This window comes from Microbacterium sp. NPDC056057 (assembly GCF_042266945.1).
GTDB lineage: Bacteria > Actinomycetota > Actinomycetes > Actinomycetales > Microbacteriaceae > Microbacterium > Microbacterium trichothecenolyticum_C.
The window spans coordinates 801,432-858,147 of sequence record NZ_JBHJWS010000001.1; the positions used below are offsets into that span (position 1 = coordinate 801,432).

The following is a 56,716-nucleotide window of genomic DNA, read 5'->3' on the forward strand; positions in this document are numbered from 1 at the left end:
GTCACGCACCGGAGCCTGCTGTTCACCGTCGCGTACGAGATGCTCGGCTCGGCCGCCGATGCCGAGGACGTGCTGCAGGAGTCATGGCTGCGGTGGGCGGCCGTCGATCACCGCACCGTGCAGGAACCGCGCGCCTACCTCGTGCGCATCGTGACGCGGCAGGCGCTCAACCACCTGCGCACGGTGTCGCGGCGGCGCGAGGAGTACGTCGGCGAGTGGCTCCCCGAGCCACTGCTCACGAGCCCCGACGTCGCCGACGACGTCGAGCTCGCCGAGAACCTCTCGATCGCGATGCTCACGGTGCTCGAGACGCTCGGCCCGGCCGAGCGGGCGGTGTTCGTGCTGCGCGAGGTGTTCGACGTGCCGTACGACGAGATCGCGGATGCGGTGGGCAAGACTCCTGCGGCCGTGCGGCAGATCGCCCACCGTGCGAAGGACCACGTCGCCGCGCGCCGGCCTCGCGTGACGGTCGGGCCGACCGAGCACGAGGAGGTCGTGGAGCGGCTCGTCGTGGCGCTCAACAGCGGCGATCTGCAGGGCCTCATGGACGTGCTGGCGCCCGACGTCGTGTCGGTCGCCGACGGCGGCGGCAAGGTCCGCGGTGCGGCCCGCCGGCCGATCGTCGGTGCGGATCGGCTCGCGCGCTACCTCGTCGGCGGCATGGCGAAGGTCGAGGGCACGCTCGTGGCGTCGTCGACCTGGGTCAACGGCCAGCCGGGGGTGCGTATGGAGCTCGACGGCGTACTCGTCGGCGTCGTCAGCCTGACCGTCGTGGACGGGCGCATCACGCAGGTGTACTCGATCGCCAACCCCGAGAAGCTCGGACGGGTCGACGAGGAGGCGGTCGTGGGGCGCTGAGCCGCAGGCCCAGCGCTCAGCCGCTCAGCCGCTCAGCCGTTCAGCCGCTCAGCGGGCGAGGATCTCGGCGTTGAGCTCGCGCTGCCAGTCGCGCAACTGCCACATCGGGTGGTGCGGGGCGGCGTTCGACGACAGCACGACTCCCCAGATGCCGTGGTCCAGCGCCGTGCGCACGCCGTGCTCGGCGAGGGACCGGCCGATCGGGCCCTCCTCGAACGTGCCGTGCAGTGGCGTGTAGCCGACCCAGCCCTCGCCCACGACCGCGGGGACGCCCTGCCAGCGCGCCCACGCGGCGATGGCGATGGTCCGCGAGGCGATCTCGCGCCGCATGAGGTGCTCGTACGGCGGGTAGCGGTCGACGAGCCAGGCATCCCACGCGACGGGGTCGATCCAGTCGTAGCCGTAGATCATCTGATCCGTGACGACCGTCGCGCGGTACTTCCACTCGGCGGCGCGACCGTACTCCGCGAGAGACGGGGCGTCACTGCGCAGCAGTTCCCGGAGCGCCGTGTTGGGAAAGCCCTCGCTTCGTTCCGCGCGGATGTCGATGCGCTGCTGCAGCGCGTCGAGCACACCGTAGCTGTACACGTGGAACTGCGCCGCGCCCAGTCCGTCGGGGAGTGAATGCATGGCGAGGTGGGGCGGTTTGCCGTAGCTCGCGGTGATGGGGAGATCCGGATGCTGCGTCCTCAGCCGCGCCACCTCCTCCGCTCCACCGTCCTCGAGCGGGGGAAGGATCGAGAAGTCCACCTCGTTGTGCAGCTCGACGAGGGCGATGCGATCACGGTGCCCGTGGTCGGTGAGCCACTCGATCATCGCGTCCCAGGCGTCGGAGAGGACGCCGTACCGATCGGCGAGCGGCACCGCGTCGATCGCTTCGAACCATGCCGGCGAGGCGGCGAACGCGGTCGACTGCTGGTACTCCCAGCTGGCGAGGATGATCACCATGCCGTGCGCGGCGGCGGACTCGAAGAGCGCGAGAAGGCGCGCCCGAAGGTCGATGCGGTAGCCGCCCGCAGTGTCGTACCACCGGGTGCGCCGGCCGAAGTATCCGCCGAGCGGGGACGGACCGAGCCCTCCGATCTCGAGGTCGCGGGCGACGTCGTAGAGCCCCAGTCCGCCGAACAGCAGCAGCGGGGCGGCGCAGATGCGGATGGCGTTGTAGCCGAGGGAAGCGGCCTCCGCCACCGCCGCGTCGAGATCGGCGTACGGCTCGCCGGGACCCGCCTGCGTGTACCAGGAGAAGTCCCAGAGGGTGATGGTGAGCCGCCGCGGCAGATGCCCCGGCACGGGTCCGGTGAGGGTGGACTCGTCCTGCTCGATCGTGCCGGATCCCAGGTATCGCTCGGTCATGCGCCGGTCCTCTCCGGAACCTCGGCGGACCGCGCTGCCAGCTGCTGTGCGCGTCCGCGCTCCGCCAGCCGTTCGAGCGTGTTCGCCATGAGTGCTCGCGCCGTCGCGGTGGCGGCGTCGAACGAGGTCAGTTCGGGCACCGAGGTGGCGAAGTAGTCGACCTCGTCGCTCGCGGCGCGAAGCGCCGTCGCACGCGCGTCCAAGGCATCCCACGCGGACGCCGCGCTGGACGCGTCGCCGAGGTGCAGATGCGCCACTCCGGTCCAGTAGGTCGACTCGTCGGCCGCGCGCGGCGCCACCGCGAGTGGCGACGGCGCGACGGCCGTGCGCCAGGCCTCTGTCGCACCTGCCGAGTCGTCGGAGGCCGCGCGCGCGACGCCGAGCAGCACCCACCGCTGCACCGGGCGCTCGGCCGGATGGCGTCCCTCGCCGAGGGTGCGCGGCGGGACGAAGCCCGCCTCGAGGAGCGTCGCGGCTTCCGCAGGCGCCGGCTCGCGCAGCAGCCGCTCGGCGAGTGCGCAGGACGCGCGATCGAACGCGGCGATCGCGAGACCCTCGCCGCCCTCGAACGGACGGAAGCGGCGGGTCGTGAGCAGGATCCACGCCTCGTCGGTGCGCCCGACATCGAGGAGCAGGTTCGCATGGCGCACCGCCAGGTCGTCGCGGGCATCGAGCAGGACGGCGTGGGGCTCGAGCAGCGAGAGCCGGGTCGCGGCATCCGTCCCCCTCCGCACCGCGAGCACGTCGCGCTCGAGCAGCAGCCGCGCGTCCGGGCGCAGCGACAGGGCGTGGGCGAGCGCCGCGTCGGCTGCGGCCTCGTCGCCGTCGACCGCGACGAGCGCGATCGCGAGGTTGCGCCACACCACCGGGTCTGTCGAGCCGCCCTGGGTCGCGGAGCGGAGGTGGGCGAGCGCGTCGGCGTGACGTCCGGCGTCGAGCAGCCACATGCCGAGGAGTCCCGCCGCGACGACGTCGTCGGGGCCGGCGGTGACCGCGGCGACGAGCGCGTCGACGTGGTCGAGCCCGGCGGGGAACGCGAGCGCGGCGGAGGTCCCGCGCGCGCGGGTGCGCTCGTCTGCGGCCTCGTCGGCGCGTCCGGCTCGCTCGAGCCAGTGCGCGCGCAGGTAGTGGCGGAGCGGGCCTGCGAGACCCGCCGAGGGCGTGCGCTCGACGGCGGCTGCGGTAGCCGCGAGCGCCTCGTCGACGGCGCCTGCTCGCGCGAGCTCCGCACCGATGTCGAGTGCCGTGCGAGCGTCGCGGTCGATCGGCTCGCCCGCGAGTGCGCAGGTCGCCGGGTCGAGCGGGTCGGCGTCGAGAAGTTCGGTGACGCGGGCGACGGATGCTGCGAACTCACCGCAGCGGGCGAGAGCCAGGGCTTCGATCCGCCCCGCCTCGGGGATCGGCGCGGCCGAGCGGGCGAGGTCGAGCGCGGCGGCCGTGGAGCCCGTGCGGAGGGCGATGCGTGCCCGTGCGAGCATGGCGGCCGGCGCGAGCGCCGCGTTCCACGCCGCCTTCGCCAGCGAGCGGTCCGCCGCGCCGTCGTCGCCGAGACGCTCGTGAACGAGGCCGAGCAGGTAGGCCGCTTCCCCGTCACGCGGGTTGAGGTTGCGTCGGGTGAGCCGCGCGGTGGCTGCTTCGAGCAGATCACGTGCCGCGGCGTATTCGCCGCGGGCGAGGTGCCACGATCCGAGCGCGGTCGCCGCGCGGGAATCGCCGGGGTCACGCCGCAGCGCCTCGTGCAGGTACGGCACCGCTGAGCGGGTGGGGTGGCGGTACTGCAGCAGGTGCACGGCCGTCGAGTACAGCTCGTCGTTGGACGCGATGTCTTCGGGCAGGGGCGGCGCCGTCGCGACCCAGGGCTCGCCGGTGTTCCCGGCTCGCGCCCGCCAGGACACGAGGGTCTCGCCCGCGTGGAGCACACGGACTTCGAGGCCCTCGGCATCGACCGCGATGTCCGCGACGGCGGTGAAGGGCGCGTCGGGGCCGAGGTCGGCGGTCCAGCGCGCGACGGTCGCGCCGCCTCGGCATACTTCGAGCACCGCCGCCGGGAACGTGCGCGTCGCGATCGCCGTGATGAGGGTGCCGTCGCCGTCGGCGCGCACGCCGATCGCAGCATCCGTCGTCGCCTGCCGTACGGCTCCGGTGGCGTGGATCGGATACCAGTACTGGCGGAACCGCTTGGTCTCGCCGGGGAGCAGCCAGCTGAAGTCGGGCTGGTTGTCGGTGTAGACGCCTGCCATGAGCTCGACGTACGGGCCGTCGTCGTCGGTGAGCTGGTCGTCCCAGGCCCGCCCGATCGGTCCGTCGCCCCACGTCCACTGCTTCTTGCCGGGGGAGATCGCGCGGTCCGCCCAGTGGACGAAACCGGCATCGGCCGCGTGGTCGTAGCCGCCGAAGAGCGAGTCGTCGGTGTCGGTGATCATGTACGACGTCGGCACCGGGATGTTGCTGTACACGTCGATGCGGTCGGCGTCCGGCCGCTCCGCCGCGAGCGCCGGGTAGTCGACGCCGTAATAGGGACGGTCGGCGCGCGGGAACGCGGCGATCGCGCGCCGCGCGTGGTCGGCGACGAACGCGACGTCGTCGGGGAAGAACGACTGATACCCCTCGTGCGCACGCGCGGCGACGTTGGCCCACCACAGGAACGTCTGCGGGAGGTCGGTGCGGTTGTGCAGTGCCGCCTCCAGCTCGATCAGCGACGATCCCGGCCGCAGCCGCACCCCGTGCACGCCGCGCATGCGCTGCAACGGGTCGAGGTCGCTGTGCCATACGACGGCGGCGCCGTCGGCCTCCCGCTCGATGCGGGTGTCCACCGGGAGGAAGGTCGCGGGCCGATGGTGCTGCGGCCAATTGAACTCGACGCCGCCCGAGATCCACGGACCGGCGAGCCCCACGAGCGCGGGCTTGATGACGTTGTTGCGGTAGAAGAAGTCGTAGCCCGCGACCTTGTCGTAACCGATGTGGATGCGGCCGCCGATCTCGGGCAGCAGCGTCAGGCGCACGTAGGCGTTCTCGAGGTGGATGGCCTGCCACTGCCGCGGCGCCCTCTCGTGCGCGACGCTGTCGATCATCGGGAGCGGGTAGACCTTGCCGCTGGACCCCTGGTACACGCGGCGGTCGAGGAACAGCGGGTAGGGATCCGGGTCGCCCGGCTCGTACGTGTCGATCCAGAGGGGCTCACTCCAGCACGCGACTCCGCCCGCCGCGAGGATCGCGGCCTGATCGGCGGGAGCTTCGGGGAGCTCGATGCGGCTCCGGGTGTCGTCGTCGGTCACCCGGCAAAGCTACGCGTGCCGGGGCCCGGCAACCATGGCGGATCGTGGCGTCGACCTGGACGATCCGACGGCGGTTCATGACAGGATGCCGGAATGGAGCGTGCGGAGGGGTTCGAGCGGGAGCGGCTGAGCGTCGTCCCGCGTCCTCTCGTCGACGCAGCGCTGACGCGCCCGGTGACGCGGCGCATGCTGGTGACGGATGCCGGGTACTTCCCGCGTGCGCGACACCATGGGCGGCATCGCCGCGAGGGAGCGGCGGAGACGATCGTGATCGTGTGCGTCGCCGGGTCGGGATGGGTGGAAGCGGAGGGCATCCGCACGCGCGTGGGGAGCTCGACGGCGATCGTCATCCCGGGCGGTGTGGCCCATTCCTATGGCGCGGATGCGACCGATCCCTGGACGATCTGGTGGTGCCACGTGCGCGGGACCGACGTGCTCGAGCTCATCGAGGCGGCCGGTATTCGTCCCGACCGATTGACGCTGTCGCTGCGCCAGGTCGAGCGCGTCACCGCCCTGCTCGACGAGATCTCGGTGTCGCTCGCTCTCCAACCGGCGCCGGCGCGTCTCGTCGCGACGTCGGGAATGGCCTGGCGCCTGTTCACCCAGCTCGTCGTCGATCGGGCCCTGCCGAGCGAGGGAGCACCTGTCGAGCGTGCGATGCGCTATCTCGAGGAGCGTGTCGACGGGCGCGTGCAGGTCGCGGAGCTCGCCGCCATGGTCGGGGTGTCGCCGTCGCACCTCGCCGCGCTGTTCCGCCAGGCCACCGGTGGCGGTGTGCACGCACACCACCAGGCCCTGAAGATGGCGCGGGCCCGGGCGCTGCTGGACACGACCGATCTGCCGGTCGCCGAGGTCGGGCGCCGGATCGGGCTGGACGACCCGTTCTACTTCTCGCGGCAGTTCCGCCGCACGCACGGCATGAGTCCGCGCGCCTACCGCGAGCAGCACAAGGGCTGACGGGCGGCGGGGCCGGGTCAGCCGTCGGGGCGGTTCGTGTTCAGTCGCGCTTGCCGCGGCCCCGCCACCACTGCCAGATGATGACGGTGAGCGTGCCGAGCGTGATGATCGCGGCCGTCACGAGGAGGAGCGTCTGCTCGGTCTCGGAGATCACGGGCGCCTGCCTTCCGCGGCGTCCGCCACGATCTTCGCGACGCGCGCGGCCCGGGTGTCGGGTCGTCGCGCCATGTCGACGTGGGAGATGCCCAGCTTGCGGCTCGACGGCGGGAACGCGTCCCAGGCGGTGCGCGCAGCGGGTTCGGCGTCGAGCGCCGCGGCGAGGTCGTCGGGCTCGCGCAGCGCCTCCGCGTTGTCGAGCACCGTCCAGGCGCCGTTCGCCTTGGCGACCTCGACCGCCCGGTAGCCGGCCTCGGTGATCAGGCCGGCCTCTTCGAGCTGGAGGAGGCGCGCCTTGTTCGTCGCCGCCCAGCCGCTCGTCGCACGCCGCGGCGCGAACCACAGCCCTCCGCGCTCTTCGTCGAACGAGCGCACGGGGCCGTCGATCCACCCGAAGCAGAGCGCCTGCAGGATCGCGTCCTCGTAGCCGATGACCTCGAGGTCCGAGCCCGGTCGCGCCCGCACGAGCCACGCCCCCTTGGAGGTGCGATGGTGGGCGTCGAGCCACGCACGCCAGGCCGCAGCATCCGTCGCTTCCACCATCTCGCCGTCGTCGAGCGCACCCATGCCGCGACCCTACCCGGAGCCGGTGACGTCGCGCGCGGCGACCTCGCGTACGGTGTCGGCGAGCAGGCGCACCGCCTCGTCGACGAGGGGATCGGCGAGGTCGCCGTAGCCGAGCACCAGGCGCTCGGGTGCGGGTGCGTCGGGCGAGACGCGGTAGCGGCGGATGTCGGTGAGGCCGAGGTCGCGGGGTTCCGCGGCGCGCACCACCGCGGCCGCGCGCACCCCGGGAGGCAGGTCGAGCACGACGTGAAGTCCCGCGGCGATGCCCGACACGCGGCACTCGGGCATGGTGCGTTCCAGCGCCGCGAGGAGCGCCTCGCGCCGGCGCCGGTAGCGGGTGCGAGCGCCGCGCAGGTGCCGGTCGAGGCCGCCGGAGGTGAGGAAGCGGGCGAGCGCGAGCTGATCGAGCGTCGACGGCGCCGCCGCTCCCGCGTCGCGCACGGCGTCGCGGAGCCACGGCGGCAGCACGAGCCAGCCGATCCCGAGCGCGGGCGTCGCGGTCTTGCTGAGGCTCCCCGCGAGCACGACGCGGTCGGGCGCCATCGCCTGCAGCGCGCCGATCGGGCGCCGGTCGTAGCGGAACTCGGCGTCGTAGTCGTCCTCGATCACGACCCCGTCACGGGCACGCGCCCAGGCGACGAGTCCCTCGCGGCGCTCGGCCGACAGCGGCACGCCCGTGGGGAACTGGTGCGCGGGCGTCACGAGGGCGGCGCGCGCGCCGGTGCGGACGGATCCCTCGACCAGCGCCGCGACGTCGACCCCGTCGCCGTCGACGGGAACGGGCACCGAGGTGAGGCCCTCCGCCGCGGCGACCTGCCGCATGCGCTGCCACGATGGGTCCTCGACGAGCAGCGCGGTGTGGCCGAGGGTGCGCAGTGCCCGGGCGACGCGGCGCATGCCGTCGGCTGCGCCGTGCGTGACGAGGACGGCGTCCGCGTCGGCGCGCGCGAAGCGCGACCGGGAGAGATAGGCGGCGAGCGCCGCACGCGCAGCCGGCACGTCGCCGTCGATCCGGAACAGCTCGGCGTCGGGGGCTTCGGTGAGCGCCTCGGTCATCGCGCGCAGCCACAGCGCGCGGGGTGCGTTCCGCAGGTCGGGGACGCCGGGGGCGAGGTCGTAACGGGGCCGGCGCAGCGGCTCGACATGCTCCGGCTCGGGTCGCGAAGCGGTGGCGCGCAGGGATGCTGCGACCCGCGTCGCCGATCCGGTCCGGGCCTCGAGGATGCCCTCCGCTGTGAGCCGCCCGTACACCTCGGTCACCACCCACCGCGAGACGCCGAGCGACGTCGCGAGCAGTCGGCTCGGGGGAAGCGCGGCGCCGGGCGTCAGGCGGCCGGTGGCCACAGCATCCCTCACCGCCTGCTCCAGCCGCACGTGACGCGGACCGTCGTACGCGGCGAGGTCGAGGAGCGTCTCCCATGCGACCGGATTGGTATGGGTTTCTACCATGAAATCGGATCGTAGTCCCAGACCGCTCGCGATCCACTATGGGACCACGAACCACGGAAAGGGCACCTCATGCAGTTGCGCACCATCTCCAACGGCACGACCTCGTTCGAGGTCTCGACCCTCTGCCTCGGCACCATGTTCTTCGGCACGCGCACCGACACCAGGGCGTCTCTCGAGATCCTCGACCGCTTCGCCGACGCCGGCGGCACCTTCGTCGACACCGCGAACAACTACAACGCCTGGGTCGGCGGGCACGGCCGCGACAGCGAGGACGTGCTCGGCGCGTGGATCCGCCGGCGGGGCGGCCTCGGCGACGTGCGCCTGGCGACCAAGCTCGGCGCCGCGAAGAAGGACCCGGCGCTGCCGCTGCAGAACGTCGAGCCGACGAACTTCCAGGGGCTGTCGGCCGAGGTCGTCGCCCGCGAGGCGCGGCTCAGCCTGCAGCACCTGGGCGTCGACCGCATCGATGTGCTGTACGGGCACGTCGACGACCGCGAGACGCCGATCGCCGAGACGGTCGCCGCCTTCGGGCAGCTGCAGCGCGAGGGGCTCGTCGGCATCTCAGGGATCTCGAACGTCGCGCTGTGGCGCCTGATCGAGGCGCGCGACGAGGCGCTGCGACAGGGCGTCGACCCGTACGGCGTCGTGCAGCAGGGGTACAGCTACGTCTACCCGAGCCCGGGATCCGGGCGCACCAACGACGTGTCGGTCGAGCTCCTGGACTACGTCGCCGCCGCGGGCACCGACGGCCGGCCGCCGCTCACCATCACGGCGTACTCGCCCCTGCACCAGGGCGCCTTCGCCCGCGACGACAAGCCGATGTGGGCGCCCATGCGGCACGCGTCGAACCGGGAGCGCGTGCGCGCGCTGCACGACGTCGCCGCCGAGATCGGCGCGACCCCGAACCAGGTCGCGCTGTCGTGGCTGCTGGGTGGGGCGGTGCCGGTGATCCCCGTGGTCGGCATCTCGAGCGTCGCGCAGCTCGAAGAGGCGCTCGCCGCGTCCGAGCTCGTCCTCGACGCCGACGTGCGCGCCCGCCTCGACACCGCCGACCTCGACGTCCGCGCGACGGTCGCGGCCTGACGAGGTGCGGCGGGCGCTGCGGAAGCCCGCCGCACTTCAGCCGGCGCAGGCCCGGGGCCGCAGCATCCGTCCTCGCCGCATGTTCGACAGGTCAACCGGGGCTCGACAGGAGGCTCATGCCTGAACTCTCCTGCGGAAGCCCGGTTGACCTGTCGCAGCGGGACGGATGCTGCGGCTGTGAGCACGCGGAGGTCGCGGGTGGGATCGGTGCCGGGCCCGAGGCATCCGTGTCCCCCTCCTTCAACAGGTCAACCGGGCCTTTGCAGGAGGAACGCGCCGCGTTTCTCCGGTGGAGCGCCGGTCGACCTGTCGCAGCGGGAGGCAAGGCGGACAAGGGCGACGGATGCTGCGGGCGTGGCGCCCTGCGGGAGCTCGTGGCTACAGCAGCTCCGGGTCTTCGGACTCGATGGGCTCGTGGTCGAGGAGGTCGGCGACCGAGTTCAGCACCTCGTCGGGGCGGAAGGGATAGCGGGCGATCTCGGCGGCGTCGCTGATGCCCGTCAGGACGAGCACGGTGTGCAGGCCCGCCTCGATGCCGGCGACGACGTCGGTGTCCATGCGGTCGCCGATCATGCCGGTGTTCTCGGAGTGCGCGCCGATGCGGTTCAGGGCCGAGCGGAACATCATCGGGTTCGGCTTGCCGACGACGTAGGGCTCCATGCCGGTCGCCTTGGTGATGAGCGCCGAGATCGCACCCGTTGCCGGCAGCACGCCCTCGGTCGAGGGGCCGGTGGCGTCGGGGTTGGTCGCGATGAAGCGGGCGCCGGCGCCGATGAACCGGATCGCCTTCGTGATCGCCTCGAACGAGTAGTTGCGGGTCTCGCCGACGACGACGTAGTCGGGGTCGGTCTCGGTCATGATGAAGCCGGCCTCGTGGAGGGCGGTCGTCAGGCCCGCCTCGCCGATGACGAAGGCCGAGCCGCCGGGCATCTGCGACTTGAGGAAGTCGGCGGTGGCGAGGGCCGAGGTCCAGATCGATTCCTCGGGAACGATGAGTCCGGACGCCCGCAGCCGGGCCGACAGATCGCGCGGCGTGAAGATCGAGTTGTTGGTGAGCACGAGGAACGGCACACCCTGATCGGTCCACTGCTGCAGCAGATCCGATGCCCCGGGGATGGGGGTGTTCTCGTGCACCAGCACGCCGTCCATGTCGGTGAGCCAGCATTCGATATCCGCGCGGGTCCGCATGCGTCCAGACTAGGCGGCGGGCAGGCGTAGGGTCGTTCCCGTGACGTGGGACCCCCGGACCCTCCCAGACCTTTCCGGACGCGTGTACCTCGTGACCGGATCCAATGCCGGCCTCGGTTACTTCGCGTCCGAGCAGCTCGTGCGCGCAGGTGCGCACGTGCTCATGTCGGCGCGCCATCCGAACCGGCTGTCGGCCGCGCGCGCGGCGATCCGCCGCCGCGTTCCGGAGGCTGCACCCGACGCGACCGAGCCGCTCATCCTCGACACCTCGAACCTCGCGTCGGTGCGCTCCGCCGCCGCGAGCGTCCGCGGCAAAGGCCCTCTCGACGGCGTGCTGCTCAACGCCGGCATCGTCCATGCCCCGAAGTCGCGCGAGACCACGATCGACGGGCACGAGGTCGTGTTCGCGACCAACGCCCTCGGCCACTACGCGCTCGCCGGAGAGCTCCTGCCGGCCCTCGCCGACGCCCACGGGCGCATGGTGTGGGTGGGGAGCATGTCGACCTCGCTCACGCCGTACGACCCGGTCGACCCGCAGCTCGTCGACGACTACTCGGCCTGGCGCGCGTACGTGCAGTCGAAGGTCGCGACGACCGCGCTCGGCTTCGAGGCAGACCGACGCCTGCGCGCGGCCGGTATCCCGGTCGCGAGCGTCGTCGCCCACCCGGGCTACTCGACCGGCGGCCGCACCCCCGGCATCGTCGGCGTCAACGAGCCGTCGCGCGCCAAGCGCTTCCGCGACAACCTGCAGGCGGCGATGGCGCAGTCGAAGGAGCACGGCGCCTGGCCGCTGGTGCGGGCCCTGACCGATCCCGACATCGAGGGCGGCGAGTTCTGGGGTCCGCGCACCGGCTCGCGCGGCGAGCCCCGCAAGCAGACCGCGTCGAAGATCACGCGCGACCCCGTCGTGGCCGCGCGCCTCTGGGACGTCGCCGAGACGGCGACGGGCGTGCGCTGGCCGTTCGAGGTGGCGGCGCGCCGCTGACCCGGCGCGCCCAGCATCGGAGGTGCTGCGCGACACGCCGGCGCGCAGCATCCTGTTCCCGGCGTGTCGTCGTGAATCTCCGATTCTGTGTCGGGACACGGATGCCGCGACCCCGGCTGTCAGACTGACCGCGGGAGGTCGCATGGCCGAGGTCGCCCCGTCGCTGTGGTCGCGCTTCATCGCGCGCGTGCGCGAGACCTCGTGGGCGATCGACGCGAACGACGGGATCATCGCGACCGCCGGATTGCTCCAGGGTTTCGCCGGGGCCGGCGCCGGCGACCGCCTGCTGCTGTTCACCGCGATCGCCGCGATGATCGCCGGCGGACTGAGCGCCGGCGGCGCGAAGTGGGCCGAGGTCGCCGCCGAGCGCGAGTCCGAGCTCGAGATCGCCGCGCGCGAGCAGGAGGAGCTCCAGCGGGACCCGGCGGGGGAGCTCGCGACGCTCGCGGCCCACTGGGAGTCGCGCGGGCTCGCGCCCGATCTGGCGCTCGAGGTCGCGCAGCAGCTCACGGCGCGCGACGCGCTCGGCGCTCAGCTCGACGCGGAGCACGGGCTCGAGGAGATCACGCACCGCTCGGCGCCCTGGTGGGCCGGGATCGAGACCGCCATCGCGTTCATGATCGGCGCGGCGATCCCCGTGCTCATCACGTACTACGCCCCCGTCGCGATCGAGACGTGGGCGATCATCGTCGCCGTCGTCGTGTCGCTCGCGCTGACCTCGCTCGTGGCGGCGGGGGTGGGCCGCCTGTCGGCGCTGCGCATGCTGATCCGCAGCCTCGCGGTCGGCCTCGGCACGATGGGCGTCAGCTACCTCGCGGGCGTGATCTTCTTCTGACGGGCCCGCGCCCCGGTCCGGGCTCCTCCCGAGTCGCCACGACACGCCGTGGGCCGGGTCGGCCACCCGGCGTGTCGTGGCGACTGGTGGAAGGGGAAGCGGGTCAGGCGCTGAGCCAGACGGCGTCGGCTGCGGCGTCGGGAAGCGACACCGACGCCGTGCCGATGCGCAGGGCCGCAGCATCCGTCACCGTCACGGTCGTGCCGACGGCCACGCCGGCCGACTCGACGGCCCGGAGCAGTTCGGGGTCGCGGTCGCTCACGCGGAGCACACGGCCGACGTGTCCGACCGGCGCCGCGGCGAGCAGCACGAAGGGTTCGCGGTGGACGTGGCCCGCGGCATCCGGGATCGCGTCGCCGTGCGGGTCGAAGCGCGGGCGCCCCAGCCGCTCGTCGATGCCCTCGAGCAGCCGGTCGCTGATCGCGTGCTCGAGCACCTCGGCCTCGTCGTGGACCTCGTCCCACGCATAGCCGAACTCGCTCACGAGCCACGTCTCGATCAGGCGGTGACGGCGGATGATCGCCGCAGCGCGGCGCTCGCCCTCCTCGGAGAGCGCGATGGGCCCGTACGGGCGATGCGTGACGAGCCCCTGGGCGGCGAGCTTCTGCACCATCTCGGTGACGCTCGACGGCGCGAGGCCGAGCTCGGCGGCCAGCTGCGACGGCGTGATGCGGTCGTCCTGCCACTCGGTGTGGTGGTAGATCGTCTTCAGGTAGTCGTCGATCGCAGGGGAGGCCACGGTTTCAGGGTACCGGGCGGACTTTCACGCGCCCGTCAGCACCAGGTACAGCAGCACGCCGTTGAGGGCGATGAGGAACACGGATGCTGCGATCCCCGCGATCGTCGTCCACACGCGGTTGCGGTACCCGCCGAGCACCTCGCGGTTGGCGGTGAGCGCGACCAGGGGGATGAGCGCGAACGGGATGCCGAACGACAGCACCACCTGGCTCAGGACGAGGGCGACCGTCGGGTCGAAGCCGATCGCGAGGATCACGAGTGCCGGGATCAGCGTGACCAGCCGGCGGGCGAGCAGCGGCACGCGGATGTGCAGGAGGCCGTGCATGATCTCGGCGCCGGCGTACGCGCCGACCGACGTGCTGGCGAGGCCGCTGGCCAGCAGCCCCACCGCGAACAGCGTCGCGACGAGCGGCCCGAGCCCCGCGTACAGCGCGGCGTACGCACCCTCGAGCGAGTCGGTGCCCGGGACGCCGGCCAGATTCGCCGCGGCGAGCAGCAGGATGCAGAGGTTGACGGTGCCCGCGATGAGCATCGCGATCGTGACGTCCCACTTCGTCGCGCGCAGCAGGCGACGGGTGGGGATGCCGCGCAGCTCGGCCAGCGTCGGGTCTGCCGGGGCCCCGATCGGGGCGTCGGCAGCGCGGGAGCCGCGCGGCATCAGTCGGTCGCCGCCGAGGGCCGCGCCGGCCGTCGCCGGTGCCGGGGCGAAGCGGTCACGGGCCAGGGCGCTGTGCGCGTAGATGGCGTGCGGCATGATCGTGGCGCCGAGGATCGAGGCTGCCAGCAGCACCGAGTCGGTGCCCTCGAAGCGCGGCACGAGACCCGCCACCACGCTCGCGCCGTCGGGCGGGGCGACGAACACGCCGAACGAGAAGCCGATCGCGATGATCGCGAGAAGGCCGATGACGACGAACTCGAACGTGCGGGGGCCGCGCCGCGACTGGATGAGCAGGAGCGCGATCGACACCGCGCCGGTGATCGCACCGCCCCACAGCAGGGGGACGCCGAACAGCAGGTTGAGCGCCACCGCCCCGCCGATGACCTCGGCGATGTCGGTCGCCATCGCGACGAGCTCGGCCTGCAGCCAGTACGCGCGACGCCCCCAGCGGTTGCCGATGCGGTGGCCGAGGGTCTCGGGGAGGCTGCGGCCGGTGACGATGCCGAGCTTGGCCGACAGGTACTGGATGAGCCAGGCCATCACGTTGCCGAGCACCACGACCCACACCAGCAGGTACCCGTACCGGGCGCCCGCCGTCATGTTGCTCGCGACATTGCCGGGGTCGAGGTACGCGACCCCCGCGACGAGCGCCGGGCCGATCAGCCACGCGAGGCGCGGCATCGACAGGCGCCGGCTCAGGAGCGGCGTCGGCGTGCTGACATCCTCGACAGTTTTCGGCATACCGAAAACGTACCCTGTTTTCGGCGCACCGAAAAGTCCGCGACCGCGCCGTCGGTCGGCGAAACAAGGGAGCTCGGCTGAGACCGGGGACGCGGTTCTGGGTCTCGGTGCGAATCCTCTGTTTCGAGGTGGAGTCAGCCGTCGCGCGCAGCCGGGCCCCGTCGCCGGGGCCCGCGGCGGAGCCACCGCGCGTGGCCGGCGTCGCTCGCGGACACGCGCCGCAGCCAGTGGCATCAGACACCGCATCTCTGATCCCCCGATCGCCGGGTGCGCGTCGCGGCGGATAGCCTGGGCCGGTGAACCCGCCCGACCCGAGCGCCGCCGAGCCGGCCGAGCCGACGCTGCCGGTCGGCGTGGGGCCGTGGCCGGGTGGTCCGGACGCGTGGCCTGACGATCCGCGGTACGACCGCGAGCTGCTCGCGAACGGCGACGCCCGCAACGTCGTCGACCCCTACCGGTACTGGACGATGGACGCCATCGTCGCCGACCTCGACACACGCCGCCACGCGTTCCACGTCGCGATCGAGAACTGGCAGCACGACATGAACATCGGCTCGATCGTGCGCAGCGCCAACGCGTTCCTCGCCGCCGAGGTGCACATCATCGGCAAGCGCCGCTGGAACCGCCGCGGAGCCATGGTGACCGACCGCTACCAGCACGTGCGCCATCACGAGTCCGTCGAGGCGTTCACCGCGTGGGCGGATGCCGCGTCCCTGCCCGTCATCGCGATCGACAACGTCGAGGGGTCGCTGCCGCTGCCGGCCGCCGATCTGCCCGAGGCGTGCGTCCTGCTCTTCGGACAGGAGGGACCCGGGCTGTCGCCGGAGGCGCTGGCGGCAGCATCCGGAACCGTCCAGATCGAGCAGTACGGCTCGACCCGCTCGATCAACGCGAGCGCCGCCGCGGCCGTCGTCATGTATGAGTGGTGCCGCCGCTGGGCGTGAGCCCGGGCGTCAGGCGGCAGACGTCGTCAGCCCGGAGACGGGCTGAGGCGCGCTCGTCGCGGCGTGCCGACGCGGCGTGAACGCGAAGCGCGAGAGGTCCGCCACGACGCCCGCTGCCCGCGTACGCGACGGCATGAATCGGAGGAAGAATCCGAGGCGCAGGATCCACGCGAGTGCCCCGGTGAACGGCACCCCGTACAGCTCCGAGATGCCTCGACCGAAGCCGAACGAGGCCGCGCGCCCGAGCCCGCGGTAGGTGAAGCGCCCCGCCGTCCGTCCGCGCAGTCGCCCTGCGATCGCGCGGCCGATGTGGTCGCCGCCCTTCATCGCCCACAGCGCGTTGGCGGGCACGGGCTCGCCCGTGACAGGATGCTCGACCCGCGCGCCGTCGCCCGCCGCCCACACGCCGTACCGGACCGCGAGCGTCGGCTGCGTGCGCAGGCGACCGCGTTCGTCGCGCCAGGCGTCGAGCCCGGGGATGCGCACGGGACGCTGGCCGGTCGTGGCGACGACCGTCGCCGTCGCGAGCGACGACCCGTCAGAGAACTGCGCCGCGGTCGGCGTGACCTCGGTGAGCCGAACGCCGGTCACCACCCGCACCCCGAGTCGTTCGAGTTCCCGCGCGGCGCGGGCCGCCAGCCGTGGCTGATCGGACCACTCGCCGACGAGGCGACCGCGGGAGTGCACGAGGGTGACGGGGTGTCCGCGATCGGCGATGGCCGCCGCCAGCTCGGCGCCCGCGATCCCGCCGCCGGCGACGACGACCGGCGATCCGGGCACCGTCGCGAGGTGGTCCGCGAGGTCGGCGATCTCGTCCGGGCCGCGCAGCGCGTAGCCGTGCTCGGCGAGCCCGGGGACCTCGGCGACCGGCTCTCTCGCCCCGGTGCCGACGACGAGGTGGTCGTAGGGCAGGGTCTCGACGTCGCCGTCGTCGTGGCGTCGGTACGACACCGACCGGCCCGCGGCGTCGATGCGCACCGCACGGCCCTCGATGATGCGCGCGAGCGGCATCGCCTCGGACAGCGGAGTGGCCACGCGGTCGCGGTCGATCATCCCCGCCAGCAGCTCGCCGGTGAATCCGTGGAAGCGGTGCGCGGTGTCGGCCGAGATGACCACGATCTCGAGTTCGCCTCGCCGCAGTCGTCGCCCGGCACGGCGCGCCAGGGTCGCGTAGGCGTGGAGGGTGACGTAGCCCCCGCCCAGCAGCACCACGCGGGTCATGCGATCACCGTCGCGCGTCGCTCGAGCACCACCGGTGCGCCGAAGCTCGTCGGGGCGGCCATGCGGAAGCCGAGGTGTGAGAGTTCGCCGGCCCGAGCGCGGATGTCGTCGATCTGCTCGAGGGTGGGGTTGCCGATCGAGAAGTGGCCGCGGTGGCCGGTGAGGGCGAGGATCGCCGTCTCGGCGAAGCAGGCGTAGGAGCGGCCGTCGGGCAGGCCGATCTCGCCACCGGTGAGCCGCAGGCTCGGGATCGAGACGATGCCGCCGTCGACGACGAGCACGTCGGGCCGCGCGGTGGCGAGGGCGGGCGATGTGTTGCGCGGCTGGGTCGCGTCGAGCACGACCGCGCCGGGCGCGAGGTGGTCGGGGCCGAGGATCGTGTCGGCCGAGGCGGTGAGGAGCACGACCAGGTCGGCGCCCTGTACCGCATCGATCGTGAGCGCGACCGTCACGTCGACGTCGCCGGCGACCGACGCCGCGAGCGCCTCCAGGCGCGGTGCGCTGCGGGCGATCAGCGTCAGCCGTGCCTCCGCGGGGTCGCGGGCGAGCAGCTTGGTGACCGCGCTGCCCACGCTGCCGCTGGCGCCCACGATTGCGATGTGCGGACGTGTGGCGCGCGCCGAGACGTGGGGGAGCAGCATCCGGATCTGGTCCTCGACGATCGCCGCCGTGAACGCGTTGCCGTTCGTCACCCCGATGTCGGAGCGTCCGCGCAGGCTGGCGCCGCCGGCCGTCACCGTCGCGGTGAGCGCGCCGAGTCCCACGACGTCTGCGCCGAGAGCGGCGCCACGGTCGACCGCGCGGGTCACGCGCCGCCGGCCGCCCTCGATGTCGGAGAGCAGATGGCGTGCGCCGAAGGGGACCAGCACGACGTGACCGACGCGCTCGCCGCCGATCTGCGCGCCGGCCATCGTGATCGGCGGCAGCGGCAGGCGCCGCAGGGCGGCGTCGTAGACGGACTCCGGCACCAGTCCGAGCGGCCGCCATGCGCGAGCGAGGTCCTCGCGCAGACGCGCACGGGGGTGGACGGTGAACGCGAATGTTCCGGTGCCGGACACGGGAGGCTCCTTCCGGCGGCCGCGATGGACGCCATGTGACTCAGGAGCGGTCGGCAGCGGGCGTGATACCTCGGTGCGCGGAACCTGTCGTCACGCCTCGACGGACAGCCAGGCCGAACCGCGCACGCGCCAGCCGAGGGTGGCGAGTCGGGCGAGCATGTAGACGCCGAAGAACGCGACGGCGAGCCATGCGAGCCCGGCCGCCCCGACAGGATGCAGCCACGCGACGAGGGCGAGCGCGGGGATGAAGGGCACGAGGTTCAGCACCCCGACGATCGCGAGGTACTTCGCGTCGCCGGCGCCGATGAGCACGCCGTCGAGCACGAACACGACTCCGCACACCGGCTGGGCGATCGCGAGCACGATGAGCGCGGGCTGGACGAGGGTCGCGATGCCGGCGTCGCCGGTGAAGGCCAGCCCGATGACGCCCGACAGCGCCCCGATGATCGCACCCGTGATCACGCCGAACCACGCGCCCCACGCGACGGTGCGGCCGAGCACGCGGCGGACGAGAGGCCTGTCTTCGGCACCGAGGCCCTTGCCGATGAGCGCCTGCGCGGCGATCGCGAGTGCGTCGAGCGCGAAGGCGGCCGTCGAGAAGATCGTGAAGGCGACCTGCCAGCCGGCGAGCTCGACCGTGCCGAGCCCGGTCGCGACGGCGACCGTCGCCAGCAGCGCGAACCGCAGCGACACGGTGCGCAGGAACAGCCAGCCGCCGGAACGTGCAGAGCCGCGCACACCCTCGCGCTGAGGACGGATGGATGCGTCGTGCCGCCGCGCGAGCCGCCCGACGACGACCGCGTACGCGGCGACCATGCCCCACTGCGCGACGACGGTGCCGATCGCGGAGCCCGCGATGCCCCACCCGAAGCCGTAGATGAAGAGCCAGTTGAGGAGGGCGTTCGCGGCGAAGCCGAGTCCGGCGATCCACAGTGGCGTGACGGTGTCCTGCATGCCCCGCAGGAGACCGGTCGCGGCGAACACGACGAGCATCGCGGGAAGGCCCCACATCGAGATGCCGAGGTAGATCTCGGCCTGCTGGGCGACCTCCGGCGACGCGCCGAACAGGCCGACGAGCAGCGGCGTCGCGACGTAGCCGACGAGCGCGAGCACCGCCCCGATGCCGAGCGCGAGCCAGATGCCGTCGATGCCGACCGACACCGCGCGAGACGGGTCGCCGGCGCCGAACCGGCGCGCGACGGCGGGCGTCGTCGAATAGGCGAGGAACACCATGAGCCCGACGATCGTCTGCAGCACGGCAGACGCGATGCCGAGCCCGGCGAGCGGCTCGACGCCGAGATGGCCGACGAGCGCGGAGTCCACGATGAGGAACAGCGGCTCGGCGATCAGGGCGCCGAGCGCCGGCACCGCGAGCCGCAGGATGTCGCGGTTCAGGGTGTCGGTCGTCACCCCAGAAGCCTAGGACCGGGCGCCGACGCCGGGGCGCAGCATCCGGTTCATCACAATGTCGTCACGAGCGGCGATCCGGCCCCTCCCGAGAGTTGTCCAGGCTTCGGGCGACTACCCTGGAACGCATGACCGATGCCCCCCGCTCCGGTCTCGCGCTCGAGGAACTCAGCGCCGAGATCCGCCCCCAGGACGATCTGTTCCGCCACGTCAACGGCAGCTGGCTCGACCGGACCGAGATCCCGGAGGACAAGGCGCGGTGGGGCTCGTTCCACCTCATCGCGGAGCAGGCCGAGAAGGACGTGCACGCGATCATCGAGGAGTCGCAGCAGGCCGAGCCGGGCACCGAGGCGCGCAAGATCGGCGACCTCTACACGAGCTTCATGGACACCGAGCGCATCGAGGCGCAGGGTGCCGCGCCTCTCGCGGACTCGCTGGCCCGCGTCGAGGCGATCGAAGACATCCCCGGTTTCCTGCGCACGATCGGCGAGTTCGAGCGCGACGGCATCGCCGCGCTGATCCACCTCTACTTCGAGCCGGATCCGGGCAACCCCGAGCGCTACGTCCCGTTCTTCATCCAGGGCGGCCTGTCGCTGCCGGACGAGAGCTACTACCGCCTCGACAACTTCCAGGAGACGCGCATCGCGTTCCGGACGCACGTGCAGCGCATCCTCGAGCTCGCGGGCGTGGCCGAGGCCGAGGCAGCCGCAGATCGCATCGTCGCGATCGAGACGGAACTCGCCACCCACCACTGGGACAACGTCTCGAGCCGCGACGCGGTCAAGACGTACAACCTCAAGACGTGGGACGAGGTCCAGGAGCTCGTCGGTGTCGACCTGACGCCGTGGCGCGAGGGCGCGGCCCCCGACCACGCCGACGCGTTCGCCGAGATCAACGTCTACCAGCCGAGCTTCTTCGAGGGCCTCGGGGCGCTGCTCGTCGAGGACCGTCTCGAGGACTGGAAAGCGTGGCTGCGCTTCGCTGTCGTGCACTCCGGCGCCCCGTTCCTGTCGGAGGAGTTCGTCGCCGAGAACTTCGGGTTCTACGGCACGCAGCTGACGGGCGTCCCGGTCAACCGCGAGCGCTGGAAGCGCGGCGTCAGCCTCACCGAGGCCGCCCTGGGCGAGGCCATCGGCCGCGTCTACGTCGAGCGCCACTTCCCGCCCGCCGCCAAGGAAGCGATGGACGAGCTGGTGGCCAACCTCATCGAGGCCTACCGTCAGTCGATCGCCGAGCTCGAGTGGATGAGCCCCGAGACCCGTGAGCGCGCGCTCGCGAAGCTCGACGCGTTCACCCCGAAGATCGGGTACCCGGTGAAGTGGAAGGACTACTCCACCCTCGAGATCGCGAGCGACGACCTGATCGGCAACGTCCGCCGCGCCCACGTGTGGGAGCACGACCGCCAGCTCGCCAAGGTCGGCCAGCCGATCGACCGCGACGAGTGGTTCATGACGCCGCAGACCGTCAACGCGTACTACAACCCGCTGATGAACGAGATCGTGTTCCCGGCGGCGATCCTGCAGTACCCGTTCTTCGACGTCGAGCGCGACGCCGCCGCCAACTACGGCGGCATCGGCGCGGTCATCGGCCACGAGATCGGCCACGGCTTCGACGACCAGGGCAGCCGCTTCGACGGCGACGGGTCGCTGCGCGACTGGTGGACCGACGACGACCGCGCCGCCTTCGAGGAGCGCACCAAGAACCTCATCGCCCAGTACGACGCCCTCGTGCCGCAGGGGCTCGCCGACGACAACCACGTCAACGGCGCGCTCACCATCGGCGAGAACATCGGCGACCTGGGCGGTCTCGGCATCGCGATCAAGGCGTATGCCCTGTCGCTCGACGGCACGGGCGCGCCCGAGCTCGACGGCTTCACGGGCATCCAGCGACTGCTGCTCAGCTGGGGACAGGTCTGGCAGCAGAAGGGACGGGATGCTGAGACCATCCGTCTGCTCACGATCGACCCGCACTCGCCCAACGAGTTCCGGTGCAACCAGATCGTGCGCAACATCGACGCGTTCTACGATGCGTTCGGTGTGACCGAGTCGGATGCTCTCTGGCTCGACGAGGATCAGCGCGTCACCATCTGGTGACGGCCGGGCCGCGTGCGGCCCGATCACCCCGCAACAACGTCAAGGGGAGGGAAACTCCGTGGGCATGGAGCCCAGAAAGGATGCCGAGTCGCTGCGGGGGGCGCGACGGAGCACCGGTCGGCGGCTGCCGAAGAGGGCAGCGGCCGGTCGTCGTTCGTTCACGTCGACGCTGAAGGCGCTCGACGATCTCGCCGCATCCGGGGCCAAGATCTCGGTGCGCATCACCGACCTCGACCGCGGGACGTCCGTCCTGTCGGGCGACGACTTCGTGACGCTGCCCGTCGCCGGGCTCGGCGTCGTGCCGCTGCTCATCGAGGTCGCCGCCGCATTCGAGTCGGGGCGCCTCGAGCCGCTCGAGATCATCGACCGCGCGCACATCGAGCCGGTCGGCGTCGGCGGAGTGTGGCAGCACCTCAAGGCGCCCGCACTGCCGCTCGTTGACCTCGCGGTGCTGACCGCATCGACCGGCGACGCGCTGGCGGCCAATGCCCTGCTGAAGCGCGTGGGCATCCCCGCCGTGCGCGCCCGCATCGAGGATCTCGGGCTCGCCCGCTCGGCGCTGCTCGACCGGTTCCGCGACGAGCGCGGACCAGACGACGCACCGCACTTCGCCCTCGGCTCCGCGCGCGAGCTCGCCGAGGTGTTCGCGGCGCTGGTGAACTCGCAGGTCGTCTCGCCGAGCGTGAGCGCCCAGGTGGCGGAGTGGCTGAGCCTCAACCACGACCTGTCGCTCGTCGCATCCGCCACCGGGCTCGACCCCTTCTCGCACGAGAACGACGAGCACGGGCTGCTCTTCATCAACAAGACCGGCCGGGATGCGGGCATCCGTGTCGAGGCGGGCGTGCTGGCGGGCCCCCGCGCCGGAGTGTCATACGCCCTCATCGTGTGCTTCGACGACCTGTCGATCTCGCACCGCCTGCGCGCGCACGAGGCGTTCCGCATCCTCGGGACCGACCTCATGGAGTACGTGTTCTGACCCGCGCCCGACCCCCGCTCCATCGGTTCGTTCGTCACACATGCACGTGAAATCGGGGTGGTGGCGTACATATGTGACGAACGAACCAGGATGCGGGCGACCCCGTGTGACGGGACGTTTCCCTATGCCGGGAGGGATCGGCTAGCCTCGCAGGGTGTCAACACCGCCGTTCCGCGCCGACATCGTCGGCAGCTTCCTCCGTCCCGCTGAGCTCGCCGAGGCCCGCCGCCGGTTCGCCTCCGGCCAGATCGATGCCGATGCGCTGCGCGTCGCGGAGGAGACCGCGATCGCCGAGCTCGTCGTGCGCGAGGCCGATGCCGGCCTGAAGCTGGCGACGGACGGCGAGTTCCGCCGCTCGTGGTGGCACTTCGACTTCTTCGGCCTGCTCGACGGCGTCGAGATCGTCGAGCTCGACCACGGCATCCAGTTCCAGGGCGTGCAGACCAAGCCGCGCGGCATCGAGATCTCGGGCAAGATCGGCTTCAGCGACACCCACCCGTTCCTCGACCACTTCCGCTCGCTCAAGAGCCTGCTCGAGCGCACCACCGGCGCGGTGCCGAAGTTCAGCATTCCGGCACCCACCGTGCTCGACTTCCGCCTCGAGCCGGGGCACCTCGAGGGCTCGGGCTATGACGGCCGCGACGACATCGTCGACGACCTCGTGCAGGCGTACGGTGACGCCGTCGCCGCGTTCTACGACGCCGGTGCCCGCTACCTGCAGTTCGACGACACCGCGTGGGCGTACCTCTGCTCCGAGGTCGAGCTCGAGAAGGCGCGCGAGCGCGGCATCGAGACCGACGGCATCGCCGAGCGCTACTCCGGCATCCTGAACCGCATCCTCGACGGCAAGCCCGACGACCTCACGATCACCACGCACGTGTGCCGCGGCAACTTCCGTTCGACGTGGATCTCGTCGGGCGGGTACGAGCCGGTCGCCGAGCAGCTGCTCGGCAACACCGCGTACGACGGCTACTTCCTCGAGTACGACAGCGAGCGCGCCGGCGGCTTCGAGCCACTGCGGTTCCTGCCGGAGGGCGACAAGACGGTCGTGCTCGGGCTGATCACCTCGAAGAGCGGCGAGCTGGAGAACGTGGATGCTGTGAAGCACCGCATCGACGAGGCTGCGGCGTTCGCCCCCCTCGAGCAGCTGGCCCTGAGCCCGCAGTGCGGCTTCGCCTCGACCGAGGAGGGCAACGTCCTCACTGAGGACGAGCAATGGGCCAAGGTGCGCGAGGTCGTCGACATCGCCGCCGACGTCTGGCGCTGACCAGGCCCGGCCCCGGGCCGTTCGCCCCGGCCACCTCGCGATCCCCGCGAGAGTACAGCTGGTGGACGAGATGCGGGTTGCTTCCCCACCTCTCGGCGACCAGCTGTACTCTCGCGGAATCAAGCGACCTCGGGTCCGGCGAAGGTCCGGCCGGTCGCGTGCGGCCCCGGGTCAGTGGGTGGGGGCGTCGACCACCGGAGTGCCGTGGGTGTGGAAGGTCTCGATAGTCTTCATGCCCCACGCCTGGCCCTTGCGGCGCTCGGCCTCGGTCCACTCCACGACGGGCTGGTCGGGGTCCAGCAGCAGACGGGCGCCCGCGTTCGCGAACTCGATGCGGTTGCCGCCGGGCTCCCAGACGTAGAGGAAGAACGTCTGGTTGATCGCGTGCTTGTGGGGCCCCGACTCGATGTGGATGCCGTTCTCGAGGAAGATGTCGGCGGCTTTGAGGATGTCTTCCCGCGTGTCGGGGGCGAACGCGATGTGGTGCAGACGGTTGCCGTGCTTGGTCCAGTCGTCGGAGTAGACGACGTCGTACGACTTGAGCGAGAAGTGGAACCACCACGCGGCGAACTTGCCGGTGTCGAGCCGGATGCGCTCGGACTCGCGCATACCGAGGGCGTCGCGCAGGAAGGCGCCGTTCGCCTCGACGTCCTTCGCGAGGTAGTTGATGTGGTCGAGGCGGCGCGCGTTGACGCCCCGGCCGGGAAAGCGGGAGGCCTGGTTCTTCAGGGCCGGCCTGTCGTCGTCGCCCGCCTGGTAGCGCTCGGCCTCGTAGAAGATCGACATCGCGTGACCGTCGGGGTCGGTGAACTCGTAGGTCGGCCCGCAGCCCACGTCGCCATCGGTCCACCCGGCGCCGAGCCCGGCCGCCTCGATCGCCGCGACGCGCCGCTCGAGCGCCTGCGGGGACGAGGCCCGGAACGACGTGCGACCCACGCCCGCAGCATCCGATGCCGTCAGCTTGATCGTATAGAGCTGGTACTCGTCCCACGTGCGCAGATAGACGGAGTCGCCGTCCTCGGCGACGACGCGCATCGCCAGCAGGTCCTCGAAGAACCAGCGGCTCTCGGCGGGGGTGGGTGTCAGCAGCTCGACGTGGGCGAGGTGGGCGACGTCGAACGACGTGTCGGCGGTCATGGGGCGTCCTCTCTGACGGGTATCACCGGCGCGGCCTCGGAAAGACCGTGCCGTCGAAGAGCTTGCGGGCGGTGCGCAGCGAGAAGGAGGTCGCGCGCCAGGCGCCGGCGTCGTCCTGTGTGACGCGCACGCGCGACGGGAAGGTGCCGCTCGGGTGCTCGATCGCGGCGTCCTCCTCGCCGAGGGGGCCGGCGATGTCGTGCCCCACCGCGCCGGGGATCCGGAGGGCGGCGGCGACGGATGCTGCCATCAGCACGCCGATCGCCGTGTGCACGCGCGCCGGGATGAAGGCGCGGGTCGAGATCGCGCCGCCCGCCCGTGGCGGCGAGAGCAGGATCACCTTGGGCACCGTCTGCGTCGACACGTCGCCGAGGCCCATGAGCGGACCGGCGGCGAGCCGGAGGCGCTCGATGCGCGCGGCGAGGTCGGCGTCGGCCTCGAGGGCCGCAGGCGACTCGGAGCCGTCGACACCGAGGTCGGCGGCGCGCAGGAGCACGACCGGCATGCCGTTGTCGATGAGGGTCGCGGTGACGCCGTCCAGGTCGTCGGCGGGATTGCCGGTCGGGAGGAGAGGCTTGTCGTCGCCGCCCCCGACTTCGAGGTCGATGGCGGATGCCGTGCCCGGGACGCCGTCGATGGCGGCATCGCCGTCGTAGTCGGGGCGGCCCTCGGCCGTGGCGAAGACGGCGGTCGCGGTGTCCCCGGTGTTGAGGAGCCGGATGCGCACCGTCGTGCGCGCGCCCGTCGCCGCGACGAGGCCGCGTTCCACGGCGAACGGCCCGATGCCGGCGAGCAGGTTGCCGCACGTCTGCGCGTCGGCCACCGTCGCCGTGTCGACGCCGACCTGCAGGAACAGGTAGTCGACGTCCACGCCCTCGGCGGCAGACCGCGAGACCACCGCGACCTTGCTGGTGAGCGGGTGCGCGCCGCCGATGCCGTCGATCTGGCGGGGGTCGGGCGAACCCATGATGCGCAGCAGCAGGTCGTCGCGCTCGGGCCCGTCCTCCGGGAGGTCCGAGGCGAGGAAGTACGCGCCCTTCGACGTGCCGCCGCGCATGAGCATGCAGCGGACGCCGTCGCGCACGGAGTCAGGCGCGCTCATGGTCGCGCGCCTCGTACTCGGCCTGCGTGACGTACTCGATGCCGAGCTCGGCGAGGAGGGGGCGCAGACCCTTGCGGTCGAGGCTCAGTTCAGCGCCGGACCCGTAGGCTTCGCGGTCCGCGGCCTCCTTCGCGACGCGGGCGTCGGCGGCCGACAGGACGTCGGCGGCGCGCTCGCGCGGCACGACGACCACACCGTCGTCGTCGGCGATGACCACATCGCCCGGCCGCACCGTCGCACCGGCGACGACGATCGGCACGTTGACCGAGCCGGGCGTCGCCTTCACGGTGCCTTGTGCGTGTACAGCGCTCGACCACACCGGGAAGCCCATCGCGCGCAGGTCTGCGGTGTCGCGGACGCCTGTGCTGGTGACGAGTCCCCGCACGCCGCGGGCTTTGAGGGCCGTGGCGAAGAGATCGCCGAACGCGCCGTCGCTCGAGGGCGAGGTCGTGGCGACGACCAGCAGATCCCCGTCGCGGCACTGCTCGATGGCGGCGTGAATCATGAGGTTGTCGCCGGGGTGGCTCAGCACCGTGACGGCGGTCCCGGCGATGCGCACGTCGTCCTGGATGGGACGGATGCCGGGACCCACGAGTCCCGTGCGGCCCATCGCCTCGTGCACCGTCGCGACGCCGTGGGATCCGAGCGCGCGGGCGGTCGCAGCATCCGTCCTCGCGATGTCGGTGACGATGACGGGCTTCATCACGGACGCACCCCGCTCACGACAGCACCGAGGTGACCTGCGGGAAGTGCCGCATGTAGGCCTCGCCCATGGTCTCGTGGTGAAGGCCGAGGTTCGGGCCCGCGTTGCGCTTGAGCTGCACGCCGCGGCGGACCGCAAGGTCCGTGTAGTACGACCACATGTGCTTCTGGGCGGGCAGGCACTCCATCGCGGTGCGCTTGCGTCCGAACGCCTCGGTGATGTCGAGGAGCACGTCGGGGGTGAAGTCGCACTGCTCGGGCTGGTGCGGCTCGAAGAAGAACACCGGCGGGGCGCCGATGATGTCGTCCTTGCCGGGGTAGCTGCCGTCGGAGTTCGCGACGCCGATCGCCTGCGCGAGCACGCGCGCCTCGAGCGCCATGCGCGCCGCTGCCGGGTGGTCGCCGTTGTAGGGGTCGCGGAGGGTGTGCGTGAGCACGACGGTGGGCTGCACCCGCCGGTACAGATCGACCAGGCGCGAGACGGCCTCGCGGGACTCGACCAGCGGGTAGTCGCCGAGGTCGAGGAACTCGATCTCGGCACCGAGAGCGGATGCCGCGGCCTCGGCTTCGCCCCGCCGGATGCGCTTGATCTCGTCGAGCGACCTGCCGTCGAGCCACTGGCTCGCCGACTCGCCGCGCTCGCCGTACGACAGGCACGCGACCACCGCGCGTTCGCCGCGGAGGGCCGCGGCGGCGATCGCGCCGCCCGCCCGCCACACGAAGTCGCCGGCGTGGGCGCTGACGACGAGGAGCGTGTCGACGGCGGTGTCTGTCATGGGGCCAGCGAACCATACCCGTGGCGAAATGGTCAACAAATTGTCTACAATCGTGGCGACCAAATACCTCTGGACGTAGGTATAGCCGCCACGTAGCATCGCGGTCAGGTCACCCGGAACGAACCACTGGACGAGGAAGTCGAGACAGGCATGGCGAGCAATCTGCAGCAGCTGATGGACGAACGGGGGAGCGTCGTCGACATGCTCCGCAACTCTCAGCTGGGCACGTACATCTACCCGGTGGTGCCCGCGGAGTTCACGAACTGGCGGCGCGAGCAGAAGGCCTGGCGCGAGACCGCGGTGCTCTATGACCAGACCCACCACATGGTCAACTTCTTCATGACCGGCCCGGATGCGCTCACGCTGCTCTCCGACACCGGCATCAACTCGTTCGCGAACTTCCCGGTGAACACGGCGAAGCAGTTCGTGCCGACCTCGTCGACCGGCGGCGTCATCGGCGACGGCATCCTCTTCCACCTCTCGGAGGACGAGTACGTCTACGTCGGCCGCGCACCCGGGGCGAACTGGCTGCAGTTCCACGCCGAGACGGGTGGCTACGACATCGAGACCCGCTACGACGATCGCTCGCCGTCGCGTCCGTACGGCGAGGCCGTCACGCGCGAGTTCTACCGCTTCCAGATCCAGGGGCCGAACGCCTGGCCGATCATCGAGAAGCTCGCCGGCCACGAGGTCGAGCAGGTGCGGTTCTTCCACATGGGCGAGCTCGAGATCGCGGGGCAGCAGGTGCGCACGCTCCGCCACGGGATGGCCGGAGCGCCGGGCCTGGAGATCTGGGGCCCGTACTCCGAGCACGGGCAGATCCGCGACGCGGTGCTCGAGGCGGGCCGCGAGTTCGGCCTCGAGCCGTGCGGTTCGCGCGCGTACTCGTCGAACACGCTCGAGTCGGGCTGGATCCCCTCGCCGCTGCCCGCGATCTACACCGGCGGCGACATCGAGCGCCGCTACCGCGAGTGGCTGCCGGCGAACAGCTACGAGGCCATCAACGCGCTCGCCGGCTCGTTCGTGTCGGACGACATCGAGGATTACTACCTCAACCCGTGGGACCTCGGCTACGGCTCGTTCGTGAAGTTCGACCACGACTTCATCGGCCGTGAGGCCCTGGAGCAGGTCGACCCCGAGACCCAGCGCAAGAAGGTCACGCTCGCGTGGAACGACGAGGACCTGAGCAAGCTCCTCACGAGCGTGATCGACCGCGAGGGCCCCGGGTATCAGTTCTTCGACCTGCCGAATGCGAACTACGGCTCGTCGAACTACGACGCCGTGATCGACGCCGACGGCGACACCGTCGGCCTGTCGCTGTTCACGGGCGTCACGGCGAACGAGAAGCGCGGCCTGTCGCTCGCGACCGTCGACCGCGATGTGCCGATCGGCGCCGAGGTGCGCGTGGTGTGGGGCGAGCCCGACGGCGGCTCGCGCAAGACCACCGTCGAACCGCACGAGCAGCTCGCCGTGCGCGCCGTCGTGAGCCCGGTGCCCTACGCGGTGACCGCCCGCCAGGAGTACCACGGCGGCTGGCGCACCGCCGCCGCGGCGGTGTAGCGCGGCCGGCGGCGTCCGTTCGAGGGTCGCAACACGCGGGGTGCGCGCGTCGATTCCGCGAGTTGCGCCACCTGAAGCCGCAGGCCGGCCGTGCATTCGCGCGGGCTTGAGGACGCGGCATCCATTCGGGTGTCGAGACACGCGGGGTGGCCGCGTGCATTCCGCATGTTGCGCCACCTGAAGCCGCAGATGGCGGCGCGTGAGCCGACTCAGTCGTGGTCGCGCTCGGCGACGAGCCGCTCGAACCAGGCGAGGGTCGCGCGGGTCATGTCGGCGGGCTGGCCCGACACTTCGAGCGCGGCGAGAGCCGCGCGCACCTCGTGCTCGCGGCGCACCGCGTGGATGGTCGAGCCGTCGACGAGGCGGTCGATCAGGGCCGCGCCGTCGGGCCCGAGCTCCTGCGCCATCTGCGCGCGCAGCCAGTCCTCGGCGCCCACGGCGCGCGAGGCGCCGAGCCCCTCGAGCACGAGCGCCGCGAGGCCTTTCATGAACACGCTCCGCAGCAGCCGCAGGCGGGCCGCCTCGCCGGCGTCGCCGTCGACCACGTCGACCGGCACCTCGAACGGACCGACCAGGGCAGCGAACTCGCGGGCCCCGGGTCCGCTGGCGAGCAGCGGCGTGCGGTGGCCCGCGCGCACCACGGGCGCCAGCACCGCGACGTCGGCCATCGCGAGCCCGCGGTCGGCGGCGAGCCGCGCGATGCGCTGCTTGAGCTCGGGTGCGGCGGTGTTGAGGTCGGCGTAGACGGCACCCGCGGCCACGTGGGGAAGGGCGTCGCGGGCGACGGATGCTGCGGCATGCCCGGTCACGAGGCTCAGGGCGACGTCGGCCCCCGCGAGGGCGTCGGCGAGGGTCGCGAACTGCGGGACGTCGGGGTCGCCGAGGTCGTGTGCGGGGTCGAAGCCGCGCACCTCCGCCCCGGCGTGCGCGAGGCCGCGCGCGTAGCGGCGCCCGGCTTCGCCGAGTCCGAGGACCGCGATCGTCGTCATGCTGCAGACCCTAGGGCACTGGTGCGGGGCCGAGGGCGGGGAGCTCGCCCATCTCGTGCGGGTCGGCGTCGAGGCTCTCGAGGTATTCGAGCGAGCGCCGCGAGCCGCTCACGAGCGGACGGATGCCGTGGGTCCGCTCATCGACGTCCGGACGGTACGCGACGGCGAGGTCGCGCGCGATCCCGGCGGCCGCGCGGCGCAGCAGCTCAGCGTAGGCGTGCGTCGGGCCGCCGTCGTTGGGCAGGACGACGCCGATCGCCGCGTACACGGTGCCGCCGGGTCCGGTGACGGGCACGGCGATCCCGCGCGACTCGGGATGGATGTGCCCCTCGGTGACCGCGTAGCCCTCCTCCCGCACCCGGCGCAGCACCGCGCGGAGCTCGGGGCCGGTGCGGATGGTGTGGTCGGTGTACCTCCGCAGGCCGCCGGCGATCACGTCGGCGACGAGCGCCGCATCGGCATAGGCCAGCAACACCAGCCCGCTCGACGAGGCGTGCAGCGGGATGCGGCCCCCGATCAGCGTCGCGTTGACGACGGCGTCGCGGGTCGACATCCGATCGATGAAGAGCACGTCCCGCCCGCTCAGCACACCCAGCTGCGCGTGCTGCCGCACCCGCTCGTGGACCGCGCCCAGCCACGGCCGGGCGATCTCGCGCAGTCCGACCGCGCCCGGCGTGCGGCTCGCGAACTCCCACAGTCGCACTCCCAGGCGGTAGGTGCGATCCGGCAGGCGCTCGAGCAGCCCCTCGTGCTCGAGCTCGGCGATGAGGCGGTGCGCGCTCGACGGTGGAATGCCCGATGCGTCGGCGATCTCCGTCAGGGTGAGGAACGGATGCCACGCATCGAAGCTCTCGAGCACGCGCAGGTGCCGGTGAAGCACCGACTCTCCGGCCGATCCTCGTGCCACAGCATCCTCCTCGACGACGCGGCCATGCTAACCCGCGCCGGAACCCTGTCGGACCGGGCGGAGGGGGCGGCCGGCGCCCCGACCTCCCCCTCCGCCCGGGTGTCAGCTCGCGGCCGCGAGCGCCGCGATCGCCTTCACGACGTTCGAGTCGGCCGGCAGACCCGACTTGCGGGAGGCGTTGTCGAGCTGCGCCACGACAGCCCGGCTCGCGGCGGAGCCGGCGGCGAGCTTCTCTGCCTGCGCCAGGTGCTTGCGCACCTCGCTCAGCGCCTTGCCGGTGAGCGTGCCGTCACGCTCGGCCTGGTCCACGTGCCGGAGCACGACCTCGATGCTCGGACCGGGGAGCACGTCGAACAGCGTCTTCGCGATCTCGCGGTTCTCAGCCTGTCGCGCGGCCGTGTTGGGGTTCGTGCTCGCGGTGACGCCGAACAGCGGCCAGTTCAGCGGATCCATCGCCCACGACACCTGGTTGAGGTGGCTGTACGGAGCGTCGAGGGCCCCGAACAGCAGGCCCTCGCCGCCGGCGAACGCCCCGCCCTTGCCGAGCCCGGCCGGCAGGCCCTGCGCGGTCGAGATCGGCGTGCCCTTGGTCCACTGCGACACCCAGTACAGGTACTCGGTGAGCCGGTCCCAGCCGGCGTCGGCGATGGTCACCTCGAAGGCTCCGGCGGTCCCGGTGAGGGCGTACCAGTCGAGCGGGAGCCCGGCCCAGGCCGCTGCGCGGTTCGCGTCCTGCTGACGCAGGAACGTGTCGAGCGCCGCCTTCGCCTGCTCCGGCGTGGCCACCGCGGCCACGTCGGCCAGCGTGGGCCGGTAGGACTTGTTCTCGTTCAGCGTGAGCTCGAGCGAGGTCTCCATCATGTCGAGGAGGGTCCGCTTGACGTGGTCAGGCGTAAGCCCGAGCTCGTACGTGTAGTCGTCGCCCTTCTGCGCGAGCACCGCGGCGCTCAGGTACTGCCACTCCGCCAGCGCCGAGGGGTTGTTGCGTCCGCTCGTGATCCCGGTCTCGGAGGCGTACACGCCGTCCCGGATCTTCTGGCGTGTGGGGTTGTACATCCACTCCGCGAGGTGGTCCGCCCGGAAGGAGTCGATGATCGGCGCGCTCGAGAACGTCGCGAAGACGTCGTCGCCGACCGCCGGGTCATCCGCGTACGCGCCGCTCGTCTGCGTGAGGCCGAGCGCGCCGATCTGCGCGAGCGAGTCGTAGTAGTCCGAGCTGTTGCCCCCGGCGGCCACCGCCGTGGTGAGCCCGCCGCCACCGCTCATGCCGGTGATGATCACGCGCTCCGGGTCGCCCGGCAGGCTGCCGTAGACCTGGTTGTACTTGACGAACCGGATCGCCGCCTTGGTGTCGGTCATCGTGGCGGGGGAGTGTCCCTGGTACTCGCCGTCGACCGGAGCGTCGTTCATGCTGCGGGCGCCGTACGACACCATGATCATGCCCTGGTCGAGCACCTCGCCGATGACGTTGGGGTTGTTGTTCCCGCCGCCCTGGACGGTGTTGAACGCGAGGTTGCCCGTGGTGTACACGCCGCCGGGGACCACGGTCGAGATGAAGTTGTTCGACGTCCATCCGCCGTTGTTCGTTCGGAAGTAGGTCGGGCTGTCAGACCGGACGTTCTGCGGCACGTAGATGCTGACCTTCTGCTTCGGGCTGTTCGGCGTCGCGGCGTACCAGCCCCAGTAGTGCGTCACGGTGAACGGCTGACCGTTGAGCGTGACCGTGATCGTCCTCTTGCCCGTGTCCGACGATGCCGAGACGGCTCCGGCGGCGTTCTCGGTGATCGACCCGCCCTGGTAGGTGCTCACGTCCCACCATCCGGTGGCGGGGTCGACGTCGGCGGGGACCGACGGCCCGGCCTCGGCGAGGATCTGCCGCATCCATGCGTGCGCCTCGGCCGTGTTGACGTTCTCGGAGTGAGGGAGATTCATCACGAGCGTGAAGTTGACGTCGTCGATCTTGCCCGCGGTCTTCAGGTTCTCGAGGTTGGCGTAGAGGATCGCCTCGGGCGCGAGCGTCACGCCGTCGTCGGGCACGCCGTTGCGCACGTACCAGTAGTCCGCCGGGTCGGCCCCGGTCTGGTCCGTGCCGCGTGCCACGTCGGCGAGGTAGACGTTCGGCGTCGCCATCTTGCCCTGCTGTTCGAGGAGGGCGTGCGTGTCGGAGGCGGCGTACTGCGCCCAGGCGTCCAGCACGAAGGGCTTGAGGAAGACGTTCTCTTCCGGCTCGGTCGCAGCGGTGGCACCCGTCGTCGTCGATGCGACGAGCGCGGCAGCGGCCACGGTCGCAACCGCGTATCTCATCCTGCGCATTTGCTACTCCTCATTGAGTGGGGATCGGCGGCGATCTGGGATTGTCGCCACCATTGGCGTCAATCTATGACCGGGCTCGCGGCGGCATCCCGAAGATTCGCACCCAGTGAGAAAGTGCCGTCCCCGCGGGCGTCAGCGGTCGAATCGCTCGCTGAGCACGGCGTGCAGCTGATGGGCGGATGCCGCCACCATTGCGCTCAGCTCCCGCTCACGGAATCGGTGGACCTCGGTGACGACCCCGATCGCGGCGGCGGGAAGGTGTGCCACGCGGTCGAAGGCGACCGCGACCGAGGCCGTTCCGAGGCTCATCTCCTCGCGCGTGACGGCGTATCCGCGAGCGCGCGTCCGCTCGAGATCGTGGACGAGCTCGCTGCCCGTCGTCAGCGAGAACCGGGTCTCCGGCGCGAGCCCGCCGTGGATGTAGTCGGCGAGCCAGTCGGCGTCCTGAGCAGCGAGCAGCGCTTTGCCGACCCCGGTCGTGTGCAGCGGGAACGCCCCGCCGATCCGAGTGAGTGTGGGCGACGACGACACGCCCACCGCGCGGGCGATGTAGAGCGCCCGCCCCGTCTGCGGCGTGCGGCCGTCGAGTACGGCCAGCTGGACGTTCTCGCCCGTCGCCTCGTACAGCCGGAGCATCAGCGGAAGCGCGGCCTCGCGCAGCTCGAGCAGGACCGGGCTCAACTCGCCGACTTTCCACAGCCGCAGCCCGACCGCGTAGCGCTGCGGATGCACCTTGTCGACGAAGCCCGCCGTGAGCAGCTTCGCGAGCAGCCGGTGCACGGACGACACCGCGAGCCCGGTCCGCTGCGCGATCTCGGCCGCCGAGAGGATCGGCTCGTCGGCCGTGAAGCACTCGAGCAGCTCGAGCGCCCGCTCGAACACCCCGTCACGGCCGACCGGTCTGTCGGTCACGCTCCGCCCCCTCTCGGCGGGATGGCGGGGCGTCAGCCGAGCGAGGTGGCCCCGGTGTAAGGGACCGTACGAAGTCGAGGCGGGATTGTCAACGATTTTGGTGCGAGGATGCCGCGGGCCGGCGCGTCAGGACGCGTTCTGGCGATACACCGTCCGGGCGTAGTCGTGGTACGGCGCAGGGGCGACCGTCGCGCGGATGCGCACCTGGCGGTGGTCGGCGTCGACGCCGTCCTTGCGCGAGATCGGGTCCTCGCCCCACACCACCTCGACCTCTTCGCCGTCGCGGAGGCCGGCGTCCAGGGTCGCGAGCGACATGTAGAGCTGGTCGTACGCCACGTACCCGGCATCCGTCGAGATCCCCACGCGCTCGCCGTCCTTCAGGATCTCGTCCATCTGGTACAGCCCGTACCGCGCCTTCGGGAAGTCGAGGTACTTGGCGGGCGTGCCGGGCTCGAGCTGCGAGCGCACGACCGCGGCGACGTCATCGGCGTTCCAGATCAGCGTGACCTTGCGGCGGCGCTGGTTCTCGGCGTGCTTCTCGAGCGCCTCGCGGCCGTGGAAGTCGTGGTCGAACCGCACCGAGCGGCCGAGACCGATGTCGAACGGCGTCATGTAGAAGTCGTGGACGTCGGTCGAGTACAGCGAGCCGCCCACCGAGCCGATGCGGGCCGCCGGCAGCCACTCGCGGTACTCGGCGAAGTCGTCGTCGAAGACGGCGGGGAACGGCGTCGGCACCCAGCCGGACTCGAGCGGCGACGACGAGTACGCCTTCGCCCCGACCCGGCGGATGCCGTACTCCTCGCCGGCCTCCATCAATGCCTCGAGCACGACCTGGCTGTCCTCCCACGGGCCGTAGAACTCGAACCCGGGCTGCCCGGCCATGCCGTGGCGCAGCGCCTTCACCGGCCGGCCGGCGATCTCGACATCGCCGATGTGGAAGAACTTGATCTCGGGCACCGGCCCGCCGAACATCTTCTCCATCACGAGGTCGGCGTGCGGTCCCTGCAGCTCGTAGCGGTAGTACGTCGGCGGCCCCTGCCGCATGTGCGAGTTGGCCTCGAGGCGATAGCGCACGTCCTTGCCGAGCGCCTCCGCCTTCTCGATGTTGAAGCGCACCCAGTCGATGAGGATGTGGTGCCCGATGAGCACGAGACCCTCAGGCCCCTCGGAGTTGTAGAAGAGGATGCCGTCGCCGATGAGGTAGCCGTCCTGGTTGACCGAGATGAGCTGCTTGGCGACGCCCGGCCGGAAGGTCGTGAACGTGTTCGGTGAGATCGAGCTCAGCAGGGGAATGAGATCGGCGCCGTCGAGGAACAGCTGCGTCATGTGGTGCGACTGGTCCATGAGCGCCACCGACGTGTTCCACGCGCGCTGCTCGTCGCGCCAGTTCGTGAACTCCGGCGCCACCGGGAACGTGAAGGCCGGCCAGTTCTGGTTGCGCAGCAGTTCCACGGGGCTGCCGGCGCGGTCGATCGCCTGGGCGAGCGACTCGGTCTGGGTGTCCGTCATCGTGGTCATCGTCGACCCTCCTTCTTCGGTTGCGGAAGCTGCGGTCAGCGTAAGAGCGCTCCGGACCGCCTCGACCAGGTGGTTCCGTTGAATGGAAACGGATGCTGCGCCCCCTCGCTCCGCGCGCCAGCATCGTGTCGAAGATCACGGTCGCGGAACTTCGCACCAAAATCGTTGACAATCTCGCCGCGAATCCGTAGTTTCCCAAGCACGGGGAGGACTCGACTCCCCGAACGACCACGACGACGCGACGACGCGAAAGGTGGGGCCATGGGCGCTCGGCTCGCAGTCCGCGACGTGAGCCTGCACTTCGGCGGCGTCAAGGTGCTCGAGGATGTGACCTTCACCGTCGAGCCCGGCCAGATCTTCGGCCTCGTCGGCCCGAACGGTGCCGGCAAGACCTCGCTCTTCAACTGTGTGAGCGGCCATTACCGCCCGAGCGCCGGATCGATCACGATCGACGACGACGAGGTGCTCGGCTCGCCGCCCGCGACCCTCGCGCGGCACGGCCTGGCGCGCACGTTCCAGCACCCCGCTCTGCAGCTGCGCGAGACCGTGCTCGAGAACGTGCTGCTCGGCGCACACAGCCGCCTGCCGGGTGGGCCGGCGGAGTGGTCGCTGCGGCTGCCCCGAACGACCCGCTCCGAGAAGGCGCTCCGGCAGGAGGCCCTCGACCTCCTGGAGGGCCACGGCCTCGGCTGGGCCGCCCGCACGCGGGCCGACGAGTTGTCGCACGGACTGCACAAGGGTGTCGAACTGTGCCGCGCCCTGCTCATGAAGCCGCGGCTGCTGCTGCTCGACGAGCCGGCGGCGGGACTCCCGCACTCGGAGGTCGAGCAGCTCATCGAGACCGTGCGGCGCGTGCGCGACGACGACATCACGGTCGTCATCGTCGAGCACAACATGGGTCTCATCTCGGCCCTCACCGACCGCGTCGTCGTGCTCGACCACGGCCGCAAGCTGATGGAGGGCTCGGCCGCCGAGGCGCAGTCCGACCCGCGCGTCGTCGAGGCGTACCTCGGAAAGGACGCGATCGATGACGCTGCTTGAGCTCGCCGACGTCCGCGCGTTCTACGGGCGCGTGCAGGTGCTCGAGGGCGTCTCGCTCACAGTCCCCGACGGCGGTGCCGTCGGCATCCTGGGCGCGAACGGCGCCGGCAAGACCACGACACTGCGCGCGGTGTCGGGCACCGTCCGCTCGACCGGCACCATCCGGTTCGACGGCAAGGACCTCAAGGGCCTCCGGCCCGACCAGGTCGCCGCGCTCGGGATCGCGCACGTGCCGGAAGGGCGCGGCACGCTGTCCGACCTCACGGTGCGCGAGAACCTCCGCGTCGGCGCGTATCGCCGCAAGGACGCCAAGGCGGTCCGCGCCGACGTCGACTACTGCCTCGAGCTCTTCCCGCAGCTCAGGGACCGCATCCGTTCGAACGGGTCGGCGCTGTCGGGAGGAGAGCAGCAGATGCTCGCTATCGCCCGGGCGATCATGGCCAGGCCGCGTCTGCTGCTGCTGGACGAGGCATCCCTCGGTCTCGCACCGGGCACCGCCAAGACCGTCTACCAGGCGATCGGGCGTCTGCGCGCCGAGTCGGGCATCGCGATGCTCGTCGTCGAGCAGAACGCCAACCTCGCCTTCACCCTCGTCGACAGCGCGACCGTGCTCGAGACGGGCCGCAATGTCCTGACCGGCTCGACCGCGGAGCTCAAGGGCATGGACGAGATCCGCCGCGCGTACCTGGGAGGCTGACGGTGGGCACCTTCATCCAGCTCGTGATCGACGGGCTCTCGACGGGGTCGATCTATGCGGCGCTCGCGCTCGCGATCGTCCTCGTCAACCAGGCGACCGGTCTCATCAACTTCGCGCAGGGCGGCATGGCGGTGCTGTCGGCGTACATCGCGTGGGCCCTCAACGGCTTCGGCGTCCCGATCGTGCTGGCGATCCTCGGTGCGATCGTGGCGTCGTTCTTCCTGGGCGCGCTCATCGAGCGCTACCTCATCCGCCGGTTCGAGCGCGGCGACCCCGACACCGCCGTCGTCGTGACGATCGGCCTGCTGACCTTCATCACCGGTCTGTGCGCCTGGATCTGGACGTACAACAACCGGCTCTTCCCGTCGCTGTTCCCCCTGGAGACGATCAAGATCGGGGGAGCTGTGATCAGCGTCCGCTCGCTCGGCACGATCATCGTCATCGTCGTGATAATGCTGCTGCTGCAGGCGCTGTTCCTCGGCACGAAGCTGGGCCTGGCGCTGCGGGCGGTCGCGATCAACCCCGGCTCGGCCGCGTTCTCCGGCATCAACGTCGGCCGCAATCTCATGGTCGGCTGGGGGCTCGCCGCGGTGCTGGGCGCCGTCGCCGGCGTGCTCGTCGCGCCGCAGCTGACCCTCACCCCCGGGATGATGGACGGCGCTCTCGTCTACGCGCTGGCCGCCTGCATCCTCGGCGGCCTCTCGAGCCCGATAGGCGTCGTCGTCGCAGCGTGGCTCATCGGCGTGCTCGAGAACCTCGCGGCGGTCTACGTCCCCTTCATCGGGCACGACCTCAAGATCGCGGTGCCGTTCATCCTCATCTTCGTCGTGCTCATCGTGCGGCCACAGGGCCTGTTCGGCCGGAAAGCGGTGGTGCGCGTCTGATGCCTTCGACCGCGGAGTTCTGGACGCGCCCCTGGGTGAAGTGGGCGGGGGTCGGCCTCGTCGTCGTGCTGCTCGTCGTCGGGCCGCTGATCCTCCCCGAGTTCGCCAACCAGACGATCGCGCGTATCGGCGTCTTCGCCGTCGCGGTGCTCGGCCTCAACGTCGTGATGGGCTACACCGGCCAGGTGTCGCTCGGCCAGATCTTCTTCGTCGGCGTCGGCGCGTACGTCACGGCCTACGGCGTCAATCAGGACTGGAACATCGTCCTCGTCTTCGTGCTTGCGTGCATCGTGCCGGCCGTGTTCGGGCTTCTCGTCGCGCTCGCCGCGGCGCGCCTCGGCGGCCTCGCGATCGCCATGGTGACGATCGCACTCCCGCTCGTGGGCCTGCCGCTCGCGAAGCGGCTGTCGGAGTTCACCGGCGGATCGCAGGGCACCTCGGCCCGCTTCTCGAGCGCGCCGGAGTGGACCGGCCTCTACGACGATCAGTGGCAGCTGTACATCGTGATCCTCATCGGGGGTATCACGTTCCTGCTGACGCGCAACCTCGTGCGCGGCAAGTACGGCCGCGCCTTCGCCATCGTGAAGGGCAACGAGGCGGTCGCAGCATCCATGGGCGTCTCGCCCTACCGGTACAAGGTGCTGGCCTTCACGATCGCCTCGCTCATCGGCGGCGTGAGCGGCTTCCTCTATATGGTCGTGATCCAGTACACGTCGCCCGAGACGCTGCACTTCGGCCACTCGATCGAGCTGCTCGCCGCGATGGTCATCGGCGGCGCCGGCAGCATCATCGGCTCGCTCCTCGGCGGTGTCTGGTACGTGCTGCTGCCGCAGATCACGAACCTCATCGACCCCAACATCACCGCGATGCTTCAAGGCGCGATCCTCCTCGTGGTCCTCTTCATCCTCCCCGGCGGCCTCGTGTCGCTGCCACGGCTGTGGCGGCGCCGGCGCCGCGATGACGGCGCCCCCCGAAGCGGCCCGACCGGGCCTTCCGGACGGACGAATGCTGCAGCTGGGCCCACGCGCCCCGAGGCTCCCGCCGCCGCGCCAGCGGCGCCGGGAGAGGGCGTGGGGACCGTGTCCACGAAGACGACCACCGCAGACACCGCCGCCGTCACCGACCCACCCCCACCTTCACCGACGCAGTCATAACCCACACAGAGAGGCAAGACCCATGAGCACGAACCGCACGAAGTTGCGCGTCGCCTCGGTCGTCGCCGGGATCGGCATCGTCGCCGTCCTCGCCGCCGGCTGCTCTCGCGGCGGCGGCACGCCGAACGAGACCGGCGACGGGGCGGCCCAGGCGAGCCCCGGCATCACCGACACATCGATCACGCTCGGCATCACGACCCCGCTGTCAGGCCCCACAGCCGGGCCCGGCACGTGCACGGTCGCCGGCATCACGGCCTACTTCGGCGCCAAGAACGCCGACGGCGGGGTCGAGTTCGGCGACGGCAAGACCCGCAAGGTCGAGATCACGGCGCTCGACGACGAGTACGACCCGCAGAAGGCCAAGGCGAACTACGACCAGTTGAAGAGCAGCGTCTTCGCGATGACCGCCGGTCTCGGCACGCCGACCAACCGCGCGTGGCGCGAGGCCGCGATCGCCGACGAGGTGCCGCAGGCGCTGATCATGTCGGGCGACCCGATCTTCAGCGACCAGCAGGAGAGCCCGTGGTCGCTCGGCTTCGTGCCGATCTACCAGAACGAGGGCGAGGCCTTCGGCAAGCTGCTGGCGAGCTCGAGCGACGACCACACGGTCGCGATCCTCTCGCAGAACGACGACTACGGCGAGGGCTACGTCGAGGGCTTCAAGAAGGGCATCGAGGGCGCCGACAACATCGAGATCGTCAAGGAGCTCACGTACGAGGCCACCGACACCTCGGTCGACGCGCAGCTGACCGAGCTCGCCGGCTCGGGCGCCGACGTCTTCTTCAACGCCATGTCGATCACGCCGCTCGTCATCTCGTCGCTGCAGAAGACGCAGGAGCTCGGCTGGCTGCCCAGCTGGTTCCTCCCGTCGAACACGTCGAGCCCGTCCGCGATCCTCGAGCCCGGTGGGGCGGCGGCGTTCCCGGGCGTCTACACCGTGGCGTTCGCGCAGGCCGCGGCCGCGCCGACCTTCGCCGAGAGCGAGGACGGCGGCGCGTTCCTCAGCGCCCTCAAGGAGTACGCGAACTACTCCGACGTCCCCGCGTTCCCGCACTGCGTCTGGTCGTACCAGGTCGGCGCGACGCTCGAGCAGGTCTTCGAGAAGATGACCGAGCCGACGCGCGACGACTTCATGACGCAGCTGCGCAGCATCAAGGGCTATGTGGCACCGCTCATGCTCGAGGGCTCCAGCGTCGACACGACCGAGGACGGCCAGCCCGCCGTCTCGACCGTGCAGGTGCAGAAGTACAACGGCAAGGGTTACGCCCCGGCCGAGTCCTGGGGTCAGTGACCTGAGCCCTGCGAGGGGGCGGGCGGAGGCATCCGTCCGCCCCCTTCGCGCATCCCGGTCCCTGGGTTGTCGTACGCTCTCGGGCGCTTCGGCGGGCTCAGCGACCGGCTCGGGGTCGGCGGAGCCCACCGGTCCCTGAGCTTGTCGAAGGCCTCACTCCATGCCGTGGAGGACCTCGACGATGCCCGAGAGATGGGCGCGGGTCGCGGCCTCGGCGGCGTCCGGGTCCTTCGCGAGGATCGCGTCGATGATCGCGATGTGCTCCGGCGCCGACGTCGCGGCGCGCCCCGGGTGGAAGGCGAGCCGGAACTGGTGCCGCGCGGACTGCGCGCGCAGGCGCTCGAGCAGCTGGGTCGCCGTGCCGTGGTGGCTGAGGTCGCGGATGCGGCGGTCGAGCTCCTGGTTCAGGCGCGAATACGCCATGAGGTCGCCCGATCCGATCGCGGCCTCGATGTCGGCGCGCAGCGCCCGGAGCTCGTCGGCGTCGGCGGGGGAGAGGTTCTCGGCGGCCTTGCGCGCGCAGAGGGTCTCGAGGCCGATGCGCACCTCGACGATCTCGATCGCCTCGTCGACCGTGATCGCCCGCACCCGTGCGCCGCGGTTGGGCAGGCGCTCGACGAGCCCTTCGCCGGCGAGGTTCAGCAGCGCCGTGCGCACGGAGGCCCGCGAAGCGCCGTAGCGCTCGCTGAGATCGGCCTCGATGAGACGCTGATGCGGCGCGAACTGCGCGTCGAGGATCGCCTCGCGGATCACCTGCGTCAGGTCGGGACGCTCGATCGTCTCGTCGTCGCTCAGCACCGCAGCATCCGTCATCTCGGCCAACCTCCTTCGGCGCCTTCGTCCGTGCACTGACACTATCTCGCGCGAGGCCGATCAATGCGAAGAATCTCATACGAAATCCGCGCGAAAATCGTCGACAATCTTGATTCACGCGCATGGGAGAGGCACGCTGGGAGAGGTGTCGATCCGCGCCGACCCGAGGCGGATCCACGTTGGGCAACACGGAGAGGTGGGCGTTCCATGGGCGAGACGGCGATGGGGACTTCGGTCCGGACGGGCCTGTTCATCGGGGGTGAAGAGCGGTTCACCGACGACGTGCTGACGATCCCCGATCCCGGCAAGCCGGGTGCGGTCGTCGGTGAGGCGGCGGCCGCGACGGAGTCGGATGTGAAGGATGCCGTCGCCGCTGCGAAGGCGGCCTTCCCGGCGTGGGCGGCGCTCACGCCTCAGGAGCGCGCGGCTGCGATGGCCGAGGCGATCGCCGGGATCGCCGACGACCGCGACGAGGACGCCGCTGTCCTCTCACAGGAGAACGGCAAGATCCGCATGGAGGCGTGGATCGACGCGCTCGTGTTCGAGATCCGCTGGAACCTCGCGCTCATGCTCGCCGACGAGGTCGACGCGTCCAAGACGCTGCCGCCGATCCCCGGGGCGATCCCGGTGTCGACCGACGTGACGTACCAGCCGCTCGGTGTCGTGACGGTCATCGTGCCCTTCAACTGGCCGATCGCGATCCTCGGTGCCGCGCTGCCGCACGCCCTGCTGGCCGGCAACACCGCGATCGTGAAGCCCCCGCCCTCGGCGCCGCTCGCGACGACCCGCGTCGTGCAGCGCGTGGCCGAGAAGCTGCCGCCCGGCGTGCTCAACATCGTGACCGGACGCGACCAGGACATCGCCGGCCTCATCCAGAGCCCCGATATCGCCAAGGTCTGCTTCACCGGGTCGGTCAACGGCGGCAAGCGGATCATGGAGATGGCGTCGAAGACCCTCACCCGCGTGACCCTCGAACTGGGTGGCAACGATGCGGCCGTGTTCCTCGACGACGCGATCCTCGACGACGCCCACCTCGACCGCCTGTACGCGGCGATCTACGACACGACGGGCCAGATCTGCATGAACGCCAAGCGCGTCTTCGTGCACCGGTCGCGTGCGGACGAGCTCGTCGCCGGACTGTCCGCCCGGCTCGAGGCGGCGAAGCTCGGCTACGGCCTCGACGAGGGCACCACGATGGGGCCGCTCCACCAGCCGGCGCAGAAGGCGTTCGTCGACGAGATCATCCAGGAGGCGAAGGATGCCGGCGCCGACGTCCGCGAGTTCGGCGAGCTGCCGGGCGGCGACCTGGCCGGCGGCAACTTCGTGCGACCCGCGATCGTCGTCGACCCGTCGCTCGAGCTGCGCGTCGTGACGCAGGAGCAGTTCGGCCCCGTGATCCCGATCATCCCGTTCGACGACGAGGCCGAGGCCGTGCGCCTCGCCAACGACACGTGGGGCGGCCTCTGCGGATCGGTGTGGACGGCCTCGCCCGACGCGGCGCAGCGCGTCGGCTCGCAGCTGGAGTGCGGCTACGTGTGGGTGAACGACCACGGCGCGACCCGCCTCGACCTGCGCGCCCCGTTCGGCGGCATGAAGCAGTCGGGCTTCGGTCGGGAGCAGGGCATCGAGGGCGTCCGCGCCTTCCAGGACACCCGCTCGATCGCGACCCTCGACCCGGAGGTGCTCGCCTCGATGGCCCACTGAGTTGACGTGACGTCATCCCCTCGGCGCCGGTGGGATGATGTCACGCATGACTCTCGCCGAGGACGGTGCCGGCTCGCCCGAGTTCCGCCGGGTATCGCCCGTCCGACAAGTGCTCACCGTCTTCGGCGACTACTGGTGGGGCGTGGGCGAGCCGCTGCCGACGGGTGCGCTCGTGACGGCGCTCACCGACCTGGGCCTCAAGGAGGCGGCGGCGCGTGCGACCCTGGCGCGCATGGTGCGCAGCGGGCTGCTCGCCGCCGAGCGCGCCGGCCGGCGGACGACCCACAGCCTGACGCCGCGGGCCGTGGAGATCGTCGCCGAGGAGGCGGGCTGGCTCGAATCGTTCGGGCTGGTCGAGCCCCCGTGGGATGGCCTGTGGACCGTGCTCGCCTTCTCGATCCCCGAGTCCGAGAGGTCGTCCCGGCACCTTGCGCGGTCGCGGCTGCGGTGGCTCGGGTTCGCACCGCTGTACGACGGCGTCTGGGTGTCGCCGCGCGATCGCGCCGCGGCCGCGATGGCTGAACTGCGCGATCTGGGCGTCGACGACGTCACGACGATGCGCGCGACCCTCGAGACGACGGTCGCCGGGGGAGCGCAGTCGGCGTGGGACCTGGACGAGATCGCCGCGGAGTACCGCCGTTTCGCCGCCGCGATGGGCTCCGGTGCGCCGCACGATCCGGTGGCGGCGTTCTCCGAGCGCACGCGCCTCATGCTCGGCTGGCAGTCCTTCCGCCTGCTCGACACCGGGATGCCGGTCGAACTCGTGCCCGGCGACTGGCCGCGCGTGACGACGCGCCGCGCCTGGGCGCGTCGCTACAACGATCTCGCCGACGCCGCGGAGAGCCGCGTGCGCACGATCGTCGGCGAGATCGACGCGGGCCTTGCCGACCGGGTGACCCGGCGGCGCATGGTCGAGGGGGCCAATACTTAATCTTTCGTTGACGAGCGTCACCGCTACTTCTACTCTGTCGAGCAGGAGGCAGCGACGATGCTGCGCCGTGACAACGACGTCGACGGAGGGTGCAATGAAAAGATCCAGAACCGGACCGCTCGCGATGGGGGTGCTCGCCTCGGCGGGGCTGATCCTCGCCGGACTGTCCCTGCCGACCGCGGGCAGCGCCGCGCAGCCGGTCGCCATCGAGATCGAGTCGGGTCGAGCAGACAGCGTCTCGGGCGGCGATGCGCTGATCTCGATCACCGGTGCTCGCGACGATTTCCGCATCGTCTCGGCCGGTGTCGATGTGACCGACTCGTTCCACGCGCGCGACGGCCGTCTGATCGGCTTGGTCGACGGCCTGCCCCTGGGACTCAGCGAGATCCAGGTGACCAAGAAGAACGGTCAGGTCCAGGCGGCGCTCGAAGTCGAGAACCACCCGATCACCGGACCGGTGTTCTCGGGGCCGCAGCATCCCATGTACTGCACGGCATCAGGGTCGGCGTGGAACCTCGGTCCCGTCGACGCGGACTGCCACGTCGCGGCTCCCTCGGTGAGCTATCGCTACCGCACGACCGCCGGGCAGTTCGCGAACTACCCGACCGACGGTTCCACTCCCGCGAACCTCGCGACGACCACCGTGAACGGCGTCTCCGTCCCGTACATCGTGCGCGTCGAGCGCGGCACCATCAACCGCGGCGTCTACGAGACCGCCGTCCTCCACGTGCCGGGCAGCGCCGAGCCGACGCCGTGGACGGACACCCAGGGCTGGAACGGCAAGCTCGTGTACACGTTCGGCGGCGCGTGCGGCGTCGGGTACTGGCAGGGCACCAGCACCGGCGGCGTGCAGAACGACCTCTTCCTCAGCCGTGGATACGCCGTCGCCTCGGCCACGTTCAACGTCTACGCGCAGAACTGCAACGACGTCACGAGCGCCGAGACCGCGATGATGGTCAAGGAGCACGTCGTCGAGCAGCTCGGACCCATCGATTACACGATCGGCTCGGGCGGCTCGGCGGGCACGATGCAGCAGCTGCTGCTGGCCAACAACTACCCCGGAGTCCTCGACGGCCTGCTGGGCGAGATCGGCTACCCCGACGAGCGGTCGACCACGATCGGCGGCCACGACTGCCGGGCGCTCCTCAACTACTGGAACTCGCCCACCGGTGCCGGCTGGACGAACGCCCAGAAGGTCGCCGTCACCGGCCACGCCGTTCCCGGCACGTGCAACGGCTTCACGTTCTTCGACGGCGTGGACGACCCCACCCGCGGCTGCAACGCGGCGATCCCCGTCGCCGACCGCTGGTCGCCCAGCAACCCGGGAGGCCTGCGCTGCACGATCGCGGACATGGTCAAGAACGTCTACGGGACGGATGCCGAAGGTCGTGGCCTGCGCGTGGAGCCCGACAACGTCGGTGTCCAGTACGGCTGGAACGCCCTGCAGAGCGGAGCGATCACGGTCGAGCAGTTCGTGTCGCTGAACGAGCAGGTCGGCGGCATGGGCGTCGACGGCAACCGCACGGCGGCGCGCTCGGAGGCGAGCGTCGAAGCGATCGAACGGGCGTACGCGACCGGTCGCATCAACATGATGACGGGCGGTCTGGCGTGGACGCCAGTGATCGAGATCCGTAACTACACCGACCCCACGGGCGACTTCCACGAGCGCTACCGGTCGGCGATCATCCGCGAGCGCATGCTCGCGGCGTACGGCGACGCCGGTACGCACGTCAACTGGACGGGCGCGAACATCGGAGCCAACACCAACCAGATGCGGGTGGCCGCGCTCGACAAGCTGGAGGACTGGCTCGACGCGATCGAGGCGGCGGGCGGCCCCGGCGACCGTGCGCGCACCGTGGCCGCACGGCCGGCCGACCTCGTGGACGGCTGCTACGACGCACAGATGGCCTTCATCGCCGAGCCGCTCGATTACGACGACCCGTCGACGGCGTGCAACACGCTGTACCCGTACCACTCGCAGCCGCGGGCGGAGGCGGGCATGCCGCTCATCGCGGACGGCCTGAAGTGCGCGCTGACGCCGTCGGTTCGGACCGACTATCCCGCGATGAGCGACGCGCAGTGGGCCCGACTGCTCGCGACGTTCCCGTCGGGCGTGTGCGACTGGGATGAGCGGCCCCAGGGCTACACGGAACTCGAGGGCACGTGGCTCGACTTCGGGACGACCCAGGCGGTGACAGCGGCGACGCCGCAGGTGACCGGCACACCCCGTGTCGGCGAGCAGGTCACGGCTCAGGTCGACGTGCCTGCGGGCGCGGTGGTCGCCTACCAGTGGATCGCGGACGGCTCGCCGATTCCCGCGGCCACGCAGGCGTCGTTCGGTCCCACGGCCGACCTCGTCGGTGCGCAGCTCCGAGTGAGGGTGACGGTGTCGGCGGACGACCGCGTCTCCCACACTCTCCTGTCGGCGGAGACCCAGAAGGTGAAGAAGGCGCCGGGCAAGCCCTGACCCTCGCTCCGCATCCCCCGGGCCGGCGCCGCCGGCCCGGGGGATGCGGCGTGTGGCTTCGGATCGGGCGCAGCTTCGAAGCCAGATGCGCCCCGAAGGAAGAGGACTCGCGCCGACCCGGGGTCAGGGCTCGAGGCGGTCGACAAGAGCGAGCCCGCGGCGGGCCCACGCGATCTCGCCCTGGGCTCGCTCGACGAGACCCTCGTACGCGAAGCGCTTGTAGGCGATGGTGCGCTCGCGGTCGGCGTCCGCCGTCACGGCGAGCCGCCGGACCAGCATGGGGTTGGCGACCGCGTCGATGCGCTCGAGCTCGCCCTCCCACTGCGCCAGCTCACCCTGCCACTGGGCGATGTGCCGTTCGAGGAACGTGCGCGCGTCGGCGGGGGAAGCGGCTTCGAGGTAGGCCGCGCGCAGGTGGGCGGGGTCGCGCACGCGCTGATAGTCGAGGGGAGAGCCCATCCAGTCGAGGAAGGCCTGCTCACCGGCATCCGTCACGTGGTACATCCGCCGCGTGCCGCGCTCGCCGCGCGTCTGCTCCTCGCCCTCGATGAGGCCGAGCTCCTCCATCTTGCGCAGCTCGGGATAGATCTGGGAGTCGGGAGCGTGCCACACGTGACCGACCGACTGGTGGAACTGCTTCTGCAGGTCGTAGCCCGACAGCGGGCCGACCCGCAGGATCGCCAGCAGTGCGTAGCGCAGACTCATGCGTCTCCCTTCGTTCCCCGAGCGTAGCGACCGGATTCGGATGCCTCGGCCAGGCGTCGCCCGGAATGCCGGAAGGGGGCCCGCCCGGCGTGGGCGGGCCCCCTCGGCCCGTTCGCTGCAGCCGGACGGCTCAGGCCGGCTGGTACTGCGTGCGCCAGCCGCCGTGATAGGTCTGGCGGGCGACCGTCGAGTACGGCACGGGTGAGACGACCGCGCGCACCTCGAGCTGCTGGTGCGGCTCGACCGAGGCCTTCGTGGTGCCGCCGTGGGGCTCTCCCCACACGACCGTCACCTCGGCGCCTTCGGGCACGTCGGGGTTGACGGTCGCCAGCGACAGTGCGCGCTTCTCGTTGGCGCTGTAGCCGGTGAACATCGAGAATCCGACGTTGTTGCCGTCGGCATCCGTCACCGCGTCGTAGTTCGCCGACCCGTAGTTCGCCAGCGGCAGGTCGAAGAACTTGTAGCTGTCGCCCTCGGTGTCGAAGAGCGAGGCGAAGATCTTCGTGACGTCCTCGGCGTTCCAGGCGAGGGTGACCTTGCGGCGCTGCGTCTCGGGGTCGATCTGCTCGAGCGCGTCGCGGCCGATGAAGTCGTGGTCGAACTTCACGAACGAGCCGTAGCCGAGCTCCCACGGCGTCAGGTAATAGTCCGAGATGTCGTCCGACACGAAGGACCCTGCGAGCGTGCCGGTCGCCTCGTAGCTGTCGATGCCGAGCCACTCGCGGTAGCCGCGCTCGGCCTCGCCCGAGTAGATCGCGGGCAGCGGCGACGGGATCCAGCCCGACTCCAGCGTGTTGGACGGATAGGCGCGCGAGCCGACCGGAACGAGTCCGAACTCGGCGCCCGCCTCGACGATGAGATCGCGCACGCGGTGGTGGTCCTCGTACGGGCCCCACACCTCGAGGCCGGGGGCGCCGGCCATGCCGTGGCGGAGCGTGCGGACGTTCACGCCGCCGATCTGCATCTCGGACATGCTGAAGAACCTCAGTTGCTCGAGCGGTCCGCCGTTGAGCTTCTCGATGACGTTCCACGCCGCCGGGCCCTGGATCTGGAACCGGTAGTAGCGGCGGCTCACCGCGTCGCCGTAGGGACGCGAGGGCGAGCGGCGGTCGACGGCGATGTCGAGGTTCGAGTAGCCGCCGGTCTCGCCGTGGTACAGAAGCCAGTTCGACGCGGGGGCGCGGCCGACGTAGACGTACTCGTCCTCCGCCTCGTGGAAGAGGATGCCGTCGCCGATCACGTGGCCCGACGCGGTCGTCGGCACGTACTGCTTGGCGCGGTTCACCGGGAAGGTCGCGACGGAGTTGATCGCGGTGTCGGAGATCAGCTTGATGGCATCGGACCCCTTGAGGAACACGTTGTCCATGTGGTGCGACTGGTCGTAGAGCACGGCGGTGTCACGCCACGCCCGCTGCTCCTTGATCCAGTTCTGGAAGTCCGCGGGGACCACCGGGTAGATGTACGAGCCGATCTGCGAGTTGCGCAGCATCTCGACGGCGTTCTGACCGTCGAGCAGCTCCTGCAGATTCTTCGCCATGGAGGGAACCTCTCTGTTCGTGGGATGGAGTTTCGGGAAGACGGATGCCGCGGCCCGCGGCATCCGTTCGATCAGGTGAAGACGATGGTGTGGTTGCCGTGTCGGATGACACGGTCTTCGGCGTGCCACTGAACGGCGCGGGAGAGCACCGCGCGCTCGACGTACGCGCCGCGGGCCTGCAGGTCGGCGGCGGTCATGGCGTGGGTGACGCGGGCGACGTCCTGCTCGATGATCGGGCCCTCGTCGAGGTCCTCGGTGACGTAGTGGCTGGTCGCGCCGATGAGCTTGACGCCCCGTTCCTTCGCCTTGCGGTAGGGCGCGGCGCCGATGAAGGCGGGCAGGAACGAGTGGTGGATGTTGATCACCGGCACCCCCACGTTCTCGAGGAACGAGTCGGAGAGGATCTGCATGTACCGGGCCAGCACCACGAAGTCGACGTTGCCCTTGAGCAGCTCGACGATCTTCGCCTCGGCGGCGGACTTGTCGGGTCCCTGCGACGGCACGTGGAAGAACGGGATGCCGAAGCTGCGGACGTCTTCCGCGGTGTTCGTGTGATTCGAGATCACCATCGGGATGGTGACGGGCAGCTCCCCGCGGCGGTGGCGCCACAGCAGCTCGAGCAGGCAGTGGTCGCTCGTCGAGGCGAGGATCGCCATCCGCTTGGGGATGGACTGGTCGGTGATCCGCCACTCCATGCCGAGCGGGGTGAGCGTGTCGTCGAGATCGGCCTCGATGGCCGGCAGGGCGGCCTGCAGGTCGGGCCGGTGGAACACCACCCGCTGGAAGAACTCACCGCCCTCGGGGTTGTCGGAGTACTGGTCGAGCGTCACGATGTTGCCCTCGTTGCGGGCCACCAGCGCCGTCACTGCGGCGACGATGCCCGAGCGGTCCGGCCCGTGCACGATCAGGCACGCATGATCGCGTCGCACATCGAGGTGGGTCGTCATCGGCGCGCCCCGTACGACTGCGCGGCGACGAACTCCCGCGCCCACTGCGAGGTCGCGGCCAGGCCTCCGAACGTGTAGAAATGCAGCTTCACGTCGCCGGACTTCGGGTCGTCGGCGAGGAGCGTCGCGAGGTCCGACACGAAGCGGTCGGGTCCGGCGGTCCCCATGAGGTTCGTGAGCGAGAACCCGTACTTCTTCACGATCATGGCGTTCGCGCCGATGCCGAAGCGGCGGGCGAAGCCGAGCAGCCGCTTGATGCCGGCGGGGCCGGGCGTGCCGATGCGGATCTGCGCGTCGATCCCGCGGGCGCGCACCGCATCGATCCATGTCATCACGGGGTCGGTGTCGAACGCGAACTGGGTCAGGATCACCGCATCCATTCCCTGCTGCGCAAGCGCGAGCGCCTTCTCGTCGAGGTGACTCCACAGCACGTCGTCGGAGATGTCGGGGTGGCCCTCGGGGTAGCCGGCGATCGAGACCTCGCGCACGCCGAACTTCTGCAGCACGCCCGAGCGGATCACGGTGAGCGAGTCCGGGTAGGGGCCCTCGGGCTCGGCCGGGTCGCCGCCGACGGCGAACACGTGCTCGGTGGCGCCGACCTCCTGCAACCGGCCGAGGAACTCCTCGAGCTCGCCCTGCGACCGCAGCCTGCGGGCGGAGAGGTGGGGGACGGGCACGAAGCCCATCTCCTTGACCGCCTTCGCGGCCGCGACGCGCATCTCGAGGTCCTCGTTGCCGAGGAACGTCACGTTGATCTTCGTCCCCTGCGGGATCATGTCGCGCGCCTCTTCGAGCCCGGCGATGTCCTTGCCGGTCATCTCGAGCGAGAAGCCGTCGACGAGAGCTGCGGCCTGCGGGGAGACGGGGGTCTGGTGTGCCACTGATCGAGGTCCTTTCCTCGGCGCGGGCGCCTTCGCACCGCGGGGAGTGATGTCAGATTACCTATGCACATAGGTAATGGCAATAGCCAATGGTGGGTGATGCTCTGCCATCCTCCGGCGCCCCGAGTCCCGGCCGCAGAGGTCTTTCCGCTGAATGGATGCTGCGGGCATTTGTTCAAGAGAATCGTGACGGGCGTCACAAAACAGTTGACAATTGTGCGCCTCTGCCGGACGATGACTTGTGTCCGGCACGCCGCGGTGAGGACTCCGACTCTCGTCGGACGGAGCGCGGCCGCCGGCATACCCGCACCGTCATGAGAGGCCCGTCAATGAAGAAGAGTCTTGCCACCCTCGGCGTTCTCGCCGCCGCCGCGCTCGCGCTGAGCGGCTGCACCGATTCCGCCGCCGGTCCCGCGTCCACCGCCACGTCCACCGGCGATGCCGGCGGATCGGGTGAGCTCACTCCCGTCCGTGTCGCCGCCCTTCCCATTGCCGAGACCGGCGCCCTCTGGGCCGCCATCGACGAGGGCATCTTCGAGGAGCACGGCCTCGAGATCGAGGTCGTGCCGGCCCAGGGCGGCGCCAATGCCATTCCCGCACTGCTCAGCGGCGACATCCAGTTCGCCATCGGCCAGCCGTTCGGTCCCATCCGCGCCGACCAGCAGGACCTCGGGGTCGTGATCGTCGGCAACTACGCGAACAGCCTCGCCGAGGGTGACGATGTCAACGCCGTGGTCGCGCTCGGCGACTCGGGCATCACGCGGCCCGCCGACCTGGCCGGCAAGAAGGTGTCGGTCAACACGATCGGCGCCGCGGGAGACCTGACGATCCGCAAGGCCGTGCAGGACGACGGCGGCGACCCCTCGACCATCGAGTTCGTCGAGGTCGCGTTCCCCGACGTCCCCGCGCAGCTCGAGGCGGGCACGATGGACGCCGCGTGGGCGCCCGACCCGTTCCGCGGCATCGTCCTCGGCGCCGGCGGCGTCTCGGTGGTCCAGCCCTACCAGGCGACGATCCCGGGGCTCACCGTGCTCACCAACATCACGACGCAGGCGCTGCTCGATGAGGACCCCGACCTGGTGAAGGCGTACTCCGAGGCGATGGCCGAAGCGCTGGACTGGGCCGCCGACAACGAAGACGCGGTGCGCGCCGCGATCGCGACGAACCTCGACATCCCCGAGGAGGCCGCGGCCGGCATCACCCTGCCGACGTTCACGTGGGATCTCGCCGACGCCGGCATCGAAGATCTCGGCGCCCTGGCCGTCGAGTTCGCGTACATCGACGCCGAGCCCGACTTCGACACGCTGCTCCAGCAGCAGTGACGTCATGACGAGGAGAGCGGATGCCTCGCCCCGAGGCATCCGCTCCCCCCGGCCGTGCCCCCACACCCCGTCGCCTCCACCCGATCGGATCCCCGATGGCCATCGCTGACGCACCCCGCATGACCACGGCGCCGCCGCGTCCGCTCAGCGCGCGCAGGCGGCGCACCCTGCGCAAGACAGGGCTCGGCCTCGCGGGCATCCTCGGCTTCCTCATCACGTGGCAGCTGCTGCCGACGCTGGGCATCGTCGACCCGCGCTACTTCCCCTCGGCCACCAGCACCCTCGCCGCGCTCGGGCAGGAGATGCGCGACCTCGAGTTCTGGCGCAACGTCGGTCGCACCATGACAGCATGGGGCCTCGGCCTGGTCATCGCCACTGCGCTCGCGACGGTGCTCGGCACGATCATCGGGCTGGTGCCGTTTCTCCGCCGGGCCACCCACACCACGGTCGAATTCCTGCGGCCCATCCCCTCGGTCGCCCTCATCCCTCTGGCGATCCTGCTGTTCGGGCTCCGCATCGAGGCCGCGCTGGTCATCATCGTCTACGCGAGCTTCTGGCAGGTCTTCATCCAGGTGCTGTACGGCGTGGCCGACATCGACACGGTCGCGCGAGACACCGCGCGCAGCTTCGGGCTCTCGCGAGGATCGCGCATCGTGAACCTCGTCCTGCCGACCGCCCTGCCGTACCTGATGACCGGCGTGCGTCTGGCGGCCGCCGTTGCGCTGATCCTCGCGATCACCGCGGAGATGTTCATCGGCAACCCCGGGCTCGGCCGCGAGATCGTCTTCGCCCAATCCGCCGGCGACTGGCCCACCGTCTATGCGCTCGTGATCGTGACCGGCCTCCTCGGCCTGCTGATCAACCTCGTGTTCCGCGCGATCGAGCGGCGCTCATTGGCCTGGCACCAATCCGTGCGAGGGGAGGAAGTCCTGTGACCCTCTACACGAGCACGGTCGTGACGCCCCGCCGGAAGCCGCGCGTCTGGGCGAAGCTCGGCGAGAGCACCCTCTACGCCATCGGCCTGCCTTTCGTGCTGCTGGTGATCTGGGGCATCTGGGCCACCGTCGCGCCGGCGAAGTTCTTCCCCGCGCCGCTGGAGATCCTCGACGCGTTCATCGACACCTGGATCGGTCCCGCCTTCGTCACCGACGTGCTCCCGAGCCTCGGCCGGCTCGCGATCGGCATCGTCGTCTCGATCGTCGTCGGCATCGTGGCCGGCACGCTGATCGGCCTCAACCGCTGGCTCCGCGAGCTGCTCGAGCCCATGCTCGAGTTCTTCCGCGCCGTGCCGCCGCCCGTCCTCCTGCCGATCGTGGTCGTGCTGATGGGACCGACCGACGCCATGAAGATCGTGGTCATCGTCGTGGGCTCGGTCTGGCCCATCCTGCTGAACACCATCGAAGGGGTCCGCTCCACCGACTCGGTCATGACCGAGACGGCACGCTCCTTCTCGGTGACGTCGGCTGAGCGGCTGCGCTACCTCGTGCTGCCGGCCGCGAGCCCCCGCATCATGGCGGGAGTCCGTCAGTCGCTCTCCATCGCCTTGATCCTCATGGTGATCTCGGAGCTCGCGTATTCGTCATCCGGCCTGGGTTATCAGATCGTCTATTTCCAGCGCAATTACCTGATCGCCGAGATGTGGAGCGGCATCCTGCTGCTCGGCCTCATCGGTATTCTGCTCGCCGCGATCTTCGGTCTCGTCGAGCGACGTGTCCTGCGGTGGTATCACGGAATCAAGGAGGTGGAGCGTGCCTGACACGCTGTTGAACGTGGAGCACCTGCGCAAGGTCTACGAGTCGTCGACCGGCAACGTCGAGGCGATCGGCGACATCAGCTTCCGGATGGATGCCGGTGAGCTCGTATGCATCGTCGGCCCCAGCGGCTGCGGCAAGACGACGCTGCTGAAGTGCATCGCGGGTCTGCTGAGGCCGACCTCGGGCGTCGTCGAACTCGACGGCAGGCGGGTGACCGCGCCGCCGCCCAAGATGGCGCTGGTGTTCCAGGAGTATGGCCGCAGCCTCTATCCCTGGCTCACCGTGCGGGGCAACGTCGAGCTTCCGCTCAAGCACAAGAAGCTCTCGCGCACGGAGCGGGATCGTCTCATCGACGACGCGCTGACGGCCGTGGGCCTCGACCATGCCGCGAAGAGCTACCCCTGGCAGCTGTCGGGCGGCATGCAGCAGCGCGTCGCGATCGCGCGCGCCGTCGCGTACCAGCCGGAGGTTCTCATCATGGACGAGCCGTTCGCCGCTGTCGACGCCCAGACACGGGCAGACCTCGAGGATCTCGTGCGCACGCTGCACCGCGAGCGCGGCATGTCGATCCTCTTCGTCACGCACGACATCGACGAGTCGGTGTACCTGGGCGAGCGGGTCGTCGTCCTGTCGAAGTCGCCGACATGGGTGCAGGAGGATCTCCTGATCGACCTCGCTCCCGAACGCGACCAGATCACGACGCGCGCACTGCCGCGCTTCACGGAGCTGCGCACCCACGTGTACGAGCAGATCCAGCGCGCCAAGCGCGGCGAGGCCGTGCGCCCGGAGGCCGCGTGAGCGTCGTCCCCTCCGCCGACTCGTCGGTCCTCACGCGCAAGCCGCGTCAGCTGCTGCTGGCGTTCTTCGGCGAGTTCGTGTGCGACCGCTACTTCGAGCCGCTGCGCGCGAGTGTGCTGATCGGCGTCCTCGAGAGCGCCGGCGTCGCGGCGTCGGCCGTGCGCACCAACCTCGACCGCATGGTCGAGAGCGGGATGCTGGAGCGGCGTCGCCTGGGTCGCGAGATCGGATTCGAACTCACGACGCACGGTAGCGAGGTGCTGCGCGAGGCATCCGGTCGTGTCAACGGGCCGGCTCCGTTCGAGCCCCAGGGCGAGGGCTGGACCCTGGTGACCTTCAGCGTGCCGGAGCACCTGCGCGACCTGCGCCACCGCCTGCGGGCAGCGCTCACCTGGTCCGGGTTCGCCGTGCTGCGCGACGGCCTGTGGATCGCACCAGGAGCCGTGGAACTCGCGGCGGCGCTCGGGGCGATCATCCCCGATCTGCCGGCCGGCTCGATCAGCGGATTCTCGGCGACGGAGCTCGACGGATTCCCGATGGCCGAGGCCGTCCGCGTCGCCTGGGACATCGAGGGCATCCGCGCCGCCCATGAGGAGTTCATCGCGCACTGGGAGCGTGAGGACGCGGCATCCGACCTCCCCGCCGTCACCGGGCGCACGCTGCTCGTCGCCGACTGGCTGGCACTGCTGCGCGCCGACCCCCGCCTGCCCCGCGCGTACATGGGCGACGACTGGCCGGCGGACCGCTCGTTCGAGCTCTTCACGCGGCGGCACCGCGAGTTCGCGTTCCCCGCGGTGCGCGACTTCGCCGGCCTCGTGGCCTGAGAAGACGCCCGACCGCGGGGTCGCAGCATCCGTCTGCCTCCTCCTTCCACAGGTCAACCGCGGTTGTGCAGGGCAGATCCGGCCGAATTCTCCGGTGGAAGCCCGGTTGACCTGTCGGAGGGGTAGGGCGGAACGGGACGTGGCTCGGACGAGAAGCGGAGGCGCCCGGCGTCAGGTGACGCGGTAGGCGACGTAGCGCACGCGGTTGGCCTCGCGGATGTACGAGGCGAGATACACCGCGCGCTCGAACTCGGGGTGCGCGGCGCACTCCAAGGTGAGCGCGGCGCGGAAGTAGTAGTCGCCGGGATCCACGTCGTCGCCGCGGAGCAGGGCCTCGAGCACGGCCGGGTCGCCACTGCGCACTCCCTGGGCGCGGAGATAGAGGAGGGACCCGTCGTCGCCGAGCGCGCTGTAGCGGCCGTCGATCTCGATGGACCCGTCGGCGCGCACGGTCTGCCAGTCGGCGCCGCCGGAGAGGATCGTGCCGGTGAAGTCGCCGGTGATCGTGCCGCCGATCACCGGGATGATGCGGCGGTGGCCCGCGCGCGTCACCCCGTGGTCCTCGAGGGGGCCGAGGTCGGCGACAACCTCGAAGGCGCGCTCGAGCGACGGCACGGGCGGTTCGTGGGTCATCGGCTCTCTCCGTAGCGGGCGCGAAGATCGGCCTTGCGGACTTTGCCGGATGCCGTGCGGGGCAGGTCCTCGACGACCACGACGTTCTTGGGCAGCTTGTAGCGGGCAAGCAGGCCGTCGAGGTGCGCGCGGACGATCTCGGTGTCGACCTCGGCGCCTTCGCGCAGCGTGACGACCGCCCACGGCACCTCGCCCCAGCGTTCATCGGGAACGCCCACCACGGCGACTCCTGAGATGCCCTCGATGTCGGCGATGAGGTTCTCGACCTCGGCGGGGTAGATGTTCTCGCCGCCCGAGATGATCATGTCCTTCAGCCGGTCGGAGATGTAGAGGTAGCCGTCGGCGTCGAGATAGCCGAGGTCGCCCGAGCGGAACCACCCGTCGGGGCTGAACGCGGCAGCGGTGGCCTCCGGCAGCCCGTGGTACCCGAGGAACACGTTGGGCCCCGCGACCTCGATCTCCCCTACCGTTCCCCGCGGCACGACGTCGCCGTGCTCGTCGGTGATGCGCACGTCGGTGAAGAAGTGCGGCAGTCCCACGCTGCCCTGCTTCTCGCGGGTCATCGTGGGCGGGAGCGACGTCGCACCGGGCGAGGTCTCGGTCATGCC

General features: G+C 70.9%; 49 protein-coding genes (2 of these 49 only partly in view). 23 read left to right on the forward strand and 26 right to left on the reverse strand.

Features of this window, described 5'->3' with window-relative positions; genetic code table 11:
• A protein-coding gene (locus ACFC1K_RS03415) for an RNA polymerase sigma-70 factor (RefSeq protein ID WP_375870433.1) crosses the window boundary here: on the forward strand, positions 1-858 show its 3' portion. The gene continues 30 nt to the left of window position 1, outside the view; only the last 858 of its 888 coding nucleotides appear in the window; its start codon lies off the left edge, out of view; it ends in the stop codon at positions 856-858.
• A gap of 48 nt (positions 859-906) precedes the next feature.
• Here ACFC1K_RS03415 and ACFC1K_RS03420 read toward each other — a convergent pair whose 3' ends face one another.
• Positions 907-2,211, reverse strand: coding sequence for a cellulase-like family protein (locus ACFC1K_RS03420; RefSeq protein WP_375870434.1), 1,305 nt, complete (start codon positions 2,209-2,211; stop codon positions 907-909).
• Complete coding sequence (locus ACFC1K_RS03425) at positions 2,208-5,486, reverse strand: DUF5107 domain-containing protein (RefSeq protein ID WP_375870435.1); 3,279 nt, start codon at positions 5,484-5,486, stop codon at positions 2,208-2,210. The genes ACFC1K_RS03420 and ACFC1K_RS03425 overlap by 4 nt, the downstream gene beginning before the upstream one ends.
• A gap of 93 nt (positions 5,487-5,579) precedes the next feature.
• Between ACFC1K_RS03425 and ACFC1K_RS03430 the strand changes: the two genes are divergently transcribed.
• The gene (locus ACFC1K_RS03430) at positions 5,580-6,443 is read left to right on the forward strand and encodes a helix-turn-helix domain-containing protein (RefSeq protein ID WP_375870436.1); all 864 of its coding nucleotides are present in this window, start codon (positions 5,580-5,582) and stop codon (positions 6,441-6,443) included.
• A gap of 150 nt (positions 6,444-6,593) precedes the next feature.
• On the opposite strand, the gene ACFC1K_RS03435 is transcribed toward ACFC1K_RS03430, so the two are convergent.
• Positions 6,594-7,166 (reverse strand): YdeI family protein, encoded by a 573-nt coding sequence (locus tag ACFC1K_RS03435; protein ID WP_375870437.1) that lies wholly within the window; start codon positions 7,164-7,166, stop codon positions 6,594-6,596.
• Positions 7,167-7,175: 9 nt separating this feature from the next.
• Entirely contained in the window at positions 7,176-8,615 is a 1,440-nt protein-coding gene (locus tag ACFC1K_RS03440) for a PLP-dependent aminotransferase family protein (protein WP_375870438.1), read from the reverse strand.
• A 69-nt stretch (positions 8,616-8,684) separates the two neighbouring features.
• On the opposite strand from ACFC1K_RS03440, the gene ACFC1K_RS03445 reads away from it, so the two are divergent.
• Positions 8,685-9,698: an aldo/keto reductase gene (locus ACFC1K_RS03445; protein ID WP_375870439.1), complete on the forward strand. Its 1,014-nt coding sequence runs from the start codon at positions 8,685-8,687 to the stop codon at positions 9,696-9,698.
• Positions 9,699-10,076: 378 nt separating this feature from the next.
• On the opposite strand, the gene ACFC1K_RS03450 is transcribed toward ACFC1K_RS03445, so the two are convergent.
• Entirely contained in the window at positions 10,077-10,886 is an 810-nt protein-coding gene (locus ACFC1K_RS03450; RefSeq protein ID WP_310286469.1) for an HAD-IIA family hydrolase, read from the reverse strand.
• A gap of 40 nt (positions 10,887-10,926) precedes the next feature.
• Between ACFC1K_RS03450 and ACFC1K_RS03455 the strand changes: the two genes are divergently transcribed.
• Both ACFC1K_RS03455 and ACFC1K_RS03460 read left to right on the forward strand, forming a co-directional pair.
• Positions 10,927-11,871, forward strand: a complete 945-nt coding sequence (locus ACFC1K_RS03455) for an SDR family NAD(P)-dependent oxidoreductase (RefSeq protein WP_375870440.1) — start codon at positions 10,927-10,929, stop codon at positions 11,869-11,871.
• Between the two features lie 142 nt (positions 11,872-12,013).
• Positions 12,014-12,706 (forward strand): VIT1/CCC1 transporter family protein, encoded by a 693-nt coding sequence (locus tag ACFC1K_RS03460; protein ID WP_310286465.1) that lies wholly within the window; start codon positions 12,014-12,016, stop codon positions 12,704-12,706.
• Positions 12,707-12,809: 103 nt separating this feature from the next.
• Here the strand turns inward: ACFC1K_RS03460 and ACFC1K_RS03465 are convergent, their stop codons facing one another.
• On the reverse strand, positions 12,810-13,445 hold the full coding sequence (locus tag ACFC1K_RS03465; protein ID WP_375870441.1) for a metal-dependent transcriptional regulator: 636 nt from the start codon (positions 13,443-13,445) through the stop codon (positions 12,810-12,812).
• Between the two features lie 24 nt (positions 13,446-13,469).
• On the reverse strand, positions 13,470-14,783 hold the full coding sequence (locus ACFC1K_RS03470; protein WP_375871147.1) for an Nramp family divalent metal transporter: 1,314 nt from the start codon (positions 14,781-14,783) through the stop codon (positions 13,470-13,472).
• Between the two features lie 356 nt (positions 14,784-15,139).
• On the opposite strand from ACFC1K_RS03470, the gene ACFC1K_RS03475 reads away from it, so the two are divergent.
• A complete protein-coding gene (locus ACFC1K_RS03475) occupies positions 15,140-15,787 on the forward strand; it encodes a TrmH family RNA methyltransferase (RefSeq protein WP_375870442.1) in 648 nt (215 codons plus the stop codon).
• 9 nt (positions 15,788-15,796) lie between these two features.
• On the opposite strand, the gene ACFC1K_RS03480 is transcribed toward ACFC1K_RS03475, so the two are convergent.
• The 3 genes from ACFC1K_RS03480 to ACFC1K_RS03490 form a co-directional block, all read right to left on the reverse strand.
• Entirely contained in the window at positions 15,797-17,008 is a 1,212-nt protein-coding gene (locus tag ACFC1K_RS03480; protein ID WP_375870443.1) for an NAD(P)/FAD-dependent oxidoreductase, read from the reverse strand.
• On the reverse strand, positions 17,005-18,066 hold the full coding sequence (locus ACFC1K_RS03485) for a saccharopine dehydrogenase NADP-binding domain-containing protein (protein ID WP_375870444.1): 1,062 nt from the start codon (positions 18,064-18,066) through the stop codon (positions 17,005-17,007). Before ACFC1K_RS03485 ends, ACFC1K_RS03480 begins: the two co-directional genes overlap by 4 nt.
• Positions 18,067-18,156: 90 nt before the next feature.
• The gene (locus tag ACFC1K_RS03490) at positions 18,157-19,476 is read right to left on the reverse strand and encodes an MATE family efflux transporter (protein ID WP_375870445.1); all 1,320 of its coding nucleotides are present in this window, start codon (positions 19,474-19,476) and stop codon (positions 18,157-18,159) included.
• Between the two features lie 125 nt (positions 19,477-19,601).
• Between ACFC1K_RS03490 and ACFC1K_RS03495 the strand changes: the two genes are divergently transcribed.
• The 3 genes from ACFC1K_RS03495 to ACFC1K_RS03505 all read left to right on the forward strand — a co-directional run bounded on the left by ACFC1K_RS03495 (position 19,602) and on the right by ACFC1K_RS03505 (position 23,809).
• On the forward strand, positions 19,602-21,566 hold the full coding sequence (locus ACFC1K_RS03495; protein WP_375870446.1) for a M13 family metallopeptidase: 1,965 nt from the start codon (positions 19,602-19,604) through the stop codon (positions 21,564-21,566).
• A 64-nt stretch (positions 21,567-21,630) separates the two neighbouring features.
• A complete protein-coding gene (locus ACFC1K_RS03500) occupies positions 21,631-22,542 on the forward strand; it encodes a serine hydrolase (protein ID WP_375870447.1) in 912 nt (303 codons plus the stop codon).
• 154 nt (positions 22,543-22,696) lie between these two features.
• On the forward strand, positions 22,697-23,809 hold the full coding sequence (locus ACFC1K_RS03505) for a 5-methyltetrahydropteroyltriglutamate--homocysteine S-methyltransferase (RefSeq protein ID WP_375870448.1): 1,113 nt from the start codon (positions 22,697-22,699) through the stop codon (positions 23,807-23,809).
• 171 nt (positions 23,810-23,980) lie between these two features.
• On the opposite strand, the gene ACFC1K_RS03510 is transcribed toward ACFC1K_RS03505, so the two are convergent.
• From ACFC1K_RS03510 to ACFC1K_RS03525, 4 genes are read right to left on the reverse strand one after another with little or no spacing between them, the layout of a single operon-like run.
• Positions 23,981-24,946: a VOC family protein gene (locus ACFC1K_RS03510; protein ID WP_375870449.1), complete on the reverse strand. Its 966-nt coding sequence runs from the start codon at positions 24,944-24,946 to the stop codon at positions 23,981-23,983.
• 22 nt (positions 24,947-24,968) lie between these two features.
• Positions 24,969-26,048 (reverse strand): 4-oxalomesaconate tautomerase, encoded by a 1,080-nt coding sequence (locus tag ACFC1K_RS03515; protein WP_375870450.1) that lies wholly within the window; start codon positions 26,046-26,048, stop codon positions 24,969-24,971.
• On the reverse strand, positions 26,035-26,751 hold the full coding sequence (locus tag ACFC1K_RS03520) for a 4-carboxy-4-hydroxy-2-oxoadipate aldolase/oxaloacetate decarboxylase (protein ID WP_375870451.1): 717 nt from the start codon (positions 26,749-26,751) through the stop codon (positions 26,035-26,037). Before ACFC1K_RS03520 ends, ACFC1K_RS03515 begins: the two co-directional genes overlap by 14 nt.
• 16 nt (positions 26,752-26,767) lie before the next feature.
• Positions 26,768-27,526, reverse strand: a complete 759-nt coding sequence (locus tag ACFC1K_RS03525; protein ID WP_375870452.1) for a PIG-L deacetylase family protein — start codon at positions 27,524-27,526, stop codon at positions 26,768-26,770.
• Positions 27,527-27,676: 150 nt separating this feature from the next.
• Here ACFC1K_RS03525 and ACFC1K_RS03530 point away from each other — a divergent pair, with 150 nt between their 5' ends.
• Positions 27,677-29,086: an aminomethyl transferase family protein gene (locus ACFC1K_RS03530; protein WP_375870453.1), complete on the forward strand. Its 1,410-nt coding sequence runs from the start codon at positions 27,677-27,679 to the stop codon at positions 29,084-29,086.
• 209 nt (positions 29,087-29,295) lie between these two features.
• Here the strand turns inward: ACFC1K_RS03530 and ACFC1K_RS03535 are convergent, their stop codons facing one another.
• From ACFC1K_RS03535 to ACFC1K_RS03555, 5 genes are all read right to left on the reverse strand, one after another.
• Positions 29,296-30,075: a DUF1932 domain-containing protein gene (locus tag ACFC1K_RS03535; RefSeq protein WP_375870454.1), complete on the reverse strand. Its 780-nt coding sequence runs from the start codon at positions 30,073-30,075 to the stop codon at positions 29,296-29,298.
• Between the two features lie 10 nt (positions 30,076-30,085).
• A complete protein-coding gene (locus ACFC1K_RS03540; protein WP_310286447.1) occupies positions 30,086-30,982 on the reverse strand; it encodes an IclR family transcriptional regulator in 897 nt (298 codons plus the stop codon).
• A 102-nt stretch (positions 30,983-31,084) separates the two neighbouring features.
• Positions 31,085-33,295, reverse strand: a complete 2,211-nt coding sequence (locus ACFC1K_RS03545; RefSeq protein ID WP_375870455.1) for a hypothetical protein — start codon at positions 33,293-33,295, stop codon at positions 31,085-31,087.
• A gap of 132 nt (positions 33,296-33,427) precedes the next feature.
• Entirely contained in the window at positions 33,428-34,207 is a 780-nt protein-coding gene (locus ACFC1K_RS03550) for an IclR family transcriptional regulator (protein ID WP_375870456.1), read from the reverse strand.
• A gap of 126 nt (positions 34,208-34,333) precedes the next feature.
• On the reverse strand, positions 34,334-35,725 hold the full coding sequence (locus ACFC1K_RS03555; RefSeq protein ID WP_375870457.1) for an aminomethyl transferase family protein: 1,392 nt from the start codon (positions 35,723-35,725) through the stop codon (positions 34,334-34,336).
• A 261-nt stretch (positions 35,726-35,986) separates the two neighbouring features.
• On the opposite strand from ACFC1K_RS03555, the gene ACFC1K_RS03560 reads away from it, so the two are divergent.
• From ACFC1K_RS03560 to ACFC1K_RS03580, 5 genes are read left to right on the forward strand one after another with little or no spacing between them, the layout of a single operon-like run.
• Entirely contained in the window at positions 35,987-36,766 is a 780-nt protein-coding gene (locus ACFC1K_RS03560; protein WP_375870458.1) for an ABC transporter ATP-binding protein, read from the forward strand.
• Positions 36,753-37,463: an ABC transporter ATP-binding protein gene (locus ACFC1K_RS03565; protein ID WP_375870459.1), complete on the forward strand. Its 711-nt coding sequence runs from the start codon at positions 36,753-36,755 to the stop codon at positions 37,461-37,463. The genes ACFC1K_RS03560 and ACFC1K_RS03565 overlap by 14 nt, the downstream gene beginning before the upstream one ends.
• 2 nt (positions 37,464-37,465) lie before the next feature.
• Positions 37,466-38,347 (forward strand): branched-chain amino acid ABC transporter permease, encoded by an 882-nt coding sequence (locus ACFC1K_RS03570; RefSeq protein ID WP_310286436.1) that lies wholly within the window; start codon positions 37,466-37,468, stop codon positions 38,345-38,347.
• Entirely contained in the window at positions 38,347-39,501 is a 1,155-nt protein-coding gene (locus ACFC1K_RS03575) for a branched-chain amino acid ABC transporter permease (protein ID WP_375870460.1), read from the forward strand. Before ACFC1K_RS03570 ends, ACFC1K_RS03575 begins: the two co-directional genes overlap by 1 nt.
• A 22-nt stretch (positions 39,502-39,523) precedes the next feature.
• Positions 39,524-40,792: an ABC transporter substrate-binding protein gene (locus ACFC1K_RS03580; protein ID WP_375870461.1), complete on the forward strand. Its 1,269-nt coding sequence runs from the start codon at positions 39,524-39,526 to the stop codon at positions 40,790-40,792.
• Between the two features lie 153 nt (positions 40,793-40,945).
• Here the strand turns inward: ACFC1K_RS03580 and ACFC1K_RS03585 are convergent, their stop codons facing one another.
• Complete coding sequence (locus tag ACFC1K_RS03585; RefSeq protein ID WP_375870462.1) at positions 40,946-41,605, reverse strand: GntR family transcriptional regulator; 660 nt, start codon at positions 41,603-41,605, stop codon at positions 40,946-40,948.
• Between the two features lie 207 nt (positions 41,606-41,812).
• Here ACFC1K_RS03585 and ACFC1K_RS03590 point away from each other — a divergent pair, with 207 nt between their 5' ends.
• The 3 genes from ACFC1K_RS03590 to ACFC1K_RS03600 all read left to right on the forward strand — a co-directional run bounded on the left by ACFC1K_RS03590 (position 41,813) and on the right by ACFC1K_RS03600 (position 46,707).
• Complete coding sequence (locus ACFC1K_RS03590) at positions 41,813-43,309, forward strand: aldehyde dehydrogenase family protein (RefSeq protein ID WP_375870463.1); 1,497 nt, start codon at positions 41,813-41,815, stop codon at positions 43,307-43,309.
• Positions 43,310-43,355: 46 nt separating this feature from the next.
• Positions 43,356-44,240: a PaaX family transcriptional regulator C-terminal domain-containing protein gene (locus ACFC1K_RS03595; RefSeq protein WP_375870464.1), complete on the forward strand. Its 885-nt coding sequence runs from the start codon at positions 43,356-43,358 to the stop codon at positions 44,238-44,240.
• A gap of 94 nt (positions 44,241-44,334) precedes the next feature.
• Positions 44,335-46,707 carry a DUF6351 family protein gene (locus ACFC1K_RS03600; protein WP_375870465.1) on the forward strand — a complete coding sequence of 791 codons (2,373 nt, stop codon included), beginning with the start codon at positions 44,335-44,337 and terminating at the stop codon, positions 46,705-46,707.
• 123 nt (positions 46,708-46,830) lie between these two features.
• Here ACFC1K_RS03600 and ACFC1K_RS03605 read toward each other — a convergent pair whose 3' ends face one another.
• The 4 genes from ACFC1K_RS03605 to ACFC1K_RS03620 all read right to left on the reverse strand — a co-directional run bounded on the left by ACFC1K_RS03605 (position 46,831) and on the right by ACFC1K_RS03620 (position 50,714).
• Positions 46,831-47,412, reverse strand: a complete 582-nt coding sequence (locus ACFC1K_RS03605) for a PadR family transcriptional regulator (RefSeq protein WP_375870466.1) — start codon at positions 47,410-47,412, stop codon at positions 46,831-46,833.
• A gap of 130 nt (positions 47,413-47,542) precedes the next feature.
• Entirely contained in the window at positions 47,543-48,949 is a 1,407-nt protein-coding gene (locus ACFC1K_RS03610; RefSeq protein WP_375870467.1) for an aminomethyl transferase family protein, read from the reverse strand.
• A 71-nt stretch (positions 48,950-49,020) separates the two neighbouring features.
• A complete protein-coding gene (gene purU, locus ACFC1K_RS03615) occupies positions 49,021-49,896 on the reverse strand; it encodes a formyltetrahydrofolate deformylase (protein WP_375870468.1) in 876 nt (291 codons plus the stop codon).
• On the reverse strand, positions 49,893-50,714 hold the full coding sequence (locus ACFC1K_RS03620) for a methylenetetrahydrofolate reductase (RefSeq protein WP_375871148.1): 822 nt from the start codon (positions 50,712-50,714) through the stop codon (positions 49,893-49,895). Before ACFC1K_RS03620 ends, purU begins: the two co-directional genes overlap by 4 nt.
• Positions 50,715-51,106: 392 nt before the next feature.
• Between ACFC1K_RS03620 and ACFC1K_RS03625 the strand changes: the two genes are divergently transcribed.
• The 5 genes from ACFC1K_RS03625 to ACFC1K_RS03645 all read left to right on the forward strand — a co-directional run bounded on the left by ACFC1K_RS03625 (position 51,107) and on the right by ACFC1K_RS03645 (position 55,475).
• The gene (locus ACFC1K_RS03625) at positions 51,107-52,099 is read left to right on the forward strand and encodes an ABC transporter substrate-binding protein (RefSeq protein ID WP_375870469.1); all 993 of its coding nucleotides are present in this window, start codon (positions 51,107-51,109) and stop codon (positions 52,097-52,099) included.
• A 95-nt stretch (positions 52,100-52,194) separates the two neighbouring features.
• Positions 52,195-53,034, forward strand: a complete 840-nt coding sequence (locus tag ACFC1K_RS03630; protein ID WP_375870470.1) for an ABC transporter permease — start codon at positions 52,195-52,197, stop codon at positions 53,032-53,034.
• Positions 53,031-53,855 (forward strand): ABC transporter permease, encoded by an 825-nt coding sequence (locus ACFC1K_RS03635; RefSeq protein ID WP_375870471.1) that lies wholly within the window; start codon positions 53,031-53,033, stop codon positions 53,853-53,855. Before ACFC1K_RS03630 ends, ACFC1K_RS03635 begins: the two co-directional genes overlap by 4 nt.
• Positions 53,848-54,651 carry an ABC transporter ATP-binding protein gene (locus ACFC1K_RS03640; RefSeq protein WP_375870472.1) on the forward strand — a complete coding sequence of 268 codons (804 nt, stop codon included), beginning with the start codon at positions 53,848-53,850 and terminating at the stop codon, positions 54,649-54,651. The genes ACFC1K_RS03635 and ACFC1K_RS03640 overlap by 8 nt, the downstream gene beginning before the upstream one ends.
• The gene (locus ACFC1K_RS03645; RefSeq protein ID WP_375870473.1) at positions 54,648-55,475 is read left to right on the forward strand and encodes a PaaX family transcriptional regulator C-terminal domain-containing protein; all 828 of its coding nucleotides are present in this window, start codon (positions 54,648-54,650) and stop codon (positions 55,473-55,475) included. Before ACFC1K_RS03640 ends, ACFC1K_RS03645 begins: the two co-directional genes overlap by 4 nt.
• Positions 55,476-55,646: 171 nt before the next feature.
• Here the strand turns inward: ACFC1K_RS03645 and ACFC1K_RS03650 are convergent, their stop codons facing one another.
• A complete protein-coding gene (locus ACFC1K_RS03650) occupies positions 55,647-56,108 on the reverse strand; it encodes a DUF3237 domain-containing protein (RefSeq protein ID WP_375870474.1) in 462 nt (153 codons plus the stop codon).
• On the reverse strand, positions 56,105-56,716 hold the end of the coding sequence (locus tag ACFC1K_RS03655) for a long-chain fatty acid--CoA ligase (RefSeq protein ID WP_375870475.1). 912 nt of this gene lie beyond the right edge of the window; 612 of the gene's 1,524 nt are visible here — the last part of the coding sequence; its start codon lies off the right edge, out of view; the stop codon is at positions 56,105-56,107. The genes ACFC1K_RS03650 and ACFC1K_RS03655 overlap by 4 nt, the downstream gene beginning before the upstream one ends.

Coding starts and splice junctions, on each gene's coding strand:
- ACFC1K_RS03420 (WP_375870434.1), bottom strand. CDS start 2,211: ATGACCGAGCGATACCTGGGATCCGGCACGATCGAGCAGGACGAGTCC.
- ACFC1K_RS03430 (WP_375870436.1), top strand. CDS start 5,580: ATGGAGCGTGCGGAGGGGTTCGAGCGGGAGCGGCTGAGCGTCGTCCCG.
- ACFC1K_RS03435 (WP_375870437.1), bottom strand. CDS start 7,166: ATGGGTGCGCTCGACGACGGCGAGATGGTGGAAGCGACGGATGCTGCG.
- ACFC1K_RS03440 (WP_375870438.1), bottom strand. CDS start 8,615: ATGGTAGAAACCCATACCAATCCGGTCGCATGGGAGACGCTCCTCGAC.
- ACFC1K_RS03445 (WP_375870439.1), top strand. CDS start 8,685: ATGCAGTTGCGCACCATCTCCAACGGCACGACCTCGTTCGAGGTCTCG.
- ACFC1K_RS03450 (WP_310286469.1), bottom strand. CDS start 10,886: ATGCGGACCCGCGCGGATATCGAATGCTGGCTCACCGACATGGACGGC.
- ACFC1K_RS03460 (WP_310286465.1), top strand. CDS start 12,014: ATGGCCGAGGTCGCCCCGTCGCTGTGGTCGCGCTTCATCGCGCGCGTG.
- ACFC1K_RS03470 (WP_375871147.1), bottom strand. CDS start 14,783: ATGCCGCGCCTCGCGTGGCTGATCGGCCCGGCGCTCGTCGCGGGGGTC.
- ACFC1K_RS03480 (WP_375870443.1), bottom strand. CDS start 17,008: ATGACCCGCGTGGTGCTGCTGGGCGGGGGCTACGTCACCCTCCACGCC.
- ACFC1K_RS03495 (WP_375870446.1), top strand. CDS start 19,602: ATGACCGATGCCCCCCGCTCCGGTCTCGCGCTCGAGGAACTCAGCGCC.
- ACFC1K_RS03500 (WP_375870447.1), top strand. CDS start 21,631: ATGGAGCCCAGAAAGGATGCCGAGTCGCTGCGGGGGGCGCGACGGAGC.
- ACFC1K_RS03510 (WP_375870449.1), bottom strand. CDS start 24,946: ATGACCGCCGACACGTCGTTCGACGTCGCCCACCTCGCCCACGTCGAG.
- ACFC1K_RS03515 (WP_375870450.1), bottom strand. CDS start 26,048: ATGAGCGCGCCTGACTCCGTGCGCGACGGCGTCCGCTGCATGCTCATG.
- ACFC1K_RS03520 (WP_375870451.1), bottom strand. CDS start 26,751: ATGAAGCCCGTCATCGTCACCGACATCGCGAGGACGGATGCTGCGACC.
- ACFC1K_RS03525 (WP_375870452.1), bottom strand. CDS start 27,526: ATGACAGACACCGCCGTCGACACGCTCCTCGTCGTCAGCGCCCACGCC.
- ACFC1K_RS03530 (WP_375870453.1), top strand. CDS start 27,677: ATGGCGAGCAATCTGCAGCAGCTGATGGACGAACGGGGGAGCGTCGTC.
- ACFC1K_RS03535 (WP_375870454.1), bottom strand. CDS start 30,075: ATGACGACGATCGCGGTCCTCGGACTCGGCGAAGCCGGGCGCCGCTAC.
- ACFC1K_RS03545 (WP_375870455.1), bottom strand. CDS start 33,295: ATGCGCAGGATGAGATACGCGGTTGCGACCGTGGCCGCTGCCGCGCTC.
- ACFC1K_RS03555 (WP_375870457.1), bottom strand. CDS start 35,725: ATGACCACGATGACGGACACCCAGACCGAGTCGCTCGCCCAGGCGATC.
- ACFC1K_RS03560 (WP_375870458.1), top strand. CDS start 35,987: ATGGGCGCTCGGCTCGCAGTCCGCGACGTGAGCCTGCACTTCGGCGGC.
- ACFC1K_RS03565 (WP_375870459.1), top strand. CDS start 36,753: ATGACGCTGCTTGAGCTCGCCGACGTCCGCGCGTTCTACGGGCGCGTG.
- ACFC1K_RS03575 (WP_375870460.1), top strand. CDS start 38,347: ATGCCTTCGACCGCGGAGTTCTGGACGCGCCCCTGGGTGAAGTGGGCG.
- ACFC1K_RS03580 (WP_375870461.1), top strand. CDS start 39,524: ATGAGCACGAACCGCACGAAGTTGCGCGTCGCCTCGGTCGTCGCCGGG.
- ACFC1K_RS03585 (WP_375870462.1), bottom strand. CDS start 41,605: ATGACGGATGCTGCGGTGCTGAGCGACGACGAGACGATCGAGCGTCCC.
- ACFC1K_RS03590 (WP_375870463.1), top strand. CDS start 41,813: ATGGGCGAGACGGCGATGGGGACTTCGGTCCGGACGGGCCTGTTCATC.
- ACFC1K_RS03595 (WP_375870464.1), top strand. CDS start 43,356: ATGACTCTCGCCGAGGACGGTGCCGGCTCGCCCGAGTTCCGCCGGGTA.
- ACFC1K_RS03600 (WP_375870465.1), top strand. CDS start 44,335: ATGAAAAGATCCAGAACCGGACCGCTCGCGATGGGGGTGCTCGCCTCG.
- ACFC1K_RS03605 (WP_375870466.1), bottom strand. CDS start 47,412: ATGAGTCTGCGCTACGCACTGCTGGCGATCCTGCGGGTCGGCCCGCTG.
- ACFC1K_RS03610 (WP_375870467.1), bottom strand. CDS start 48,949: ATGGCGAAGAATCTGCAGGAGCTGCTCGACGGTCAGAACGCCGTCGAG.
- purU (WP_375870468.1), bottom strand. CDS start 49,896: ATGACGACCCACCTCGATGTGCGACGCGATCATGCGTGCCTGATCGTG.
- ACFC1K_RS03620 (WP_375871148.1), bottom strand. CDS start 50,714: ATGACCGGCAAGGACATCGCCGGGCTCGAAGAGGCGCGCGACATGATC.
- ACFC1K_RS03625 (WP_375870469.1), top strand. CDS start 51,107: ATGAAGAAGAGTCTTGCCACCCTCGGCGTTCTCGCCGCCGCCGCGCTC.
- ACFC1K_RS03630 (WP_375870470.1), top strand. CDS start 52,195: ATGGCCATCGCTGACGCACCCCGCATGACCACGGCGCCGCCGCGTCCG.
- ACFC1K_RS03650 (WP_375870474.1), bottom strand. CDS start 56,108: ATGACCCACGAACCGCCCGTGCCGTCGCTCGAGCGCGCCTTCGAGGTT.